Annotated in this window: 57 protein-coding genes (2 of these 57 running past the window's edge); 25 read left to right on the forward strand and 32 right to left on the reverse strand. The window is 43.8% G+C overall.

Annotated elements, in window-relative coordinates; all coding sequences use genetic code 11:
- Both DJ568_RS05200 and DJ568_RS05205 read right to left on the reverse strand, forming a co-directional pair.
- Positions 1–1,251 carry the 5' portion of an acetylxylan esterase gene (locus DJ568_RS05200; protein ID WP_114004180.1) on the reverse strand. 81 nt of this gene lie to the left of the window's left edge, so the window shows 1,251 of its 1,332 coding nt (coding positions 1–1,251); the start codon lies at positions 1,249–1,251; the stop codon falls past the left edge of the window.
- A gap of 13 nt (positions 1,252–1,264) precedes the next feature.
- On the reverse strand, positions 1,265–2,098 hold the full coding sequence (locus DJ568_RS05205; protein WP_114004181.1) for a hypothetical protein: 834 nt from the start codon (positions 2,096–2,098) through the stop codon (positions 1,265–1,267).
- Between the two features lie 335 nt (positions 2,099–2,433).
- Here DJ568_RS05205 and DJ568_RS05210 point away from each other — a divergent pair, with 335 nt between their 5' ends.
- Positions 2,434–3,975, forward strand: a complete 1,542-nt coding sequence (locus tag DJ568_RS05210) for a CotH kinase family protein (protein ID WP_114004182.1) — start codon at positions 2,434–2,436, stop codon at positions 3,973–3,975.
- A 111-nt stretch (positions 3,976–4,086) separates the two neighbouring features.
- On the opposite strand, the gene DJ568_RS05215 is transcribed toward DJ568_RS05210, so the two are convergent.
- A complete protein-coding gene (locus tag DJ568_RS05215) occupies positions 4,087–5,571 on the reverse strand; it encodes a glutamate synthase subunit beta (RefSeq protein ID WP_114004183.1) in 1,485 nt (494 codons plus the stop codon).
- Positions 5,571–10,097 carry a glutamate synthase large subunit gene (gene gltB / locus DJ568_RS05220; protein ID WP_114004306.1) on the reverse strand — a complete coding sequence of 1,509 codons (4,527 nt, stop codon included), beginning with the start codon at positions 10,095–10,097 and terminating at the stop codon, positions 5,571–5,573. The genes DJ568_RS05215 and gltB overlap by 1 nt, the downstream gene beginning before the upstream one ends.
- A gap of 345 nt (positions 10,098–10,442) precedes the next feature.
- Here gltB and DJ568_RS05225 point away from each other — a divergent pair, with 345 nt between their 5' ends.
- Both DJ568_RS05225 and DJ568_RS05230 read left to right on the forward strand, forming a co-directional pair.
- The gene (locus DJ568_RS05225) at positions 10,443–10,934 is read left to right on the forward strand and encodes a D-glycero-alpha-D-manno-heptose-1,7-bisphosphate 7-phosphatase (protein WP_114004307.1); all 492 of its coding nucleotides are present in this window, start codon (positions 10,443–10,445) and stop codon (positions 10,932–10,934) included.
- 137 nt (positions 10,935–11,071) lie between these two features.
- Positions 11,072–12,568 carry a hypothetical protein gene (locus DJ568_RS05230; RefSeq protein ID WP_114004184.1) on the forward strand — a complete coding sequence of 499 codons (1,497 nt, stop codon included), beginning with the start codon at positions 11,072–11,074 and terminating at the stop codon, positions 12,566–12,568.
- 23 nt (positions 12,569–12,591) lie between these two features.
- Here DJ568_RS05230 and DJ568_RS05235 read toward each other — a convergent pair whose 3' ends face one another.
- Positions 12,592–13,188 (reverse strand): hypothetical protein, encoded by a 597-nt coding sequence (locus tag DJ568_RS05235; RefSeq protein ID WP_147238713.1) that lies wholly within the window; start codon positions 13,186–13,188, stop codon positions 12,592–12,594.
- Positions 13,189–13,763: 575 nt separating this feature from the next.
- On the opposite strand from DJ568_RS05235, the gene hisG reads away from it, so the two are divergent.
- From hisG to DJ568_RS05280, 9 genes are all read left to right on the forward strand, one after another.
- Positions 13,764–14,615: an ATP phosphoribosyltransferase gene (gene hisG, locus DJ568_RS05240; protein WP_114004186.1), complete on the forward strand. Its 852-nt coding sequence runs from the start codon at positions 13,764–13,766 to the stop codon at positions 14,613–14,615.
- A 91-nt stretch (positions 14,616–14,706) separates the two neighbouring features.
- A complete protein-coding gene (hisD, locus tag DJ568_RS05245) occupies positions 14,707–15,993 on the forward strand; it encodes a histidinol dehydrogenase (protein ID WP_114004187.1) in 1,287 nt (428 codons plus the stop codon).
- 102 nt (positions 15,994–16,095) lie between these two features.
- A complete protein-coding gene (gene hisC, locus DJ568_RS05250; protein WP_114004188.1) occupies positions 16,096–17,142 on the forward strand; it encodes a histidinol-phosphate transaminase in 1,047 nt (348 codons plus the stop codon).
- Positions 17,139–18,284 carry a bifunctional histidinol-phosphatase/imidazoleglycerol-phosphate dehydratase HisB gene (hisB, locus tag DJ568_RS05255; RefSeq protein WP_199560870.1) on the forward strand — a complete coding sequence of 382 codons (1,146 nt, stop codon included), beginning with the start codon at positions 17,139–17,141 and terminating at the stop codon, positions 18,282–18,284. Before hisC ends, hisB begins: the two co-directional genes overlap by 4 nt.
- Positions 18,285–18,375: 91 nt before the next feature.
- A complete protein-coding gene (hisH, locus tag DJ568_RS05260; RefSeq protein ID WP_114004189.1) occupies positions 18,376–18,966 on the forward strand; it encodes an imidazole glycerol phosphate synthase subunit HisH in 591 nt (196 codons plus the stop codon).
- A 6-nt stretch (positions 18,967–18,972) separates the two neighbouring features.
- Entirely contained in the window at positions 18,973–19,722 is a 750-nt protein-coding gene (locus tag DJ568_RS05265) for a 1-(5-phosphoribosyl)-5-[(5-phosphoribosylamino)methylideneamino]imidazole-4-carboxamide isomerase (RefSeq protein ID WP_114004190.1), read from the forward strand.
- A gap of 46 nt (positions 19,723–19,768) precedes the next feature.
- A complete protein-coding gene (gene hisF / locus DJ568_RS05270) occupies positions 19,769–20,896 on the forward strand; it encodes an imidazole glycerol phosphate synthase subunit HisF (protein WP_114004191.1) in 1,128 nt (375 codons plus the stop codon).
- Between the two features lie 138 nt (positions 20,897–21,034).
- A complete protein-coding gene (gene hisIE / locus DJ568_RS05275; RefSeq protein WP_114004192.1) occupies positions 21,035–21,622 on the forward strand; it encodes a bifunctional phosphoribosyl-AMP cyclohydrolase/phosphoribosyl-ATP diphosphatase HisIE in 588 nt (195 codons plus the stop codon).
- Between the two features lie 88 nt (positions 21,623–21,710).
- Entirely contained in the window at positions 21,711–22,616 is a 906-nt protein-coding gene (locus DJ568_RS05280) for a WD40 repeat domain-containing protein (protein ID WP_114004309.1), read from the forward strand.
- Here DJ568_RS05280 and DJ568_RS05285 read toward each other — a convergent pair.
- Together DJ568_RS05285 and DJ568_RS05290 are read right to left on the reverse strand one after the other, a co-directional pair.
- Positions 22,613–23,380: a C40 family peptidase gene (locus DJ568_RS05285; protein ID WP_233496628.1), complete on the reverse strand. Its 768-nt coding sequence runs from the start codon at positions 23,378–23,380 to the stop codon at positions 22,613–22,615. The genes DJ568_RS05280 and DJ568_RS05285 overlap by 4 nt on opposite strands.
- Positions 23,381–23,488: 108 nt before the next feature.
- Positions 23,489–23,839: a 4Fe-4S dicluster domain-containing protein gene (locus tag DJ568_RS05290; RefSeq protein WP_114004193.1), complete on the reverse strand. Its 351-nt coding sequence runs from the start codon at positions 23,837–23,839 to the stop codon at positions 23,489–23,491.
- A gap of 102 nt (positions 23,840–23,941) precedes the next feature.
- Between DJ568_RS05290 and DJ568_RS05295 the strand changes: the two genes are divergently transcribed.
- The 7 genes from DJ568_RS05295 to DJ568_RS05325 all read left to right on the forward strand — a co-directional run bounded on the left by DJ568_RS05295 (position 23,942) and on the right by DJ568_RS05325 (position 29,727).
- The gene (locus DJ568_RS05295) at positions 23,942–24,967 is read left to right on the forward strand and encodes an acyl-CoA reductase (RefSeq protein WP_114004194.1); all 1,026 of its coding nucleotides are present in this window, start codon (positions 23,942–23,944) and stop codon (positions 24,965–24,967) included.
- A 99-nt stretch (positions 24,968–25,066) separates the two neighbouring features.
- The gene (locus DJ568_RS05300; RefSeq protein ID WP_114004195.1) at positions 25,067–25,273 is read left to right on the forward strand and encodes a fructose-6-phosphate aldolase; all 207 of its coding nucleotides are present in this window, start codon (positions 25,067–25,069) and stop codon (positions 25,271–25,273) included.
- A gap of 6 nt (positions 25,274–25,279) precedes the next feature.
- Positions 25,280–25,966, forward strand: coding sequence for a cell division ATP-binding protein FtsE (locus DJ568_RS05305; protein WP_114004196.1), 687 nt, complete (start codon positions 25,280–25,282; stop codon positions 25,964–25,966).
- A 169-nt stretch (positions 25,967–26,135) separates the two neighbouring features.
- Positions 26,136–26,714: a nucleotide exchange factor GrpE gene (locus DJ568_RS05310; protein ID WP_233496629.1), complete on the forward strand. Its 579-nt coding sequence runs from the start codon at positions 26,136–26,138 to the stop codon at positions 26,712–26,714.
- 120 nt (positions 26,715–26,834) lie between these two features.
- A complete protein-coding gene (dnaJ, locus tag DJ568_RS05315; protein ID WP_114004197.1) occupies positions 26,835–28,001 on the forward strand; it encodes a molecular chaperone DnaJ in 1,167 nt (388 codons plus the stop codon).
- A 121-nt stretch (positions 28,002–28,122) separates the two neighbouring features.
- Positions 28,123–28,737 carry a hypothetical protein gene (locus tag DJ568_RS05320; RefSeq protein ID WP_158534878.1) on the forward strand — a complete coding sequence of 205 codons (615 nt, stop codon included), beginning with the start codon at positions 28,123–28,125 and terminating at the stop codon, positions 28,735–28,737.
- Between the two features lie 36 nt (positions 28,738–28,773).
- Positions 28,774–29,727 carry a Ppx/GppA phosphatase family protein gene (locus DJ568_RS05325; RefSeq protein ID WP_114004199.1) on the forward strand — a complete coding sequence of 318 codons (954 nt, stop codon included), beginning with the start codon at positions 28,774–28,776 and terminating at the stop codon, positions 29,725–29,727.
- Here DJ568_RS05325 and DJ568_RS05330 read toward each other — a convergent pair.
- From DJ568_RS05330 to DJ568_RS05395, 14 genes are all read right to left on the reverse strand, one after another.
- Positions 29,724–30,311 (reverse strand): hypothetical protein, encoded by a 588-nt coding sequence (locus tag DJ568_RS05330; protein WP_114004200.1) that lies wholly within the window; start codon positions 30,309–30,311, stop codon positions 29,724–29,726. The two genes, DJ568_RS05325 and DJ568_RS05330, sit on opposite strands and share 4 nt — an antisense overlap.
- A 56-nt stretch (positions 30,312–30,367) precedes the next feature.
- The gene (locus tag DJ568_RS05335; protein WP_114004201.1) at positions 30,368–30,931 is read right to left on the reverse strand and encodes a Maf family nucleotide pyrophosphatase; all 564 of its coding nucleotides are present in this window, start codon (positions 30,929–30,931) and stop codon (positions 30,368–30,370) included.
- 96 nt (positions 30,932–31,027) lie between these two features.
- Positions 31,028–31,549: a KdsC family phosphatase gene (locus tag DJ568_RS05340; RefSeq protein WP_114004202.1), complete on the reverse strand. Its 522-nt coding sequence runs from the start codon at positions 31,547–31,549 to the stop codon at positions 31,028–31,030.
- A gap of 74 nt (positions 31,550–31,623) precedes the next feature.
- Complete coding sequence (gene iscX / locus DJ568_RS05345; protein ID WP_114004203.1) at positions 31,624–31,866, reverse strand: Fe-S cluster assembly protein IscX; 243 nt, start codon at positions 31,864–31,866, stop codon at positions 31,624–31,626.
- 24 nt (positions 31,867–31,890) lie between these two features.
- Positions 31,891–32,223 carry a 2Fe-2S iron-sulfur cluster-binding protein gene (locus DJ568_RS05350; protein ID WP_114004204.1) on the reverse strand — a complete coding sequence of 111 codons (333 nt, stop codon included), beginning with the start codon at positions 32,221–32,223 and terminating at the stop codon, positions 31,891–31,893.
- Between the two features lie 32 nt (positions 32,224–32,255).
- On the reverse strand, positions 32,256–33,026 hold the full coding sequence (locus tag DJ568_RS05355) for a Rossmann-like and DUF2520 domain-containing protein (protein WP_114004205.1): 771 nt from the start codon (positions 33,024–33,026) through the stop codon (positions 32,256–32,258).
- Positions 33,027–33,046: 20 nt separating this feature from the next.
- Complete coding sequence (locus tag DJ568_RS05360; RefSeq protein ID WP_114004206.1) at positions 33,047–33,754, reverse strand: phytanoyl-CoA dioxygenase family protein; 708 nt, start codon at positions 33,752–33,754, stop codon at positions 33,047–33,049.
- Positions 33,755–33,760: 6 nt separating this feature from the next.
- Positions 33,761–36,223, reverse strand: coding sequence for a cytochrome c biogenesis protein CcsA (ccsA, locus tag DJ568_RS05365; RefSeq protein ID WP_114004207.1), 2,463 nt, complete (start codon positions 36,221–36,223; stop codon positions 33,761–33,763).
- A gap of 12 nt (positions 36,224–36,235) precedes the next feature.
- Positions 36,236–36,649, reverse strand: a complete 414-nt coding sequence (locus DJ568_RS05370) for a cytochrome c maturation protein CcmE domain-containing protein (RefSeq protein ID WP_114004208.1) — start codon at positions 36,647–36,649, stop codon at positions 36,236–36,238.
- Positions 36,650–36,962: 313 nt separating this feature from the next.
- On the reverse strand, positions 36,963–38,399 hold the full coding sequence (locus DJ568_RS05375; RefSeq protein WP_114004209.1) for a Glu/Leu/Phe/Val family dehydrogenase: 1,437 nt from the start codon (positions 38,397–38,399) through the stop codon (positions 36,963–36,965).
- A 157-nt stretch (positions 38,400–38,556) separates the two neighbouring features.
- Positions 38,557–38,766, reverse strand: a complete 210-nt coding sequence (locus DJ568_RS05380) for a CcmD family protein (protein WP_114004210.1) — start codon at positions 38,764–38,766, stop codon at positions 38,557–38,559.
- A gap of 1 nt (position 38,767) precedes the next feature.
- Complete coding sequence (locus DJ568_RS05385) at positions 38,768–39,442, reverse strand: cytochrome c biogenesis protein (RefSeq protein WP_394339540.1); 675 nt, start codon at positions 39,440–39,442, stop codon at positions 38,768–38,770.
- Between the two features lie 118 nt (positions 39,443–39,560).
- Positions 39,561–40,757 carry a carboxypeptidase-like regulatory domain-containing protein gene (locus DJ568_RS05390; RefSeq protein WP_158534879.1) on the reverse strand — a complete coding sequence of 399 codons (1,197 nt, stop codon included), beginning with the start codon at positions 40,755–40,757 and terminating at the stop codon, positions 39,561–39,563.
- Entirely contained in the window at positions 40,757–41,440 is a 684-nt protein-coding gene (locus tag DJ568_RS05395; RefSeq protein ID WP_114004212.1) for a heme exporter protein CcmB, read from the reverse strand. The genes DJ568_RS05390 and DJ568_RS05395 overlap by 1 nt, the downstream gene beginning before the upstream one ends.
- A 126-nt stretch (positions 41,441–41,566) precedes the next feature.
- Between DJ568_RS05395 and DJ568_RS05400 the strand changes: the two genes are divergently transcribed.
- The gene (locus DJ568_RS05400) at positions 41,567–42,052 is read left to right on the forward strand and encodes a methylated-DNA--[protein]-cysteine S-methyltransferase (protein ID WP_114004213.1); all 486 of its coding nucleotides are present in this window, start codon (positions 41,567–41,569) and stop codon (positions 42,050–42,052) included.
- Here the strand turns inward: DJ568_RS05400 and DJ568_RS05405 are convergent.
- The 8 genes from DJ568_RS05405 to DJ568_RS05440 form a co-directional block, all read right to left on the reverse strand.
- The gene (locus tag DJ568_RS05405; protein WP_233496630.1) at positions 42,036–43,985 is read right to left on the reverse strand and encodes a hybrid sensor histidine kinase/response regulator; all 1,950 of its coding nucleotides are present in this window, start codon (positions 43,983–43,985) and stop codon (positions 42,036–42,038) included. The two genes, DJ568_RS05400 and DJ568_RS05405, sit on opposite strands and share 17 nt — an antisense overlap.
- Positions 43,986–43,998: 13 nt before the next feature.
- Positions 43,999–44,571, reverse strand: coding sequence for a chemotaxis protein CheB (locus tag DJ568_RS05410; protein ID WP_147238714.1), 573 nt, complete (start codon positions 44,569–44,571; stop codon positions 43,999–44,001).
- A 10-nt stretch (positions 44,572–44,581) separates the two neighbouring features.
- Positions 44,582–45,412, reverse strand: a complete 831-nt coding sequence (locus DJ568_RS05415; protein ID WP_114004215.1) for a CheR family methyltransferase — start codon at positions 45,410–45,412, stop codon at positions 44,582–44,584.
- Between the two features lie 6 nt (positions 45,413–45,418).
- On the reverse strand, positions 45,419–48,856 hold the full coding sequence (locus DJ568_RS05420; RefSeq protein ID WP_114004216.1) for a response regulator: 3,438 nt from the start codon (positions 48,854–48,856) through the stop codon (positions 45,419–45,421).
- 116 nt (positions 48,857–48,972) lie between these two features.
- On the reverse strand, positions 48,973–49,377 hold the full coding sequence (locus tag DJ568_RS05425) for a hypothetical protein (protein WP_114004217.1): 405 nt from the start codon (positions 49,375–49,377) through the stop codon (positions 48,973–48,975).
- 3 nt (positions 49,378–49,380) lie between these two features.
- Positions 49,381–49,710, reverse strand: a complete 330-nt coding sequence (gldC, locus tag DJ568_RS05430; protein ID WP_114004218.1) for a gliding motility protein GldC — start codon at positions 49,708–49,710, stop codon at positions 49,381–49,383.
- A gap of 6 nt (positions 49,711–49,716) precedes the next feature.
- Positions 49,717–49,983, reverse strand: coding sequence for a hypothetical protein (locus DJ568_RS05435; protein WP_114004219.1), 267 nt, complete (start codon positions 49,981–49,983; stop codon positions 49,717–49,719).
- Positions 49,984–49,992: 9 nt separating this feature from the next.
- Positions 49,993–51,342: a DEAD/DEAH box helicase gene (locus DJ568_RS05440; RefSeq protein WP_114004220.1), complete on the reverse strand. Its 1,350-nt coding sequence runs from the start codon at positions 51,340–51,342 to the stop codon at positions 49,993–49,995.
- A 143-nt stretch (positions 51,343–51,485) separates the two neighbouring features.
- On the opposite strand from DJ568_RS05440, the gene DJ568_RS05445 reads away from it, so the two are divergent.
- Positions 51,486–52,823, forward strand: a complete 1,338-nt coding sequence (locus DJ568_RS05445; RefSeq protein ID WP_114004221.1) for a dihydroorotase — start codon at positions 51,486–51,488, stop codon at positions 52,821–52,823.
- A 27-nt stretch (positions 52,824–52,850) separates the two neighbouring features.
- Here DJ568_RS05445 and DJ568_RS05450 read toward each other — a convergent pair whose 3' ends face one another.
- On the reverse strand, positions 52,851–53,309 hold the full coding sequence (locus tag DJ568_RS05450; RefSeq protein WP_114004222.1) for an SRPBCC family protein: 459 nt from the start codon (positions 53,307–53,309) through the stop codon (positions 52,851–52,853).
- A gap of 112 nt (positions 53,310–53,421) precedes the next feature.
- Positions 53,422–54,369 (reverse strand): helix-turn-helix transcriptional regulator, encoded by a 948-nt coding sequence (locus DJ568_RS05455; RefSeq protein ID WP_114004223.1) that lies wholly within the window; start codon positions 54,367–54,369, stop codon positions 53,422–53,424.
- 52 nt (positions 54,370–54,421) lie between these two features.
- Between DJ568_RS05455 and DJ568_RS05460 the strand changes: the two genes are divergently transcribed.
- Genes DJ568_RS05460 through DJ568_RS05470 form a run of 3 tightly spaced genes read left to right on the forward strand, consistent with a single transcriptional unit; the run spans position 54,422 to position 56,511 of the window.
- The gene (locus DJ568_RS05460) at positions 54,422–54,667 is read left to right on the forward strand and encodes a putative signal transducing protein (RefSeq protein ID WP_114004224.1); all 246 of its coding nucleotides are present in this window, start codon (positions 54,422–54,424) and stop codon (positions 54,665–54,667) included.
- A gap of 60 nt (positions 54,668–54,727) precedes the next feature.
- Complete coding sequence (locus DJ568_RS05465; RefSeq protein ID WP_114004225.1) at positions 54,728–55,732, forward strand: N(4)-(beta-N-acetylglucosaminyl)-L-asparaginase; 1,005 nt, start codon at positions 54,728–54,730, stop codon at positions 55,730–55,732.
- Positions 55,733–55,767: 35 nt separating this feature from the next.
- The gene (locus DJ568_RS05470) at positions 55,768–56,511 is read left to right on the forward strand and encodes a copper homeostasis protein CutC (protein ID WP_114004226.1); all 744 of its coding nucleotides are present in this window, start codon (positions 55,768–55,770) and stop codon (positions 56,509–56,511) included.
- Between the two features lie 99 nt (positions 56,512–56,610).
- On the opposite strand, the gene DJ568_RS05475 is transcribed toward DJ568_RS05470, so the two are convergent.
- Positions 56,611–57,081 carry an Lrp/AsnC family transcriptional regulator gene (locus tag DJ568_RS05475; protein ID WP_114004227.1) on the reverse strand — a complete coding sequence of 157 codons (471 nt, stop codon included), beginning with the start codon at positions 57,079–57,081 and terminating at the stop codon, positions 56,611–56,613.
- Between the two features lie 185 nt (positions 57,082–57,266).
- Here DJ568_RS05475 and DJ568_RS05480 point away from each other — a divergent pair, with 185 nt between their 5' ends.
- Positions 57,267–57,671, forward strand: partial view of an Nramp family divalent metal transporter gene (locus DJ568_RS05480; RefSeq protein WP_114004228.1) — the beginning only. The gene runs 1,482 nt beyond the window's last position; 405 of the gene's 1,887 nt are visible here — the first part of the coding sequence; it begins with the start codon at positions 57,267–57,269; the stop codon falls past the right edge of the window.

Raw genomic sequence — 57,671 nt, forward strand, 5'->3', positions numbered from 1 at the left:
ATAAACAAAAACTTTATGTTCTCCTACTATCCTGTTGATCATTGCATATTGGTTTTGTGGCGGTGCCAGGTGGTCAAGCAGCCCTATACCTATCACCGTACGGCACTCCAGCCGTTTCGAAAAATTTTTCAGATCAAAATAGTCAAGCGTGTCCAGCAATTTATCCAGTTTAACAAACCGGGCATTGCTATATTTCATCAAGCCGCTCATTGGCCAGTCGGCATTTCCGCGCAGAGCACGCCAGTCGCTAAACACCGGGTTGTTTGATGAGCATAGTTTTATACGCTTGTCAAGACTGGCCACTGCTATGCTAAAAAAACCGCCTAAACTGGCGCCCGATGCCGTAATGTTAGCGGTATCTAATTCAGGCCGGGAGCAAACAAAATCAATTGCACGGATGCAATCCATAATGGCCCCCCTTAGTATGTATTTCTTTTTATCCTCAATATTATCTGTTAAAAAGCCGGCGTATGTAGGGCGCACGGCATCGCGGCTATTACCTTCACCCCTGAAATTAAAAGTGAACACAGCCATGTCCTGCGTGGTTATCATGGCATCAACACCCATTAAGCCATAACCGGGAAACACAACCAAAACAGGCAGCTTTTGCTTTGCCTTACGGTTTTTGGCCATACTTAGCCAACCCCGCACCGTAACATTATCTATAGACTTCATCTCCACCAGGAAAACGTCAACACCGCTGCGGCTGCGGGTGGGTTGCGGTGTCATCTTAAATTCCGGCTTAACTTTGCGCAACTCATTACGCGCGTCTGACCAAAATTTATCAAAATCTCCTGGCTCCGGGTATTCAGATACTACCTCCCGGGGATTTACTCCAAACGTGCGCCTTAATGTATCATCATATTCAGATACGTTTATCATGATGGCGATCTTGTAAAATCCCGGATCTTTTTGAAAGGGAACGTCAAGCGTAAATTTATCGCTGCTGCGTTTCCCTATATTTACCTTTATACTATTAGCGGCTACTTCGGCATTCTTTGTATTAGTTACACGGAAACTTACTGTACCTTCCTGTACTACATCAAAAGGATTATCAACACTTACAACATATTTTATCTTATCTCCGGTTTTATATATTGCGTCTTTTTTTGAAGGCGCTGCTGCAAATAAAAACTCCTTTTCCGACTCCTCTTCGTGCTGCAGCAAAGCCGCCGAAGCATGACTAACACAAATGGTAAGGACGATGATTGTTAAAAAAACTGTATAATGTAAACCTAACTTTTTCAGCATTTTTTAATATTCATTAAAACCTGGTTGCAAACGACAGGGAAAATGATGTACCCTGGCCGGTTGAACGCCCTACCAGGAAATGATTTACCCCGGCAAACATGGAAAACTGCGGACTAAAAGTGTGACCGTAACTAAGTGATGCCATGGTGTATGAAAAATCGCGATTGACCACGATATTCGGATTTACACTTTTATCAGAGCTGACAGAGTATGTACCCGCACCACCCACGGTCACCATGTTCTTTTTATCAAAATTAAAACCAAAAGAGGCGCCGTATTTTAGTTGAAACGGACCCTCAATGGCAAAATACTGCCGGCCGCCTACTTCAGCATTCAGATAAAATGTTTTCGAGCCAATTTTTCCGGCTGTTGAACCAGCAAACTTTAATTCGGCACCGGGCGTTCTTAAACCTACGGCTACACTGCTATATAAAGGCAAAATGGCAGTACCCTGTATGCCAAAGTAATACTTATAATCTATATTGGCCAGGTAGTACCGTATACCTACTTCGGCATCGCCAAGCGCTGTTACGGCCCGGGGTATGCCGGTTGAGTCCTGCATAAACTTGTTTACCATTAACGGTAATGAAGCAACGCCCGTAACCCTACGGCTAATACCATATTCCATGTAGGTTGAGAAGCCTATAGACTGAAAATAGCCGTTTGAAGGATAGTTTTTAGTTCCTCCTACACTATCCCATAGTTTGGTAGACCTGAAGAAGCTGGTTGATAGCGACACAAGGTATTTACCTTTTTTTACTGGCCATCCGCCGGCCATAGCTTCGGTACTAAAAAGCACTGCGGCAAAACAGATAAATAATACATTAAGGCGTAATTTTCTTTCCATATTAATATTTACTAATTTTTTTCGTGTTTGTTAAATGGCTGAATACGTAACAAACGCTACAAATGTTGACCCCATAATTGGGAAATTTTTCCCCACGGAAAAATACATCAGTCACACTAAACCAAAATCGGCCAAAATATGTCATTAAAACAGCGTTTTAAGCAAAGGTAGGTATCGCATTATCACTTTCTCCCCTCTTTGTTCAAACTCGCTTACATTATATGCAAATGCGATACCAATCGCATATAAATGATTAAAATGCAACTTTCTGCGGTAACATATTTGTAAAGTACCGGCGAAGGCATATATTTGAATTTATTCTTAAACCTTACTCAATGAAAAAAATCTCGCTTTGCCTTTGGGCTCTATTAGGCTTATTTAGCTGTAAGAAAGAAACACAATTCAAAGAAAAATCAAACTCCTCCGGTAATCTTGCCGCCAACGCTGTTCAGTCAGTGCTGTTTGAGGCCAGTAAAAATCCCGGCAAACTTACTGCTGACATCCAGTGCACTATTTCAGGTGACGAAATAAGCGCGCTGATCCCTCCGTTGGTTGACAGAAACCTGGTAGTTACCTTTAAAACAGGTGTTAGTGGCGTGGTAGCAATGGTTAACGATACCGTGCAGGTTAGCGGGGTAACACGGGTAAACTTTGCTAAACCGGTTACCTATATGTTAAGGTTACCTGACGGGCATAGCCGAAAAATAAAATTCACTGTTAAATCATTTACGGGCCTGCCAATTCTATACCTTACAACAACATCGCCGGTAACCAGTAAAGACGATTACGTTAAAGGCAATTTAGTAATTGACCCCAACAGCGAATACGAGCAGGAGAAATTAAGCATACCGCTACAGGTTAAAGGGCGGGGTAATACCACCTGGGCGCTGGCAAAAAAGCCTTACCGTATGAAATTTGACAGCAAGGCAGATATGCTTGGAATGCCGGCGGCCAAAAACTGGGTTTTACTGGCCAATTATTCTGACAAAACTTTATTTAGGGTTAACCTTGCCTTTGAACTTGGCCGAATGTTTGGCGTAGCCTTTGCACAGCAAAGCAGGTTTGTTGAGCTGTCGCTCAACGGCGAATATAAAGGTAACTACTTGTTAACAAGCCAGGTAGAGGTACATGAAAACAGGGTAAATATTCCGGAACTAAAAGAAGCCGATGTATCTGCAGACAAGATAACCGGCGGCTATTTGCTTGAATTAGGCACGCAGGAAGACGCGTGGTTTGAAACCAAACAAAAATTGTCATTTACCATCAAGTCGCCTGAGGATATGCCGGACGTACAGTATAATTACATTAAGGATTACATAGCAGCAACTGAAGCCGCACTATTTTCTGCAGACTTTGCCGACCCGGTTAAAGGATATGCAAGCTTTATTGATGTAGAATCGTTCATCAACTGGTACCTTGTTGAAGAACTGACAAAAAACCCTGATGCAAGACACGGATCAAGCGTTTATTATTACAAAGATCGCGGTGGCAAATTGTGTATGGGACCGCTTTGGGATTTTGACGTAGCCATGGGCAATACAGATCAGGCTGCTATACGTTCACCGCAGGGCGGATGGGTTATGCAAGGGGTTTGGTTTAACCGGCTATTTCAGGATAAGAATTTCAGAAAAAAGGTTAAAGAGCGCTGGAACAAGATAAAAAATAAAGAACTTGCTAAATTAGGACCGTATATCGATAACACTGTAAACTACATCAACCTGTCGCAGCAAAGCAACTTTTTACGGTGGGACATCTTAAAGAAACCCGTTTGGCCTAATAATACCTATCTAGGCTCTTACGATCAGGAAGTTACATATATTAAAGATTGGCTGAGAACACGTATTATGTGGATGGATAGTGAAATTCAGAAATTTTAAATCATCACACAGAAAGGCCGCCTTATAATTGACTTATAAGGCGGCCTTTTCTTTTTAACTATTTCACTTAAGGATGATCAAATGGCCATCCGGCGAAAACTTATAAATTACTTAATAAGCCTGCTCAAACTCATTTACCCCATCCTTGCTTTCAAGTATAGAGTGACCCATTAAAAACTCGTCTACCTTGCGGGCTGTTTCACGCCCTTCAGATATGGCCCACACCACCAGCGACTGGCCGCGGCGCATATCGCCGGCAACAAATACCTTACTTATATTGGTACGGTAAACGCCCTCTTTAGCTTTAACGTTTTTACGCTCATCAAGTTCAACGCCAAGACTTTCGAGCATGCCATCGAACTGCGGATGCACGAAACCCATGGCTAAAAACACGCGCTGTGCAGGTAACTCACGTTCTGTACCTTCCAGTTCTTTAAATTTAACAGGACGGCCTAAAAAGTCAAGTTCCCATTCAATATCAACAACCTTCAGCGCGCGGAGGTTACCATCGGCATCGCCCAAAAACTCCTTAGTGTTTACGCTCCAGAAACGGTCGGCACCTTCTTCGTGCGAACTGGTTGTTTTAAGTACCGCTGCGCCCGGGAAGTTTGGCCACGGCATACTGCTTGGGCGGCTATCGCCCGGCTTAAACATCACCTCGAATTGTTTTATAGAGCGTGCCCCCTGGCGGTTTGATGTACCCACACAGTCAGACCCGGTATCGCCACCACCTATTACAATAACATCTTTATCTGTGGCTAAAATATCTTCGCCTTTAATTTCACTGTTACTTACCCGCTTGTTCTGCTGCTTTAAAAAGTCCATCGCAAAATGGATACCTTTAAACTCACGGCCAGGTATATTTAAATCGCGTGGAATGGTTGAGCCACCGGCAAGAACCACCGCATCAAAGTTACGTACAAGTTCATCAGCTGCTATATCCTTACCTACCTCGGTATTGCACTTAAATACAACGCCGTCTTCTTCCATAACTTTAATACGGCGTTCAACTACCCATTTCTCTAATTTAAAATCAGGTATGCCGTAACGCAATAGCCCACCCGGAAACTCGTCGCGCTCGTAAACTGTTACAGCATGGCCTGCTTTGGCTAACTGGGCTGCTGCAGCCAGGCCGGCGGGGCCCGATCCAACTACTGCCACTGTTTTACCTGTTTTAATTACAGGTGCCGTAGGTTTAACCATGTTGTTGGCATACGCTATTTCTATAATATGCTTTTCAATTTCCTCAATTACTACCGCAGGCTTGTTTATGCCCAACACACATGCCGACTCGCACGGAGCAGGACATATCCTACCCGTAAATTCAGGGAAGTTATTGGTAGACGACAATATATGATAAGCTTCCTGCCAGTTTTTGCGATAAACTGCATCATTAAACTCCGGTATGATGTTGCCAAGCGGGCAACCCGAGTGACAAAATGGTATGCCGCAGTTCATGCAGCGCGCCGATTGCTGGTTCAGCTTTTCATCACTGTATAAACCTACAAACTCGTTATAATTTTTTACCCGTTCGGCAACCGGTACTTTAGCGGGAAGTTCCCTGTTAAATTCCTGAAATCCTGTTGGTTTTCCCATTATTTTCCGATAGTTTGGTATTCTAATTTTTCAACAACTTTTTTATACTCTTTTGGATATACCTTTATAAACTGGGTTGATACCTCGTTCCAGTTATCCAATAAGCCCTGGCCTACTTTACTGCCTGTAAGCTGAACGTGTTTACGCAATAACGTCAGTATCTCTTCCTCGTCCTTTACAGTTAACGGATCTAGGTCAACCATCTCGGTATTGCAGTTTTCGGCAAATGTACCTTCAGGATTGTATACCCATGCAATACCGCCGCTCATGCCTGCCGCAAAGTTACGCCCGGTTTTACCCAGTATAAGCGCGCGGCCGCCGGTCATGTACTCGCAGCCGTGGTCACCGATACCCTCAACCACCGTGGTGGCACCTGAATTACGTACCGCGAAACGCTCGCCGGCCATACCGCCAACAAATAGTTCACCTGATGTTGCACCGTAAAGTGCCACATTACCAATGATGATATTTTCTGACGGTTTAAAGGTTGCGTTTGCTGCCGGGTAAACAGCAATTTGTGCTCCTGATAAACCTTTACCTACATAGTCGTTACCTTCGCCCTCCAACTCAAATGATATACCTTTGGTAGCAAAGGCACCAAAGCTTTGCCCGGCTGAGCCTTTGAATTTGAAATTTATGGTATTATCAGGAAGACCCGGCGAACCATATATCTTGGATATTTCATTTGACAGCATTGTACCGATAGTACGATCAACGTTTACTACATCAAACGTAGCGTAAACAGGTGTAGCATCATCAAGGGCAGGTTTAGCTGCTTCAATAAGCTTCCAGTCGAGGATATTGGCCATGCCGTGATCCTGGCTTTCGCTGTTGTACAAAGTAGCATCTTTGGCATTGTTTACCGGGTGCAGTATACCAGAAAGATCAACCTTTTTAGCCTTCCAGCTCTTGATATTATCTTTTACCTTAAGGAACTGTACACGGCCCACCATCTCGTTCACTGTACGGAAACCCAACTCGGCCATTACCTCGCGGAATTCCTGCACCAAAAACTTAAACAGGTTAACCACATGTTCAGGGTCGCCGCTGAATAGCTTGCGTAACTCAGGATCCTGTGTGGCTACACCAACCGGGCAAGTATTCAGGTGGCATTTACGCATCATGATACAACCACCGGCAACAAGGGCCGCGGTAGCTACACCCCATTCTTCGGCACCTAATAAAGTAGCAATAGCAATATCCCTACCTGTTTTAAGCTGCCCGTCTGTTTGCAATACCACCCGGCTGCGCAGTTTGTTGCGTACCAGTGTTTGGTGTGCTTCGGCAAGGCCAAGCTCCCACGGTAAACCTGCGTGTTTTATCGAGCTTATTGGTGATGCACCCGTACCCCCGTCGTAACCCGCTATCAAGATAACATCGGCATGTGCTTTGGCAACACCGGCAGCAATTGTACCTACACCGGCTTTTGATACCAGTTTTACATTGATACGTGCGGCACGGTTTGCATTTTTGAGGTCAAATATCAGCTGCGCTAAATCTTCGATGGAGTAAATATCATGGTGCGGCGGCGGCGAAATAAGCCCCACACCCGGTGTAGAGTGACGTGTTTTTGCAATCCAGTCGTCAACCTTGTGGCCCGGCAGCTGCCCGCCTTCACCGGGTTTTGCACCCTGGGCCATTTTTATCTGCAGCTCATCAGCATTAGTTAAATAGTTTGATGTTACACCAAAACGGCCTGATGCTACCTGCTTGATAGCCGAACGCATTGAATCGCCGTTTGGCAATAGCTGGTAACGCATTTCATCTTCGCCACCCTCGCCCGTGTTGCTCTTGCCGCCAATGCGGTTCATGGCAATGGCCAGGGTACTGTGCGCCTCGTGGGAGATAGAGCCGAAAGACATAGCACCCGTAGCAAACCGTTTCATTATGCTTTCTGCCGGTTCAACCTCATCAATGCTGATAGGCTCACGGTGGTGGGCAAAATCAAACAAGCCGCGTATAGTGAAATGCTTTTCGCCCTGCTCATTAATTACTTTAGCGTAGTTTTTATATACCTCGTAGTTGTTAGTACGTGTTGCATGCTGCAGCAGGTGTACCGTTTGCGGGTTAAACAAGTGTGCCTCGCCCCTGCGTTTCCATTGGTAAACACCACCTTCAGGCAGCAGTTTAGCGTCATCAGTTTTAGGGGCGTTGAAACCTGCGCGATGTTTGCTCAACGACTCGCGTGCTATTTCGTCTAATCCTAAACCACCTATGCGGCTAACCGCGCCGGTAAAGTATTTATCAACTACTGCTTTATTAATACCCAATATCTCAAACACCTGCGAACCGTGGTATGACTGCAATGTAGAGATACCCATTTTTGAGAATATCTTCAACAGGCCGTCGTTAACCGACTTCACATAGTTTTTATGCAGTTGTTTTACATCAAGATTGCTTTGCAAGTTGCCTTGTGCGTGCAGTGTTTCGATAGTTGAAAGCGCCAGGTAAGGGTTAATGGCTGTTGCGCCAAAAGCCAGCAAGCATGCAAAATGGTGCACTTCCCAAACATCGCCCGACTCAACTACGATGCCCACCGCGCCGCGGCGACCTTTTTTAATGAGGTGGTGATGCACAGCGGATACGGCCAGCAATGATGGTATTGGCGCATGCTCTGAATCAACGGCACGGTCAGACAGGATCAATACTTCAAAACCGTCATCAACCGCGTCCTCGGCATACCGGCAAAGCCTGGCTATACCTTTTTCCAGCGAACCGGGCAGACCGTCGGCTTTAAAATAAGTTTGCAGCGTTTTTGCATGGAACATGCCGGTATCAATACTACGCAGTTTTTCAAGCTGGTGGTTTTTTAATATCGGATGCTTAAGCATTACGCAATGGCAGTGCATCTTGTCTTCATCAAGCAAGTTGCCGTTGTTGCCTATAAATGTTGCCAGGCTCATTACCAAACGCTCGCGTATCGGGTCGATAGGCGGATTGGTTACCTGCGCAAAAAATTGTTTAAAATAGCTTGACAGGTGCTGCGGCTTGTCTGACAGGATTGCCAGTGGCACATCAGTACCCATTGAACCCACCGGCTCTTTACCATCAAGGGCCATTGGTTTGATGATCAAATCAATATCCTCACGGCTATAGCCAAACACCTGCTGGTAACGGTAAACCGAGTCGGCAGTTAAGCTGGCAAAGGCAAGCCTTGGCTCAGTAAGTTCCTGTAATCTTATCTTATAATTTTCAAGCCAGCGGCCGTAAGGCTGACGAGAAGCTATTTCCTGCTTTATTTCCTCGTCGGTTATAATTTTGCCTTTTACCGTATCAATAAGCAGCATTTTACCCGGTTGCAAACGCCCTTTTTGGATAACTGTGCTTTCATCTATAACCAGGGTGCCGGCCTCTGATGCCGCAATAACACGACCATCATTGGTAATAACATAACGCAACGGACGCAGGCCGTTACGGTCTAAAACTGCGCCAACCAGCTTTCCATCGGTAAAGCTGATAGCTGCAGGGCCATCCCATGGCTCCATCAACGTAGCATGATATTCGTAAAATGCTTTTTTGATAGGATCCATCTGCTCGTTACCGTCCCAGGCCTCAGGTATCAGCATCATCATCACGTGTGGCAATGAGCGGCCGGTATGTTGCAATATTTCTATTATATTATCCAAACATGCCGAATCTGACTGGCCATTATCAATAACAGGCAGCAGCATTTCCATTTCTTCGGCAGTAAAATATGACGAAGCTAAAGATTGCAGGCCAGAATAAAACCAGTTAAGATTACCGGTAAGTGTATTGATCTCGCCATTGTGCGCAATCATACGGAATGGCTGCGCCAATTTCCATGAAGGAAACGTATTGGTTGAGAAACGCGAGTGAATAAGGGCTAATCCCGAAGCAATGCGCTTATCAGAAAGGTCGCTAAAATACTTACGCAATTGGTACGTAGTAAGCTGGCCTTTATATATTATAGTTTTTGCCGAGAAGGAAGTGAAGTAAAAGCTATCAGCAGCCTTGGGCACCTGCTCGCTTACTGTTTTTGTAATGTATCTTCTTAATACATACAGCTTACGCTCAAAATCATCAATATTAGGCAGGCTATGCGGACGGGCAACAAAAAGCTGCTCAACATCCGGCTCGGCACTGCGGGCAGTTTCGCCTATTACAGATGAATCTGTAACCAGCTTACGGTAGCCAAGTTTAGGTATGCCTAGTTTTTCAATAGCCTTGCCAATAATGTTGCGGCAAGCTTTTTTAAGTGCCGAATCTTTGGGGAAGAAAATCATACCTACACCGTACTCGCCGGGTTCGGGTAAGCTAAACTCCAGGTCGGAGCACTCTTCCATAAATAATTCGTGTGGCAGTTGTATAAGTATACCTGCTCCGTCGCCCGATTCAGGGTCGCAGCCGCAGGCGCCGCGGTGTTCCATGTTCTCCAGCATGGTTAACGCATCGTGCACTATTTGGTGATCCTTATGCCCGTTTATATTAGTTATAAAGCCGGTTCCGCACGAGTCATGTTCAAATTCAGGGCGGTAAAGTCCCTGTGGGCTATCAGTTTGATCCATCATAAAAAATAAACCGTTACAATTAGGGTATAACCACGAAGATAATTATTTAACAGAAAAATTAAAAACCCGCGGGGCACTTTTGCAACATTGTCAATATTAATAAATAAAACGCCACTAAAATTATCAAATTATTAATGAAAATAAAATAATGTTGAAAATTTTAATGAATATAGATTGATTCTAAAATCAAAATTTTATTTTGATAATAAAAAAATGGTGATATAAGATTTTGATGATTTGGGTTTTTCGGCAAGTTAAATTGGCTAATATAAGTTAGCTAAACTTTTAATTACACAGCCGATGTTTACATTATTATTAAATTTGCATGAAACAAAAACAAAAATGCAGAATAAACAAAAGGCAGTATTTTTAGATAGGGATGGCGTGCTTAACCGCGAAATGGGTGATTACGTGTGCAAATTAGAAGATTTTCACATACTGGATAACTTTGAGGCGCTAAAGGCATTACAAGATAAGGGCTACCTATTGATAGTGGCTACTAACCAGGGTGGCCTTGCCAAAGGCTGGTACAGTGAAGAAATACTATCATCAATGCACCAAAAACTGCGCGACACTTACAGGGAGCATGGCGTTGAATTTACTGACTTTTATTACTGCCCTCACCACCCACAATTCACGGGCGATTGCGACTGCCGCAAGCCTAAACCCGGATTATTATTAAAAGGCATCGAGAAGTATAATATTGACCCCGCGAAATCTTATTTCATAGGCGACCGTGAGCGTGACGTTGAAGCCGGTACACTGGCCGGGGTAACCGGGATATTGATTGACAGCGATCAGCCTATAAGTACGGTATTACATATGATTAAGTAATTTGGATAACACTGATTTTTTGAGTTGATTGCAACGATTAACCACGTTGCTGCGAGGAACGAAGCGACGCTAACATGTAGCTCACAGAGCTAAAGAGATTGCTTCGTTCCTCGCAATGACGAAGTAGAGAAGAGTATATGGAACTCCCCCGCTATATAAAACACCTCGATACGTTCGTCTTCGCCATAGCGGGTTACGTAGCTATTTACCTGTTCACCAAATACAGCGGCGTTGGCATATCGCCCGACAGCATTATGTATGCCAGTACAGCTGAAAGTATTTATAAGTATGGTAACTTCACTACCTTTAACGGTACGCCCCTAACCTACTTCCCGGTATTTTACCCGGCATTTTTAAGCGCGATTTTTATTTTTAGTGATAGTGCAGTAGCCGCCGCTCCGGTTGTTAATGGCCTGATGTTTACCGCGCTTATTTTATTATGCGGATGGTTGATCAGTAAATTTCGCTATCCTTCACGTTTGTATAAATGGCTAATGCTGGCGGGTATTTTACTTAGCCCTGCCCTGCTCGAAGTTTATAGTTACCTATGGTCTGAAACGTTATTTATACTGCTTACCGTAATGTTTATATGGGCATTTAAACGGTACCAGCAAAAGCCAGGCCTGCAAACATTACTGATTGCCGGGTTAACGGCTTCCTTATGCTGCCTTACCCGTTATGCAGGGCTGGCAGTAGTACTCACCGGGGGCCTGCTCATCATACTTGATAACAAATTAGCTGTTCGTACAAAGCTTACCCATTTAATCACCTTTTCGGTAGCCGGTATTTCATTACTGGTTATTAATATTATAGCAAACAGTATAGCTACCGGGCTGGCAACCGGCGAGCGTAAACCGTCAGTTACGTCATTTGCTCAAAACCTTCATCACTTTGGCATAGTGTTGTGCGACTGGCTTGGGCTTACACACGAAGCGCATCCTTACGGCGCAGCCATAGTAATTATCATCCTGGTTGGTTTAATAGCTGTGATTATAAAAAATATTGTAAAACAGCGACTGGCTGATTATGAAACCCTGTTTGCAGCTTTTGCCTTAATATACAGCCTGTTTATACTAATAATAGCCAGCATATCACGTTTTGAGCAGCTTAGCAGCAGGTTACTATCGCCAGCATTTATCCCTATGCTAATTGGCTGCACAGCCTGCGTACCGGGAACTATAACCAGCATGGCAGCAAAAAAAGGTGCGTGGATGGTGTTACCTGCTATCGCTATCATGCTAGGCTTTTTATACAATATCCTGTTGATTGACCTGAAACGGTATGATGATGAATTTGAATACGGCGTACCCGGTTATACCGATGACGATTGGAACAAATCAGCTTTTGTACAGTTTTTGCAAACGCACAAAAGCATTTACGAGCCCGGAGTACCCATTTACTCAGATGCCGACGAAGCGGTATATTTTTTCACGGGGATGCGGGCCAGGCTAGTGCCGCACCGCTATTTTAAAAACGATATTGTTCAATTTCACCGGCGGAAGCGTTTTTACTTAGTTTGGTTTAAAGCTCTTGCCCATCCGGAGCTTATAGGGCTGGAAGATATTAAAAAGTTTAAAAAGTTAAAGAAGCTTTATGAGTTAGAGGATGGCGCTGTGTATGAGTATCGAGAATAATTCTGCGATTGCACTGCACCATATCAATTCTTATAATAAATCTGTACAAGCAATTCAGTATCACTTTTAGACCCGAAGGGCAGGTCCCATAATTTTCTGTTGAATGCCAGCACAAGCCGCACCACTTTCTCCGGGTCTTCCCAATAACTTTGCGTGATAATCGCATATGCAGTGTTTATTACAGTACCCGAACGAATAGGCTCGCCTAATAAAGAACCTAACTGCGTTTTTAATGTATCGTATTTAGCGGTGAATTCTGTCTCTTTACGGGTTAGTTCCTTTAGTTTCTTTTCAGGAATATCATAATTAAAATTGCGAGTTCCCCAGTTGTACTCAACCCCTATCATTTTTTTATCATTTTCATCAAAAAAATAAAGCAAACATAATTTGGGGAAGAAATCATCGGCATTTCTGCGGTATATAAAAGCTTCAGCCACCTTTCCTTTTAACGGCTCATCAAACCATGCCCAATCCGGTTTGGTATATATCAGTTCCGCGTTAGCGTCCAACTCTTTTTTTTGCATCTGAGCTATCGACATCCTTACAAAGTCGATAGAATCTTGTGCCATTAAATTCGTTACAGAGATGATAAAAAACAATAATATCTTCAGAACTTTCATAAATGTGGATTTTATGGCAATAACGCTATTTTATTTCAAAACTTAACCTTCTATTCGTACACTTTACGGGCGTGGATATTTAGCCACCCGCCACTTGATCATGAACGATCGAAGGAACATATCCGGTTACAGAGCTAGATAATAAAATAGTGAAATTTGATAATCCTTCTGAAATACAAAATTATTGCGAGCCGCTTAAGCTCCCTGGTGTAGGCTAAGCAAAAAACTGAATAATAATGAAAGTGGTGCTGAATCTTTAGTTTCGGCCCTATTCGACAGTGTTTGCCTCCCGCACCTATCGAACAAACGAATATTATTAACTAAATTTTCGCCGACATGCACATTGACAGGCCTAAGCTAACGTATAAGGCTTAAATTCACATTATAATTTTGATTTTATAAACATCTGCCTATATTTGCAGCACCTCATAAACACTATAGGTTTACTATATAAAATGAACGGTTACAACACACATCATCTTCATCTGCACCATCGCCACCATGGCGATAATAGATAAGTATGTTTCTACGTGAAATAACACCCCGGTTCATTTTTTTACCTTTAATACAACTTTGTGAAAACACTTAAAATAGCGATCCAGAAATCGGGTCGGCTTAACGAGAAATCTGTTGAACTGCTTAAAAATTGCGGTTTGAATTTTGAAAACTATAAAAGTTCCCTGATATCACCTGTATCTAATTTTCCTTTAGAAATACTTTTTTTGCGTGATGATGATATCCCTGAATATGTGCAGGACGGCATAGCGCACCTGGGCATAGTTGGCGAAAACGTAATACAGGAAACCGAAGTAGAGGTTGCCTACCTGCAAAAACTGGGCTTTGGCAAATGCTCGTTAAAACTGGCTATTCCAAACAACAGCGACATTACCGACCTGAGCGGCCTCAACGGAAAAGCTATTGCTACCACCTACCCTGTTATTTTAAATAAATACCTGCAAAACCAAGGCATACAAGCAGATATACGTACCATATCCGGATCTGTTGAAATATCGCCCGGGCTGGGATTAAGTGACGCGATATGTGACCTGGTATCAACCGGCGGCACGTTAAAAAGCAATGGCCTTAAACCTTTTGGCGATGTAATGAGCAGCGAGGCTGTACTGATTGGCCGCAAAGGTGAAGAAGATACTGACTTGATACAGGAACTGATACAGCGCATACAATCTGTACTACGTGCTAAGGAAACCAAGTACGTAATGTTAAATGCGCCAAAAGATAACCTGGAGACTGTAATAGGTTTATTGCCCGGTATTAAAAGCCCCACCATTGTGCCTTTGGCGGATGAAAAATGGGTGGCCATACACACCGTTATCCCTGAGCGCGATTTTTGGGACAGGATAAGTCAGTTAAAACAGGCAGGCGCGCAAGGTATAGTGGTAATGCCTATTGAGAAAATAATATTGTAAAGCCTGGCCCCTTGCCCCCCAAAGGGGAGCTTTTGATTTGCAAAGCGGAGTAACTCCCCTTTAGGGGGTTTGGGGGATTGAGGACTGTTATATGAAGACATACAACTATTCAGACTTAAGCAAGGCGGAAATAGCCAAACTGGTGCAGCGCAACGTTGACCCCGCTAATGAGATACGTGCCATAGTAGAAGATATTATTGCCAACGTACAGCAAAATGGCGACGCTGCTTTGCTGGATTACGCGGCTACATTTGACAAGGTAACGCTGGACAAGCTTTACCTGGACAAAGCGGAACTTGAAGCTCTTGCCGCGCAGGTTTCAGAAACACAAAAGGCTGCGCTGGATACGGCTTATAAAAATATTTATAAATTTCACGAGGCGCAGCTTAAAGGTGAGGATAAGGTGGAAACCATGCCCGGCGTTACTTGCTGGCGCGAGTTAAGGCCCATTGAAAAAGTGGGATTATATATACCGGGTGGCACCGCTGTACTGCCCAGCACCTTTTTAATGCTTGGCATACCCGCTAAAATTGCCGGCTGCCACGAGATAATCGTATGCTCGCCGCCGCAGAAAAATGGCGGTGTAAATGCCTTTATTGCCTATGTGGCTTTGATGCTTGGTATTAACAGGATCTTTTTAGCAGGTGGCGCGCAAGCTATTGCGGCGATGGCGTACGGGACTGAAAGTATTACTAAAGTTGATAAGATATTTGGCCCTGGAAACCAATTTGTTACCAAGGCTAAAACCATTGTCCAATCAACCACTACTACAGCCATTGATATGCCTGCGGGACCGTCTGAGGTGTTGGTGATAGCTGATGATTCAGCTACCCCAAAATACATTGCAGCCGACTTGTTAGCGCAAGCTGAGCATGGGATTGACAGCCAGTCGGTGCTGGTATGCACCTCTGCTGAAATCGCTAACAAAACGATTGACGAAGTAAACCGGCAGGTTGTGACATTGCCGCGCGCAGAAATAGCACAGCAAGCCATAGATCACTCTTACATTGTTGTGGTTGACCATTTGGGGCAGGCTGTTAACTTCAGCAACCAGTATGCGCCTGAGCACCTCATACTGGCTACCGATAAGTGGGAAGAGATTACCGGCAGCGTCATCAATGCAGGCTCGGTATTTTTGGGTAACCTTACCCCCGAAAGTGCAGGTGACTACGCTTCAGGCACTAATCATACATTGCCCACAAGCAGCTATGCCAAAGCGTATTCCGGTGTTTCAGTTGATTCGTTTGTTAAGAAAATAACATTCCAATATATCACGACTGACGGACTGAAAAATATCGGCCCGTCGGTACAAACGCTGGCCGAGCTGGAGGGCTTGCATGCACATGCGAATGCGGTGGCGGTCAGATCATCTAATTAACAACCGTCATTGCGAGGAGGTACGACGAAGCAATCTCGTCGCCAACACAGCGAATAGATTGCCGCGCTTCGCTCGCAAAGACGGCAGAAAACTGATAAAATAATGTTCGACATAAATAATATAATCAGAAATAACATCAAAAACCTGGTTCCCTATTCCTCCGCACGTGATGAATTTAAGGGCGAGGCCAGCGTGTTTTTAGATGCCAATGAGAACAGTTTCGGTTCACCGCTGGATACTGCTTATAACCGCTATCCAGATCCGTTGCAGTATAAAGTTAAAAAGCGCCTGAGCGAGATAAAAGGTGTACCGCCGCGTAATATCTTTTTAGGTAATGGCAGCGACGAAGCTATAGACATACTTTTCCGCAGCTTTTGCAACCCGGGTGTTGATAATGTAATACTAGTGCCGCCCACTTACGGCATGTATGAGGTGTCGGCCAATATCAATGATATTGAAACCCGGAAAGTATTGCTTACCGAAGACTACCAGTTGAACTTAGAAGCCATTGCGGCAGCTATTGACGAGCATACCAAACTGATATTTATTTGCTCGCCCAATAATCCCACCGGCAACTCTATGCACCGCGAAGATGTGGAAACTTTATTGGCTAATTTTAGCGGTTTAGTAATTGTAGATGAAGCGTATATAAACTATAGCCGCCAGAAAAGCTTTATACAGGAACTTACAGAATATGCTAACCTGGTAGTTTTGCAAACCCTATCAAAGGCCTGGGGGCTTGCAGCCTTGCGCGTAGGCATGGCTTTCGCCAGCGAAGAGATAATTGAGGTGATGAATAAAGTGAAGCCCCCATATAACGTAAACGAAGCATCGCAGCAGCTGGCATTACAGGCATTGAATAACGTAGACACCGTAAACAACTGGATTAGAGAGACTTTAAGTGAACGGGATAAATTAGTGCTTCAACTTAAAGAATTTGATTTTGTGGTTGATATCTATCCATCCGACGCTAATTTTATCCTTGTTAAAACAACCGGTGCCCGTGACATCTACAACTTCCTGGTACAACACGGAATTATAGTGCGCGACCGCTCAAAGGTTGAGCTTTGCGAAGGAAGCTTGCGGATAACTATCGGCACTCCACCCGAAAACGAACAACTAATTAATCACTTACGCAATTACAAATGAGCCTGAAAAAAATACTTTTTATTGACCGCGACGGCACTATGCTGAAAGAACCGGCTGATGAGCAGGTGGATTCGTTTGATAAACTTGAATTTTACCCCGGCGCGCTGCAATACCTGCCCAAAATTGCCGAACTTAATTTTGAATTGGTGATGGTAACTAACCAGGATGGTCTTGGCACGCCAGTTCACTCGAACGAAAACTTTTTTCCGGTACATAATTTTATACTGAAAACGTTTGAAAATGAAGGCGTAAAGTTTGACGCCGTGTATATTGACCGTACTTTTCCCGCTGATAATGCCCCTACCCGCAAGCCCGGTACCGGTATGCTTACACAGTATTTTGATACCGGAAAATACGACCTTAAAAACTCGTTTGTAATAGGTGACCGGAAGAATGATGTATTGCTGGCAAAAAACCTGGGCGCCAAAGCATTATGGTTAAACAATCAATCAAACTTAGGCGGCAGGGAATTTAATGCAGACAACTGGCAGGATGACGTGAAAGAGGTTATTGCCCTGGAAACAACCGACTGGAAAGACATTTACGAACACCTTAAACTGGGTCAGCGCATTATTGAACATCGCCGTACAACCAAAGAAACTGATATTTATATTAAACTTAACCTTGACGGCAAAGGCGATGCAAAGATAGAAACCGGCTTAAACTTTTTTGACCATATGCTTGACCAGATAGCGCGGCATGGAAGCCTGGGGCTTGAGGTAATTGCTAAAGGCGATTTGCATATTGATGAGCACCACACCATTGAAGATACCGGGATAGCTTTAGGCGAGGTTTTTGCTGAAGCATTAGGTGATAAAAAAGGTATAGAGCGTTACGGTTTTTGCCTGCCGATGGACGACTGCCTGGCGCAGGTAGGCATTGACTTTGGCGGTCGTAACTGGATAGTTTGGGAGGCGGAATTTAAACGTGAAAAGGTTGGTGATGTACCTACCGAAATGTTTTATCACTTCTTTAAATCATTTAGCGACGCGGCAAAATGTAACCTGAATATAAAAGCAGAGGGCGATAACGAGCATCATAAAATAGAAGCTATATTTAAAGCCTTCGCCAAAGCCATTAAAATGGCAGTGAAAAGAGATGTTGATAATATGGTTTTACCTAGCACAAAGGGAGTGCTTTAAGTTGAGAACTAAGAATCAAGAACCATGAACGAAGAAGAAAATTTTCGCTTTTCCTGGCTCCTGATTCTTCATTCTTGATTCTAACAAAGAAATGATTGGAATAATACGCTACGGCGCAGGCAACATATTTTCGCTTACGGCTACGTTAGACAGGCTGGGCATTGCCTACGGAATGGTACATAATGAAGCTGATTTTGAACAATTTGACCGCTTTATTATACCCGGCGTAGGGCACGCCGGGGCGGCTATGGCCAAGCTTGAAAGTACAGGCCTGGTACCTAAAATAAAATCACTTAAAAAACCGGTTTTGGGCATATGCGTGGGTATGCAACTCCTTACCTCCTTTTCGGAAGAAGGCGATGCCGACCTGCTGGATATTGTGCCTTTAAAAACTCTGCGATTTGCAGAAAGTCCGGCATACAAGGTTCCGCACACGGGCTGGAACCGTGTATATGCAGAAAAAAACAATAAACTTTTTTTAAATATTCCCGCCGGTTCGCACTTTTACTTTGTACATTCATACTTTATTGAGTACAATAGTGAGTATACACTGTCATCAACAATGTATCCTGATAAATTTTCGGCATCAATTTGGCTTGATAATTTTTATGGTGTGCAGTTTCACCCTGAAAAATCAGGCGCTTACGGAGAGACCCTACTAACTAATTTTTCACAAATATAATAAGGCATGTACATTATTCCCGCTATCGATATCCTGAACAAAAAAGTTGTGCGCCTGCGTGAGGGCGACTATGGCCAGGTTACCGAATACGATGTTTCACTGGAAGAGATGATTGAGAAATACCAGTCAAACGGTACAAATTTCATCCACATAATTGACCTTAACGGGGCAAAAAACGACTTTTCAAATCAACAATACCTGTTTGACGTGATACGTAAAACAGATATGAAAGTGCAATACGGCGGTGGCATACGCAGCATTGATAAAGTTAAAGAATTGATTGATGCCGGCGTTCACCGCGTGATAGTAGGCACCCAGGCGCTCACCAACCCGTCTTTTTTGCCCGACCTTGCAAAAACCATTTGCGGCCGCGATAAATGTTCAGACCAGGTAGTGATAGCTATAGATGTGCTTGACGAGGTGATAAAATACTCGGGATGGATGGAAAGCTCTCCTATTAAACTGATGGACTACGTTGATAAATGCCTGGCATTAGGTTTCTTCAGGTTCCTGTGTACAGATATCAATAAAGACGGCAAACTTGGTGGTGCCGGTATTGAGCTTTATGAAAAATTACTGGACCATTCACCATTTATTAAACTTATTGCTTCAGGCGGCGTAAGCTCAATGGATGATATTGAAAAATTAAGCCAGTTAAAAGTAGAGTCATGCGTGGTTGGCAAAGCTATATACGAAGGGCATATTTCAGTTGAAGATGTAAAAAACTGGAACCTGGAAGCTTTAATATCAATATAAGCCCCCTAACCCCCTAAAGGGGAACCGAAATTGAATGAAAAAGCGAATGTTCTTCGGTGTAAGCCAGTTGATATTCAAGAATGCATATCGGTTAAGAAACAATATGACAGCCGCCGAAATGCTGCTATGGGAGCATTTAAAGGGAAATCAACTTGGTGTTAAATTCCGAAGGCAGCACCCTTTAAGCATTTACATAGCCGATTTTTTTTGCCATCAGCACAAACTCGTTATTGAGGTTGACGGAAGTATACATGAGCTTCCTGAAATAGCATTGCATGATTTAGAAAGACAAATTAACATTGAAAATGAAGGAATTAAAGTCCTTCGTTTTACAAACCATGAGATTTTCAATCAATTAGATAAAGTATTGAATACAATCAAACAAACTATATCCTCCCCCTTCAGGGGGTCGGGGGGCCTTAGTAAACGTATTATCCCCTGTCTTGATGTAAAAGACGGCCGCACAGTAAAAGGTGTAAACTTTGTTGATTTACGCGATGCCGGTGACCCGGTTGAACTGGCCTGGAACTACTCCAACCAAGGCGCTGATGAGCTGGTGTTTCTGGACATTACCGCTACAGTTGAGCGCCGTAAAACCATGGTTGAACTGGTTAAGTCAGTTGCCAGGCAAATAAACATTCCGTTTACCATTGGCGGCGGAATAAACGAAATTGCAGATGCCGACGCGCTGCTGAATGCTGGGGCAGATAAAATTTCCATCAATTCGGCTGCTGTACGTAACCCGGCGCTCATTGATGAACTGGCAAAAGCCTTCGGGGTACAGTTTGTGGTAATAGCGGTTGACACCCGCGTTAACAATGGCCAAAACATAGTACATTTGAATGGCGGCCGCGTACCTACCGAAAGGCAGACCTTAGAGTGGATACTGGAAGCCGAAAGCCGCGGCGCGGGCGAAATATTGCTTACTTCGATGGATCATGACGGGACTAAGGCGGGCTTTGATAACGGTTTGTTAAAACAGGTTAACGACGCGGTACACATACCGGTTATTGCGTCGGGCGGCGCCGGTTCGGTACAGCATTTTGTGGACGTATTTAAACAAACAAACGTGGATGCCGCACTGGCAGCCTCGGTATTCCATTATGGCGAGATACTGATACCTGATTTAAAGAAGGTGCTGCAGGATAACGACATTGAGGTCAGGACGGTATAATTAGCGCGGCGCTGCGCCGGGCATGCTTTAGTTTATTGAATACCGCAGCTTAAGCACTGCATAATGATAACCTAAACTGTAACGCTGTGCACTTCCATTGTTGATGGCGACACTGGCAACAGACTTAAGATAAACGACATGAATATAGACTTTGATAAAACCAACGGTTTAGTGCCGGTAATTATACAGGACGAAAAAACACTTGAAGTACTGATGCTGGGCTATATGAACCAGGAAGCGTACGACAAAACCCTGCAGGAAAACATTGTAACTTTTTTTTCGCGCACAAAAAACCGGTTGTGGACTAAGGGCGAAACCAGTAACAACTTTCTGCATGTTAAGGATATTAAGCTGGATTGCGACAATGATACGCTATTGATAAAAGTAACAGCCGATGGCCCCACCTGTCATACAGGCGACCGCAGTTGTTTTAAAACCGAATACAATAGCAATTTCATTAACCAGCTGGAACGTATTATTGACGAACGTTATACCCATCCGGCAGAAAGTTCGTATGTAAACAAGCTGCGTACAAAAGGCTTAAATAAAATTGCCCAAAAGGTTGGTGAAGAAGGTGTTGAAACGGTAATAGCTGCACTGGCTGAAACAGAAGCTGATTTGGTGAACGAGGCGTCGGACCTGGTGTTTCACCTTCTTGTGTTACTTCGCGAAAAAGGATTGACTTTAGACAAGATAGCAAAAAACTTAGAGCAGAGGCATAAATAGATCATAGTAAATGGTTCAGAGTTCATAGTCAGAAGGTGGCTAAATTGAACGGACTTTTATGAACCATGAACATGAACATAAAACTAAAATGATCACCGCTGAAAAAATAAATGAGTTAACCGGCCATGGCAACCCCATATTTACCGCTGAACTTTCGCAAAAACCGGGAATATTGTTTACCGGGGGCAATGACAAGGGTGTGGTGGAATGGAGCCTTAAGACTATGTCGTTTATCAAAGTATTATTTCCGGTACCTGCGTCTGTTTATGCCCTTAACTGCCCGGAGGGATTCCCCTACCTATTTGCCGGTTTGCGCACCGGCGATGTACCGGTTTTTGATTTCTCACAGCAAAAGGTAGTTAAATTGCTTAAGCATCACACCAAACCGATTTTTGATATAAAGGCCGTACCCGGCAAAAACGAATTACTGGTGGCATCAGAAGATGGGTCAGTATCAATTTGGAGCCTGGAGACGCTGGATTTGATCCATACCATACAGGTATCGCATGATACAGTGCGTTGTGTTACCATATCGCCCGGCCGAAGACATGTAGCCTTTGGTTGTCGGGACAACAGTATACGGATATACGACCTGGACGATTACGGTTATATAACTACTGCAACGGGCCACACGATGTCGGTATTTTCACTTGAATATTCGCCTAATGGAGAGTACTTGGTTTCCGGGTCGCGTGATGCCCAATTAAAAATCTGGAACACGGTTGATTATGCGTTGCTGCAAAACATCCCTGCACACCTCTTCGCTGTAAACCACATCGCATTCCATCCCTCGCTGCCTTACTTTGCAACGGCCAGTATGGATAAAAGCATAAAAATATGGGACGCGCATAGCTTTAAGCTGCGCAAAGCCATCAGCCGCGAAAAAGGTTATCCCGGGCACGTGCTATCCATTAACAAACTGGCATGGAACGACAACTACCTTATTTCAGTAAGTGATGATAAGCGGGTGATACTTTGGAACATCGGTTTTTAAATAAACCGCCTTACACAGTTAAATTTGTGCGTATAGCGCTTTAACTCTTCCGAGTAAATGCCTTCTTCATCAATTCTGTCTATTTTAACTTTTCCTGATGCGTGAAGGATATTTTCGTTATCGAGCATAATACCTACGTGGGTTATCCTCCCCTCTTTATTTTCAAAAAAAGCCAGGTCTCCCTCCTGCGCCGCTGAAAGCTTTTCAATTAGTTGTCCCTGCCGGGCTTGCTGACTGGCATCGCGATCTATTTTAATGCCATGCCACTTAAATACCGCCTGCGAAAGGCCCGAACAATCAATTCCAAAATGTGTGCGCCCTCCCCAAAGGTAAGGCACATGCATAAACTGCATAGCTGTTTCGGTAATGCTATCACGCTCCTCATCGTCATCAATTTCGGGCACTAGGTAAGCTTCATTATTTATACGGCATTCGGTATGCTGTAAATAGGGCAACGAGCTGCCAAAAGGCAGGTACAGCAAACTCATATCCGATTTTTTAAAGGCCCATGTAACCGGGCTGTTAGTTATGGCCGGTATATTAAATTTTATATCATCAAAAGTTTGCTTATCGGTAAGTTCAAACAGCAACCTGCCTATCCAACCGGTATAATTATCATAGGCAGTAATAATTTTTACCCAATGCTCCTGCCATTCCAATATTTCAAATGCCTCTCCAAACAATACCTGCGATGTTTGTTCGGCGCGCTCGGTTGGCTCGGCACGCAGAGGAGCTATCGCAAGGTTACAAATTCCGTATTCCATTAACAGCAAAATTAGATAAAAAAGTGCGTGGTTAAATTCTGTAAAGCCCAGGTAAAAAAAAAGCGCCTTTAAAAGGCGCTCTTCGGGTATCTTATCATTAACAGCATGTTACTCTACATGCAGCCAGGCCTTTTTAGCCAGGAGTTCTTCGTCGGTCTCGCGTATATCTTCATCATCTACGCAGCAATCAACCGGACAAACAGCAGCACATTGTGGTTCGTCATGAAAACCCACACACTCTGTACATTTATCCGGAACAATGTAATAAATATCGTCAGATAAAGCAGCCTGAGTTTCTTCAGCGTTAAGGGTGTTACCGTCTCCAAAATCAATTACCCCCCTTAAACCTGTACCATCAGAGAAACGCCAGGCGGCACCTGCATCATAAATAGCATTGTTAGGGCATTCCGGTTCGCAGGCCCCGCAGTTTATGCATTCATCGGTGATTTTAATCGCCATATTTTTATATAAATCTTATAATCTAAATTAACTTTGCCCGTTATTTTTGCTGCAAATATAACAAAAAAACACGTCCAGGGTTTACCTCAGTAACCATTTTATATGTCAAATTACATTCCTAATACATTTATTAACTCATTTTCACTACTTGGCGATCACCTTCGCCATCCGGATACAGAGCTGAAGGAAATTATTGAAACTGAAAAATTATACAACGCCTGGTTTACACCTGAAAGCGTTTCGGCCTCCGTAGCAGCTATAGCAGAGCATCTGAGTCATGCTAACCTGTCCAAATGGACAGCATCGTATAACCTCAATGCAAACCATGCCCCAAAACATATCGGCCTCATACTGGCCGGCAATATACCCCTGGTAGGATTTCACGATATAATGTGTGTTTTGTTATCAGGAAACCATGCGTTAATCAAAGCCTCGTCACAGGATACCCGGTTAATAAAATACATTTTGAATAAACTAGTAAGCATTGATGCGCGTTTTAGCAACCGTTTTACGTTTGTTGAAAAACTGCAAAATTTTGATGCGGTTATTGCTACCGGCAGCGATAATTCGTCACGCTATTTTGAGTACTACTTTGGCAAAGTGCCGCACATTATACGTAAAAACCGTAATAGCTTAGCGGTGCTTACCGGGCATGAAACAGCAGAGCAACTGCATGCTCTCGGTCATGATATTTTTGACTATTACGGCCTGGGGTGCCGCAACGTATCAAAACTTATGGTGCCGCAAGGCTTTAACTTCACGCCTTTTTTTGAGGCCATAGAATCCTATCAGCCCATAATAAACCACCATAAATACAATAACAATTACGATTACAATAAATCTGTTTACCTGGTTAACAGTGACAAACACCTGGATAACGGTTTTTTATTGGTGAAAGAAGACACCAGGTTGTCGTCGCCGCTGGCTGTACTGTTTTTTGAGTATTACGACAGCCTTGCATCAGCCGAAAAAACCATTAACATGAACAGCGAAAAGATACAATGTGTGGTAAGCGGTGGGGCCTTAAAAGTAAATGCCCAGGTGGTTGATTTTGGTAAAAGCCAGCGCCCCGGACTGGCGGATTATGCCGACGGGATTGATACGATGAAATTTTTGGCTGATCTTTAAAATTACAATACCTTTGGAAAACAGCTTTTTGGTTGATGGTTCATTGTTCGTAACCAAATTGGTTGTACCATGAACTATATGCCGTGACCATGAACTAACATGTATATTATAAAAGTAAAAGGCGTTGCAAAAATACCCGACTACGTGCAGCTAAGAGACGATAAGTTTACCTTGCTAGCGTATTTTAGGGTTGACAGGCCCGATAAATCTTTAGATAAAGTTGGGTTGGCCGACAAAGCCGAGCATATTATGGAAATTATAAAGGACCTGCCTTTTGGGCAGATCCTGAAATTAGACCTGGAGTAAAAAAAGATGATAGGAAATTCTATTATAAAATTAACCGGTGTTGATATCTTTCAGCAAAAGCACCTGGTATTATCAAACGTTGACCTGCATATTGATAAAGGCGACTTTGTGTGGCTGATAGGCCAAACCGGATCAGGCAAAAGCAGCTTGCTCAAGGTTATTTACGGTGATTTGCATATCAACACGGGTATGGGTCACGCCTGCGGATACGATTTAAACAAGCTTGCAGACAGGGATGTGCCGTTTTTACGCCGTAAACTTGGCATCGTTTTCCAGGATTTTCAGTTGCTGACCGATCGTACGGTTGAACAAAACCTGCATTTTGTAATGCGCGCCACCGGCTGGAAAGATCCTAAGCTTATTAACGAACGCGCCCTGGATGTACTTGAAAAAGTCGGCCTGCGCTCTAAATTAAAAAAAATGCCGCATGAGCTTTCGGGCGGCGAGCAGCAGCGTGTGGTAATAGCCCGCGCACTGCTTAACGACCCAGAGATTATATTGGCTGACGAACCAACGGGCAACCTTGACCCGGATACTTCTGAAGAAATTGTTATGCTGCTAAAGCAGATAGGACAACAAATGGGCACTGCCATAATAATGGCTACGCATGACTATCACATTATCCGCACATTTCCCTCGCGCATTATTAAATGCGAGAATGGCAAGGTGCTTGAAGATGTTACTATAGCATAAGCATATTACCGTTGCAATATAGCCTTATCCATCTGTTACTGTCCTAACCGGCAAGTAAACAAACTGCCACTGTCATCAAAACTGCCATCGCTTCCATAAAAGCACAAAACTCTCTGTCACCTTGTCGGCTTTATGCCTATGGCAAGGTACTTGATTAGCCCTATTAGTTATGAAATTTAACGATATGCTGAAGAAAAAAAAGAAGGAAACACCTGAAAATTTAACTGACGTGCAAAACGAAAACGTACCTGCAGAAGAACAGGAGCTAACACAACAAACAGAGGCGGCACAGGAGCCATCTGCTGAAGATAAAGCAAAAGAAGAACTGGCACAGGCTAATGAAAAATATCTGCGCTTGTATGCCGAGTTTGATAACTTCAGGCGCCGTACTTCAAAGGAAAGAGTTGAACTGTTACAAACGGCCGGCAAAGAAGTAATAGTATCGTTATTGCCGGTACTGGATGATTTTGAACGTGCATTTAAGTCAATGGATCAGGCAACGGATGTGGTTGCGGTAAAAGCCGGCGTAGAGTTGATTTACAGTAAACTTAACAATATACTGCAGCAAAAAGGTTTAAAACCAATGGAAGCCATTGGCCAGCCTTTTGACGCCGACCTGCACGAAGCCATTACCAATATACCCGCCCCCAATGATGAGATGAAAGGTAAAGTGGTGGACGAAATGGAAAAAGGTTATTACCTGGGCGAAAAGGTAGCACGCTTTGCCAAGGTTATAGTAGGAAGTTAAAAATTAGTGAAAGAGGGAATTGGTTACGGGTGTTATACCGCTGCCAATTATGTTGATATCAAGATATAATTGTGATGGTGAGCGAAATATCACGCATCCAATAAATCAGTAAATAAAACAATGTCTAAAAGAGATTATTACGACGTACTTGGGGTTTCAAAAAGCGCCGATGCCGAGGAAATTAAAAAGGCTTACCGTAAAATGGCCATTAAGTATCACCCCGACAAAAATCAGGGCGATAAGGAGGCCGAAGAAAAATTTAAGGAAGCCGCCGAAGCTTACGAGGTGTTAAGCAATCCTGAGAAGCGCCAGCGGTACAACCAGTTTGGGCACGCGGCCAACGCGCAGTCGGCCAGCGGCGGCGGTTATGGCGGCGGCGGCATGAATATGGAAGACATATTTAGCCAGTTTGGTGATATTTTTGGCGGCGGTAGTCCGTTCGAAGGTTTCTTTGGCGGCGGTGGCGGCAGGCAAAGCAGCGGCGGTCGTCGTGTAGCGCGCGGCAGCAACCTGCGTATAAAAGTGAAGCTTACGCTGGAGGAGATTGCCAACGGTGCCGAGAAAAAAATAAAAGTAAACAAGCAGGTAGTTTGCAGAACCTGCGATGGCAGTGGTGCAAAGGATAAGTCGTCTTTTCAAACCTGTAAAACCTGTGGCGGCCAGGGCGCTGTGCGCAGGGTGACCAATACCATACTTGGGCAAATGCAAACAACAAGCACCTGCCCTACCTGTAATGGCGAAGGTTCTATCATTACCTCAAAATGTACTGCCTGCCACGGCGATGGCGTAGTGCGCGGCGAAGAAACCATTACTATAAACGTACCGGCCGGTGTTAGCGAAGGTATGCAGCTAAGCATGAGCGGCAAAGGCAACGCGGCCCCACGCGGCGGTATGCCCGGCGACCTTATTATATTGATAGAGGAATTGCCGCATGAAACATTAAAACGAGATGGCAATAATGTTATATATGATTTGCATGTAAGCTTTATTGACGCGGCCCTTGGCACCAGCGTTGAAGTGCCAACCATTGATGGTAAAGCAAAAATTAAGCTTGAACCCGGTACGCAGGGCGGCAAAATATTACGCCTTAAAGGCAAAGGCGTGCCCGAGGTAAACTCATACCACCGCGGCGACCAACTGGTGCACGTAAATATCTGGACGCCAAAGGCACTAAATCGCGAAGAGCGCGAAATGCTTGAAAAACTGCAAAACTCGCCTAACTTTAAACCTAATCCGGGCAAAAACGAAAAAAGCTTTTTTGAGCGGATGAAGGAATATTTTGAGTAAGCGTGTTAAAACTTTGAGATAAAGGCGAAGGCCTCATGAGGCCCGGGAAGTTTTTCCGGGCCTCTTGCATTTACTTTATCTTACTGCCTAACAATTACCGCACCGTACCGTTAACACTTTAATGACGATGTTGAAAATTAACTTAAAAACTACCCGGTTAGCTTATTTTTTAACGCTTATACATATCGTTACAAGGGGTATGTTATACAGCGTCCCGCTATTAAATATCAATTTGAATGGCCATCTTCAATACTTGCTTTTATTTTTGGCAGAATTCAGCTATCTCGGGGTGTTGGTATATCTTATCCTGGTGCTCAGGCATTTTGGCTATAAGTGGCTTCCACTACCTTTAATATTATTGTTAATTACCGAGATGGTAAGCTTCGCCACAGCCACATTTTTCAGGCCGGACAACAAAGATACCGCCGTGCTTTATTCGGGTACATTAGCCGGGTTAAGCGTGTTTTTTTTGGCGGCAGAAGTTTGGCTGTCTATAGCCACCTACCACGTGCGCAACAACCATGTGCTGCGGTCATTCCGGTTGTTCGCCTTTACATTATTATCTGCACATATAGCCAAAACATTGCTTACCGTATATTTCGCTTTTTTGTTAGTTACTAAAGATCAGGATTACCTGAATTACGTAAACCTGCTATACCTTGTACCACCGCTAACGGTATTTTTCATAATACAAAGAGTGAGCATTGCCTTAGGCGAGAGCAAAGTATCCGGATAATCAAACCATTTCTTTTTTCGTAAGTTTATTGGCAATATGACTAATATAATCACGCCGCCGCACAAACGGGTAGCCGTTATGGACCTTGGTACCAATACTTTCCATTTGTTAATTGCCGAGGGCGGTCAGGCGAGTTATAAATCACTTGTTCATCAGCACATTGGTGTTAAATTAGGCGAAGGCGGCATAAACAAAGGATTAATCCAGCCGGACGCCTATAAGCGCGGCATGGATACTATGCACGACTTCCATCGCCAAATAGTTGCACAGGATGTTACAGCGGTAAGGGCCATCGCTACATCAGCCATGCGAAACGCCGGCAATGGCAAGGATTTTATCCGTGATGTTGAGCAATCAACAGGAATCAAAATTGAGGTGATAAATGGCGATAGTGAAGCCGAGTTTATATACAAAGGTATTAAAGCGGCCGGATGCCTTACCCTTTCCAATTCGCTGATACTGGATATTGGCGGTGGCAGCGTTGAATTTATTGTAGGTAATATCGACAGCATTTTTTACAAGCACAGTTTTGAAATAGGGGCAGCCAGGCTGATGGATAAATTCCACCAAACAGATCCGATACCCGCAGATGCCGTAAATGAGTTAAATAAGCATCTCGAAACCCACCTTACAGAATTATTTAATTCAATATCAGATTTACGTATCGAGCAGCTTATCGGCTCATCCGGTACATTTGAAACACTTGCTGAAGTAATAGAATTGGACAAAGGACACCCTTTTGACATCGAAAAAACTCAAAAGTACAATTTCAATTATGATGACCTGGTGGCAGTAACCGACCGCCTTGTTAACTCCACGCACGCTCAGCGTGCCGGGCACGAAGGCATAATCCCAATCAGGGTTGATATGATAGTGGTTGCATCACTGATAACCCGGTTTGTAATGGATAAACTAGGCATAAAAAACGTTGTAATGTCTACCAGCTCGTTAAAAGAGGGGGTTTTGGCGGATATGTTAAATCAGCGTTAGAAATCGCTCCGATTTTGTTCATTCTGTGCATTAATCGCCTCTTGGATTAATACACCATCCTGGTATAGAAGATTTACGTTCATTCCGGAAGTTATTCTTACACTAATCATATTTTTTGTCGGTTCAGCGCTCTTATCATCATAAAATGTATTAAATTCTGCTTTTTCTGCTTTAATGGCAGTTAACTCGTAACCGTCACCATCTTCATACGGACTTGTGAATCTTTTGAATGAATCTCCTTTCCCGTATACGGCATCTAAGTCTTCTACAAATTGATTATAAAAACTTATTAATTTAGAATCTGACGTTGGGGAAAACAAAAAACTTGCCTGAAATGCTTTTCCATTTATAAATTTTACAATCAAGCCGAATGCATTATTTGCGCCTACTTTAACATTCCTGAAAGTCACATTAGTCGATTTTGTATTTTCTACATCTAATTCGCCGCCCCTAAGGGTTATTGCTTTTATGACGCTTTCTTTATCTGACCCCAATTTAATACCTAAAAAACCGTCTATTTTTTTTTGCGAAAACGCAATTGAAGTTATAAATAAAAATACCACTGTGATCAGAAACTGCTTCATAAAATATATGCGATAGACTTTTGGTAAAAATAACACAAAATGTAACACAGGTAATATTACCGGAGAATAATTAATTCTCTATACAACTTTTCTGTAGGCAAACCCACTACGTTGGTGTATGAGCCGTTAATACGCTCGATACCTATAAGGCCTATACGTTCTTGTATGCCATATGAGCCGGCTTTATCCATGGGTTTGTACCGGTCTACATAATCTTTTATCTCTGCATCCGGCAGCTCACGGAAATGTACTTCCGAAACATCATAAAAACTTGTGTATTTCCCTTTGTGCAACAGGCATACACCTGTAACCACCTTGTGCATACTACCCGAAAGTGTTCGCAGCATTTCTACAGCGTGCGCAGGTGTTTCGGGTTTGCCCAGTATCTGCCCGTTAATAGCAACAATGGTATCAGCGGTAAGCACTACCTCATCCCCCACTTCCTCATCAAATGCTTCGGCTTTTTTTGTAGCAATATATACAGCTATTTGCTCGGGTGTTAGTCCTTCGGGGTAGCTTTCGTCAACTTCCTTTAATACAATACGGAAATCAATATCCATTAAACGCAGGAGTTCCTGTCTGCGGGGAGATTTTGATGCAAGGATTATTTTTTTGTTCATGTTTTTATGAGTTCATCGGTCATGGTTTACAGCTCATAGACGGCTTAAAAGGTCACCAATATAAAGTCGATCAACACTATGAACTATAAGCTAAAACTACCAGCTATAAGCCTCTTTACTCATCCACTTGCCCTGCACTTTAAGCACCTTTTCTATCACGTCGCGCACGCAGCCGCAGCCGCCGGTAAAGGGTGAAACATAATCACAAACGGCCTTTATTTCTTCGGCCGCATCGGCAGGGCACACCGGCAAACCGGCAATTTTAATAGCGCCTAAATCAGGAATATCATCGCCCATGTATAAAACATGCGTGGCTTTCAAATGTCGCTCTTCAAGGTAGAGCTTCAATTTTTCGGCCTTGTTGCGCGCACCTACAAAAACTTCGGTAACACCCAGGCTCTGCAGCCTGTGCATCGCGCTTTTTGAGCGGCTGCCAGACATGGCAACCACGTTATAGCCGCATTTAACTGCCAGTTGCATAGCATAACCATCCTTAATGTTAAAACTACGGCTTTGCTTGCCCGTTTCAGATACAAAAACCTGCCCGTTGGTAAGTACCCCATCCACGTCAAAAACAAAGGTGGTTACATCTTTAAGCTTGTTTAAAAAGTTTTCCATTTTAGGATTACCCCCGATTAAGAAGTGATTACGCTTTTATAATGCCGGCAACAAAGCGTTAACTGCACACTAAATTATTGATTATCCCGCCACTCGTAAACCCAGGCCGACTGAATTTGTTCCAGGTGACCTTCGTTAGCCTCCTCGCGGGTACCGGCAAAGTTAGGTAATGATAAAACCCATTCCAGCAGTTCGGTAAAACGTATGCGGTATATTTTCGACTCGTTAAAATCATCGCCAAACTTCTCGTACAATGACATAGCAATGTCTTCGTAATCGTTCCAGTGTATAGGCAAGGCAAATTTATCCTCTGTCATGTATTTCGGTTTGATATGTTGATGTTAGTGTCCTAAAAACTGCGATTGATCAGGCAGGGTAACCTCAATGTCGCCATCAATAATTACGCATTGGCAGCCCAGGCGCGAGTTAATGCGCGGGTTTACCGCCCTGTCGATAAAGTCCTCTTCTTTATCAGATATTTCCTGGATGTTATCTTCGCCCTTATTAACATAAATGTGGCAGGTACTGCAGCCACATACACCGCCGCAATTATGCTGCAGCTCAATGCCGTTTTCAAGGCAAACATCTAAAACAGACTCACCTTCGGCTATAGGCAGTTCAACACTTTCGTGCCCTTTTTCCTCAAAGTTGATCTTTACCTTAAAAATGTTCATCGGGGCAAAAGTAACAAAATTAGCATTGTTAGCTACCCGATTTTATCCATTTTGATAATACCCTGACTTAGCAGTTGATAAATTTGCTGTAACTGAGGCTGATGCGCAAGCAAATGCAGGTGGCCCTGCATGGTTTTTTCGTCATTACGTACCGCCGGCCCCGTTTGTACACTGGCAGGAATATTTTCCTGTACTTTTTGGGCGGTTTCATTAATTAGTGGCCGGATGACATCGAACCCCATCCCGTGCTCGGCCAAAAGCTGCGAGGCAACATTGTATAGATAATTAGGGAAATTACAGGCAAAAACAGCGGCAAGGTGCAGTATTTTACGCTGCTCAGAATTTACACGATAAACTTTATTGCTTACGCTTTGCGCAAGTTCAGTTAAAACAGCGTGTATATTTTCATCAGCGCCCTCAATGCACACCGGCACATCTGTAAATTTTACTTCGCGGGTTTTACTAAAAGTTTGCAGCGGGTAAAACACGCCGGCTTTAGGCGAGCGGGATAAAAGCACATCAAGGCCGGTAGCGCCGGAGGTATGCACAATAAGCTTGTTATGCGGAGCCAGTTTAGCGGCGGTTTCGGCAATAGCGTCATCTTTTATGGCAATAACAAACATATCTGTGTCCGCGCTTATATCAGAAAGGTTATCCGTAGCCGCTGCTTTTACATGGTAAGCCAGTAATACTGCGTTTTGCAAGGTGGGGCTGTAAACCTGCATTATGCTATGCCCCGCGTTTGTAAACGCCGCGCCCAGGTGGGTAGCCACATTGCCTGATCCGATGAGTGTAATGCGCATGATAAATCTGATTAAATAAATTAATACTCTGCCCAGCCTAAGCCCGCAGGTAATGCCGTCCTGCTAAATTCTATATGTATAACACGCCTGCTTTGTTTGTTAACCGTACGACCTGATGAATGCAGCAGCAACGGCTTCATAATCATTACGCCGCCCGCCTCAACTGCACAGGTCACCTCCTGTTCAACACTCCAGTCAATTGTCTCAGGACGATAAATGCCCTTGGTGTGCGAGCCCGGAATAACCTTTAGTGCGCCATTGGATGCATCAGTTTCATCAAGATGGATACGTATGGTATAGTTATCTTCCAGTACCGCTAATGGAGGCTGTACGCCAAAATGCTTGCCTTTAATCGTCCACGGCCCATAACCGGAGGCTTCGATTTTTTTATCTACAGAAATAGTAAGGTCCTGGTGATAGGCAACAAACCAGTTAGAATTGCCGGGCTTGTCAAAGTAGATAGACTTTACTACAAAATAACCGCACCCTAAACATTCCTCAATCACCTGTTTCAATTTGTCGTTAAAAATAGGGGCTGCAACTTCCGGTACTTCCTTGAAAAACCGCCGTATGGCGAAAAGATCCGCCGTTTTGCGGTAGTTGCCATTGGTTGCCTGCACCGACGATAAAATGTTAGTAATGGCGGATACCTCTGCCGCGGAATAGATATTATTAATAATGGCGAAGCCGTTTTTCACAACTTCGCCATTATATAAATGCATACCCATTATTTTCTATCTAACTTTCAATTCCTTATTTCTTCTGAATATAGACATCAGGAAGCCAATAACCATGATTATGGTGCCTGCCCACAAGAAATTGATGTAAGGGAATTTTATAGCTTTAAGTACTATGAACTTCTTTTTGCTCTCAGGTTGCTGAAATACATTTATTTCTATTTTGCCTTTATCAGGCAAAATTTTTGCGAACTGCAGCTTCAAGCCGGCGTCTTCTATTTTTTTAGCAAAGTCAAACACATTACGGCCTTTTATCAGGTACACGGGCTCAGCCTGGTAGGTTTTCCCATGTGTATGTACTTCCAGTTGTGCACCCACTGCTATATCGCCCTCGTTAAGCGGAATGCTCTGCACTTTCGCTTCCTTATTGAGGCCCTTTAGTACTATGAAACCTTCGCGATAAGTTATAGTATCCCCAATAGCCACCTCGTGCGCTACCGCCGGATCATAATTTTTACTATCGTCTGTTTCTTCGGTATGACCATCGTCTTCCTTCTTTTCGGTAGTTAACACGTTGGTCATGGTTACATGGGTATACAAATCATGCAGCAGGTAATGTTTGGTATCCGGCTCGGACGACATACCTGTACCATTGTTGTTACTGGTTACCTTAGGCCGTAGTATAAAATCTTCTGTTACCTTACCATCTTTGCCCATCCTCTTGTAATGGATATTAAAAAAGTGATCGAGGCCTTCAATAGTGTCCCCGGTAAAGGTTACCGAGTAGTCGCCCATTTGTACGGGCTGATTTTTATAAAGGAGGATATTCTCGCGCGGGTCTTCCTCTTTGGCAAACTCGGCGCTGTATTGCTCGCCTGTATGGTTTTCTGATATCACCTTTTGCGTCCCGGCAGCTATCAAGGCGCCAATAAGCAGTAAACCAAAGCCAATATGTGCCACCGCCGAACCGGCCAGCTTAAATTTACCCTTAAGGGCATCAGCCAGTACCTTACCATTAGCAACCACCGAGTACACCGAGCCCAGCATAAGCAGTATATACAGCGTAGGCATTTTGTTTACGCCGGTTATAAATACCGCTAAGGCCGTAACCAATGCCGAGAAGCCGAAATACACACCGCTAGTGATTAAAAAGCGTGTAATATCAGTTTTTTTGTATTTTAAGAATTGCGTAACGCCTGTTAAAAGCGTAATAATAATGGCAAAGCAGGATTGTATAATGTTGTAAAACTTAACCTGGTCTGTAGGTGGTGCCAGCTTGGTACCAAATATAGCGTTCCATACGGGTACCGATGTGAAGGCGATGAGTTGAAAACATGAGAGGCCTAAAAACACCGAACCAACAAACATCCAAAACTCGCGCGAATAAGTTTCTTCGTCCTTTTTGCTGATAGGCAGTTCGCTCCAGCGGGAGATAAGCAAGTAAACCGGTATCAGCAAAAAGATAAGTATACCCAAAACCAAGTGCCAAAACATCCCCAAGTCCGTAAACGCATGCACAGATGATTCGCCCAGTATACCGCTACGCGCCAAAAAGGAAGAATACCATACCAGTACAAAACTAATGAGTACCAGGAACGTGGCGGTAAAATAAGCGTGTCCGCTGTTTTTAAATACGATAAGCACGTGCAAACCGGCTACCAGCATCAGCCATGGAAAAACCGAGGCATTCTCTACAGGGTCCCAGGCCCAAAAGCCGCCAAAGTTGAGCGATTCATAAGCCCAGAAAGCACCCATGATAATGCCGGTACCCAATATCATACAGGCAAACAACGCGTACGGGATAGCCTGTTGTACCCACTCTTTATAACGCCTTTGCCATAAACCCGCTATGGCAAATGCAAATGGCACCACCATGGCCGCAAAGCCCAAAAACAAAGTAGGCGGATGTATCACCATCCAATAGTTTTGCAGCGAAGGATTCATGCCCTTGCCATCTTTTATATACGATAAGTAGTCGGCGTTTTGAAATATCGGAGCTTCCATACCCGAGTCGCGCAGGAGCAGAAACGGCGAACTGCCAACATGCACGCTGCCTATGTTAATACCAAGCACCATGGTAGCCAGCACCAGTTGCGATAAGGCAACAGTGGTCATTACGGGCCGCTCCCATGACCGGGTTTTCCAGATCAGGATATTCCCTAAAACTGCCTGCCAGAACATCCACAAAAGGAAACCACCCTCCTGCCCGTTCCAAAAGGCCGAAACGATGTAGTATACCGGCAATGATAGCGATGTATACGACCAGGCATAATGGTATTCGAAATAATGGTTGTAAATGATATGAAACAAACAGGCCGCTATACCAAGTATGGATACAGTATTTAGCCAAAAGCCTATGCGGCCCAAACGCAGCCAGGAGTTGTCGTTTTTCTCAACATCCTGTTTAGCGGCAAAATAGTAGCTGATAAATGATAAAAGAGACGCGCCTAAAGCAAGTACTACAAAAAACTGGCCTAACTTCCCTGGTAACAGGTGTTCGCCCTGATAAGCTATATCCATTAAAAAAGTGTATTATAAACTGGCGCTTTTTTTGGCGCTAACCTCTGTAACATTCAATTTGTCCTCGGTATATTTTGATGGGCATTTCATCAATATTTTTGATGCATGAAACTCGTTGCCGCGCATTTGCCCGGTAAGTACTATTTGTTCAGAACGTTCAAAATCCTGCGGCTTGGTGCCGGCAAAAACCACTTTGCACTCCTGGCCCTTATTGTCTTTCATGTAAAACGAAAAATAATTAGCATCCCTGGTGGCATCGTAAACCAATTCTTTTTCTTTATTTAAGTGGCCTACAACATGTAACTCGCTTTCGGTTTCACGCGCATCGTTAAAAGTGCCATAAGTGCTTGAACTTGAATAAGTACTGATGATTACCGCAATCGCGATAGCAATTATAATTATTCCGAATATTGAACTTTTTTTCATGCTGTTTTTTACTTGTTGTAATTACAGGTTACAAAAGTACAAAACGAGTAGCGAATATCCTTTATTATTAGGCGGATATGCTATTTAGAATCATTATTGTTACTTAGATGCAAGATTTATTCGGAAAGTATCAAGATATAATAGTAAGTGCCAAGGTATGTTGTTATCGCAACCGCACCGGCAACTTTTTGGATCTGGTGAATGCTGGCTATAGTGTTTTTGCGATGAAAATAAGTTGCAGGCGCCAACCTGCAACTTGATAAATGCGTTCTGTTAGTATTTAACAAAGTCCCGATTCGGGAGCCATACATGTTTATGGCCAAACACCCAGATTTTTGTAAGATACTGCTATCTTGTTAATAGCACCTACAAAGGCTGCCGTCCGCAGTGTATCAATCTTTTCGGTATTTTTATAAACCTGTCGTATCTCGTGGTATGATCGTATCATCGTATCTTCTAAACCTGAGTTCACCAGCTCCAGTTCAGAGGCTCCCTTAACCAGGGTTGAGCGTTGATCGGGAGTTAGTGATATTCCGGTGATATTTTCAATCATGTTAACCATGTTGAGGTTAGTTTTTTCCTCAAACCTGCGGTTAATACGCCCGAAAGCCACGTGCGATAGATTCTTTAACCACTCAAAATATGATACTGTAACGCCGCCGGCATTGGCATACATATCGGGGATAATAATACCGCCTTTTTGGTAAAAGATAGCTTCGGCTTCGGGTGTGGTTGGTCCGTTAGCGCCTTCAGCTATAACTTTCGCCTGTATACGGCCTGCATTTTCGGCGGTAATCTGGTTCTCTAACGCTGCCGGTACCAGTACATCGCACGGTTGTTCCAATCCTTCGGCTGAGTTTACAAATGCTTTGGCTCCCGGGTAATTTAAGATTGAACCTGTATCCTTCCGGTGTTGCAGTACCGCGTCTACATCCAGCCCATCGGCGTTGTATATGGCGCCCTCAAATTCGCACAAGCCAACAATCACTCCACCAAACTCCTGTAAAAATTTTGCAGTATAATACCCCACATTACCTAAACCCTGCACAATTATCCTTTTGCCTGATATGCCACTGGTAAGCCCCAGCTTCTGCATATCTTCGGCTACCTCAAGGCACTCACGTATGGCTATGGCAACACCCCTGCCGGTTGCTTCACGGCGGCCCTGTATACCGTGTAAGGCTATAGGCTTGCCGGTAACAGCTCCCATGGCATCAAGCTGGCCGGGGTTCATGGTAGCATATGTATCGGCAATCCAGCTCATCTCCCGTTCGCCCGATCCGTAATCGGGTGCAGGCACATCAATGCTGGGGCCTATAAAGTTCTTTTTAATTAACTCCACGGTGTAACGGCGGGTTATATTTTCAAGCTCGCCAACACTATAGTTTTTAGGGTTTATTTTTATGCCCCCCTTAGCACCGCCAAAGGGTACATTTACAATAGCGCACTTGTAGGTCATGAGTGCCGCAAGCGCCATTACCTCATCTTCATTTACCATTTCGCTGTAGCGGATACCGCCTTTGGTAGGGCTTTGGTGTTGCGAGTGCTCAACCCGCCATGCATCTATTACTTCAAATCCGTCCCCTTTACGTATGGGGAACCGGAAACGGTAAACACTATTACATGATTTAATCTGGTCAAGCAGGCCTGCATTATGCTGAGTAAATTGCGCTGCGTAGTCGAAGTTCTTACACACGTCGCTAAAAAAATGGGTATTGTCACCGCCAACCAAACTGTTGTTATTAGCCATAGGAAATTGTTATGAGGTAAGTGTATCAGTTAATATAAGTACAAAGTGGCACATTTTTTACCACAAGTGCAAATACAGCAAACACATGGTGTTTAGCTTACACTACATAACAACCAATCTAAATCAATGTTTAAACAACTTAGATTAAAGTTTTGGACTACTTTTCGTTTTCGATTTTTTTTAATCTTTTGTCCAGGGCGAAGAGATATACGGCTAATCCTAAAAAAATAATAGTAAGCGTAGCCACTACTACGTATATACCACCGTTTGCACGCATCGTATCGGCCATTTCAACAGTTTCGCTTTCCTGGGCAAAAACTGTAGTAAGGGTTAACATCAGTACTATAAGTGTAAAAAGTCTTTTCATATTAGTTTATACTATTCCTGTTATATTCTACAAGACGCACCCGGTAACGTAAAGTGGCTATCCATGCCGCAAATAAACTCCAGCCAATAAATGCAGGATATAAAACCATGCGCATGCGGTTATCCATATCCAGCTTACCAAATGCCGGGTTACCCCCGTTGCCCGGATGTAATGAATCGGTCATTCGCGGCAGCACCATTATCAGTACAATCATGATAGGGAAAGCGAAGATATTGTAGATGGCCGATATTTTAGCACGCTTTTGCTCTTCATCAATAGCATTGCGCAGTACCAGGTAAGCGCAATACAATAAAAATGCAATGGCAGCGCTGTTTTGCTTAGGATCGTTACTCCAGTACTCGCCCCAGGCATAATCAGCCCATATCATCCCGGTAATTAAACCTAAAACGAAGAAAAACACCCCAACATTAGCACATTCAACCGCTAAAAGATCATGTTTCTCATTGCCTGATCCGAGATATTTTATACTGAAAATTACGGATATGGTAAATACCGTAAACATGGCTATCCACATAGGTACGTGGAAGTACGTGTTGCGAATGGTTTCGTGCAGAATAAACAAGCGCGGTACACCCAATAAAAATCCGGCTAAAAGCGTATACATAATGATCGCGACAGCCAGATACTTCCACCACGATAGGTAAATAAACTTCATAAATTATTATTGTGAGGCAAATGTAGTAATTTAGTTTATATGGTTTATTGCATATGGTGTACGGTGAGATGCAATCGTTACATTGAAATAATACATCAATCCATAAAAACCGCGTCCATCACTCCCCCGGAACATAATCAACAGGCAGTAACTCGGCGAGTTTATACTTTGACCATGTGCCCTCGTATAACGGCGCGTCACCCAAAACGGTACCGTTAGTATCAAAATAAATGTAAGGAGTATATAACGTCATTACGCTCGTTTGGAAATTTTCCATATCCAGGGGGCGGTACAGGTCTTTAAAATAAGTCTCCTCACGCTTCCTGGTGTAAATTACGTAAAGGTATCTTTCGGCACCTAAAGCAAAAATACCCGGCTGTTCAACCTTAAATAATATATCATAAGTTTTTAACGGCGCACGTACCAGGGTTTCATTATGATATTTGGGCAAATCAGCTAAACGCGCCCAATAGTTCAGCGAATCCGGCTGGTTTTTAAACTGCTTAAACTTTTTCTGGATCAGTAACTCAGGCGGCCTTTGCGGGTTAAGCTCGCGGGTGTATTTATGCGCCACAAACCCTTCTGTTTCCATTTTACCCGCGTATAAAGAGCGGTAAAAGTGCCGGGCCGAGCCAAAGTATACCTCATCGCGCTTAGCACGCCATTTCTTTTTTTGCGCCTCACTGCCGGGGAGTTCTTCAAAAAGCGCCTTGCCCTCGTAAGCAACAATATTGGCTATCTTATCACTTTTAAAATCTTTAACAAGATATTTAACCCTGTAACCCAGTGCCCTGTTCTCTACCACCAGAAACTCATCAGCATATGCTTCAAGCAATCGTTTGGACCCATAGTAAGCCAGGGTAAGCACCCGGGGATTAAGCACCTTACATTGCTTTGAATTTTCTGACTGGCCGATAAAATCCTTTTTAAACTGCTCGTAGTTCTTTTTCCAGTCGGCATTGGTGGTAATTACTACAGCCCTTAGCTCCATTGCCTTTGCCGACATCTCGATATCTAACCTCAAAGTCTGGCTGGTTACCATGATGGTTTGCGTAAAATCTTCATAACCCAGGTTGGTTACTACCAGTTGGTATTGGCCGGGTTTAACATTACGAAGGCTGAAGGCTCCGGCATCGTCGGTAATTGTACCAAAGGTGGCATTACTTAAAAACACGCTGGCTTTTACCAGCGGATTTTTGCCGGCCTTGCTTACTACCCTGCCTGAAACCGAGCCATTTTGCGCTGCGGCAAAAGACGAGGCTATAAAGATAAAAAGAACTGCAAGCAAAGCCGGCCTGCGAGGTAACATACCCATTAGTCGCGCCATAAGTACGGGAAAAGTATCAGCGAAGCCGCTATAACAATGGCGTTTATGGCAAACAATACGCCGATATGGCCGTAATTCAGGCTACGATCAAGCCCGTCCATAGCATTTTTGCTGAAGCGTATTAAGATAAGTATTACGGGGATAATAACAGGGAAACTTAATATAGCCATAAGCGTACCGTTGTTGCCAGCTTTTGAGGCAATGGCCGATATCATGGTAAATACGGTTGAAAAGCTTATACTACCCATAATTACGGCCGCGAAGTATATAAGCGGATCGCCAACCGTATTTTTAAAAAACAGGGCGTAAATAAGGATCGCTAATATGCTGAGCAAGCTCATTAGTAAAACGTTATAGATGGTTTTAGATAGTATGACAGCCTGCGGACTGGCGATAGAATAATAATATAGCAAGCGGTTTTTACTCTCCTGCATAAAGCTTTTGGCAATGGCATTAACCGAGGCAAACAGCATGATAATCCAAAAGAGCACATTCCACATTACCGGATAGCCTGTGCTGCCTGTAAAACCGCCATTAAGGTTAAAGGAGATGTAGCAGATAAATACCGTTGATACCACATACAACAGCACGCCGTTAAAGGCGTATTTTGAACGCCATTCAAGCAAAATTTCTTTTTTTAACAGGCTGAGTGTTTGTTTGTAAAGCTGCATCGCTGCAAATATAAGGTGTTAACCTTGATTTTTACGATTTACAGTATGGGGAGCCAGCAAATGCGTTTAGCCCCACCGTTTTAACAGCGCGACCTGTTCAATCTCAAAAATCCGTAACTTTAAGCCATGCCTGTTAATTACCATCAAACACCTGTTGGCTTGGCTCGTATAACCGAGGAAGACGGCTTTATAGCATCTATTTCTATTTGTGATGAGGATTTTGAACCCGGCGAGCCCGAAACCACGTTATTAAAAACTGCAGCAACACAGCTAGACGAGTATTTTGCCGGCGAACGCAGGATATTTGATTTTCCGTTAAAGCAGCGCGGTACAGATTTTCAGCAAGACGTTTGGCGGCATCTGTTGGACATACCGTATGGTTTTACTACCAGTTACGCGGCGCTCTCTAACCAAATGAAAAATCCGTTAGCCATACGCGCCATTGCTGCAGCAAACGGCAAAAACAATCTTTGGATTGTGGTTCCGTGTCACCGCGTAATAGGCAGCGACGGCAGCCTTACCGGTTACGCCGGCGGGCTGTGGAGAAAGCAATGGTTGCTTGAACACGAGGCACGTGTGGCGTGCACCGGGCAAACTAAGCTTTCTTTTTAACCGCAACTGCACCCAGCCATTTGCTAATTTTTTCATGCAACTGGTGTGGTTGAAAAGGTTTTGCCAGTACATCGTTCATGCCGGCGGCAAGCGCCTCATGCTTTTCAGAATCAAGCGTGGCTGCGGACAGGGATATTATTGGAATGCTACGCTTAGGCTCATCCATGTCTACCCGTATGGCCCGAGCGGCCTGGTAACCATCCATTTCAGGCATATGAGTATCCATCAGTATCAGGTCGTAGTCGCCCTCACGCAATTTTTCAATAACCTTGCGGCCGTTATCTACCATTTCAACCGTCACATTCCAGTCTTTTAATATTTTAGTTACCATAAACTGGTTAACCATATTGTCTTCGGCTATAAGCACGTTTACATTGATAAACGGAGCCAGCTTTTCCACCGGCGCCGTACGCTTTTCCTTAGGTTCAGGCACCAGTGTAAACCAGTTAGTAAAAGTAAACTCACTGCCAACGTTAACTTCACTTTTAACGTCAATTTCGCCGCCCTTTAGTTCAACAAGCTTTTTTACTATCGCCAAACCAAGGCCGGTTCCACCATATTTAACCGACGTATCATCTTCGGCCTGCTCAAACGAATCGAATATTTTCGACAGATGGTGGGGCGCTATGCCAATGCCACTATCCTGCACGCAGAATTGTATTTTCACTTCATCGCGGTGCTTTTGCAGAACTTTAACAATTAATTTTACAAAACCCCGCTCGGTAAATTTAATGGCATTGCTTAATAAGTTCATCAGCACCTGGTTAAGCCGCAAAGAATCCACGTTAATGTAAGCCGGCACATCAGATGCCATTTCAAGAATAAACTCTATATTTTTTTCGTCGGCTTTAAATTTCAATAGCCCAAAAACCGACCGGATAATATCATGCAGGTTATTTACAGATCGTACAATATTTAACTTGCCGGCCTCAATTTTTGAAATATCCAGCACGTCATTTACCACGCCTAACAATGATTGCGACGACATTTCCAGCAAATTAAGCAGGTTAAGTTGCTGATCATTCATTTCGGTTTCGCGAAGTAAATTAGCGATACCTAAAATACCGTTGATGGGTGTACGCAGCTCGTGGCTCATATTAGCCAAAAAAGTTTCTTTTATTTTGCGCGCTTGCTCAGCTACTTCTTTTGACTTTATGAGTTGCTGCTCATAACTTTTTTGAGGCGAAATATCGCTTATGTTAATAAAAAGCGCCTTATTGCGGTAAGCTACACGGCACTCCACCCAAATAACTGTTTTGCTGAACGTTTCAAATTCAAACTCAAATACCGAGAAAGTGCGGTTATCTCTTATGATCTCACCAAGCTTCTCACGAAACGACGGCTTATTTTTGCCGATGGCGCGGTCAATCATACTCGTGCCTATCAGGTCTTGGGGTTTATAGCCCAATATTTTCTCAACGGCGGGGTTTATGGTTTGGATACGCAAATCCTGCGTGCTTACCACACATATAATATCGGCTGAATTGCGAACCACTGTGGCAAAATTTTGCAGTTCCTCATTTTTCTGCCTTATCTCTTCCTGCGAGCGGGCTAACTGTATAAAAGCGTCAACCTTAGCAGACGTTATGTATGGCTCAAGTGGTTTGTACAAGTAATCAACGGCGCCGGCGCCAAAGCCTTTAACAGCATATTTAACTTCTTTTGAAATAGCTGTAACAAAAATAACCAGTATGTCGCGTGTCCGCGGGTTTGACTTAAGCATTTCAACCAGCTCAAATCCGTCCATCTCGGGCATTTGTACATCAACAAGTGCTATAGCAATATTACTTTCCCAGGCAATTTTAAGGGCCTCGTTGGCAGACGTGGTTGAGTATAATTGTATATCATCGCGCGTTAGCAGTGCCTCCAACGCGATAATATTCTCTTCTCTGTCATCAACTATTAGGATGTTAACAGGGGTTATGTTTTTCATGTAACTGTGATATTCAGCAATTATGCTTAATAAGCTCTATTATTTGATCGGTAGTTAATATAAACTCAGCTGCCTTATTATTTATTGCAGACTGTGGCATTTCTGCCATTTCTGCCTCATTTGGGTCCTGCACAATTGCCAATCCGCCGTTATTGCGTATCTTTAATAAGCCCTCTGCCCCATCCTGGTTGGCCCCCGAAAATAAAATTGCCGTACAACGCTCGCGGTATATATCGGCAGCGCTTTCAAATGTCACATCAATTGATGGTTTTGAATACCATACCGCTTCTGAAACGTCCAGGCCAAACTGGCCGTTCTTTTCAATCAATGTATGATAATTTGCCGGAGCAATATATATCGCATTTATCTGTATCCCGTCCTTGTCACAAACCTCCTTCAAGCGTATACGAGAATGCTCTGCAAACAGTTTTTCAATCTCACTGAAAAAATTCCGCTTGCGGTGCATAATAATCAATACCGTTTTATTTATGGTTGGCGGTATTTTTTTTACTATTTGAAAAAACAACTTAAATGATCCGGCAGAGCCGCCCAACAACAACATATCGCTGTTGCACCATCTCTGCAATATATCAGGGTTAAGAGGCAATTTTTTGATATATGTTTTCTTTACTGTTTACCACTTTAAACTTCTTGCGGAATGTTTCGGACCTGATAGTTTCCTTTGAGCCCAAGCATAAAAACCCGTGGGGCGACAGGCTGTTGTAAAATAGTTCAAGTATTTTCTCCTGCAGCGGATTTTCAAAATAAATGAACACATTACGGCAGCTTATCAGCTGAAACTCGTTAAACACACCGTCAGACACTAAGTTGTGAACAGAAAAAAGCGTATTTTGCTTTAACTCACTGTGAATTGTCGCCGCATCATACATGATGGTAAAATGATCGGTAATAGATCCTTTTAAACCCGAATACATGTAATTTTCGGCATAGCTTTTTATTTTGCGAAAACTGTAAATGCCTTTGCGGGCCTCTTTAAGTACTTCGGTATTTATATCTGTGCCATAAATAAATGACTTCGCCTTAAGCCCTGCCTCCTTCATCAATATAGCCAGTGAGTAAACCTCTTCGCCTGATGAGCAGCCGGCACTCCACATTTTAATATGTTGATAGCTTGATAAATACGGCACTACCTGTGAGCAAATGGCTTTGTAGAACAAGGGATCGCGAAACATCTCGGTAACGTTTACCGTAACTTCCTCTAAAAAGTGCTGAAAAAAATCGCCGTCGTTCACCAGCTTATGCTTCAGGTCGTAAAACTCAAGCTTTTTCAGCTGCATTATGCGCGTTACCCGTCGCTTTAACGACGCTTTACTGTAATCACCAAAATCAAAGCCGTGCACGCCCTTTACAAGGCCTATCAACTCATCCAACTGTTCTGACGTTACTCCGGCTATATAGGTTTTCATAATAAATCAGCTTTCAAGCCATAATTGCATTAAGGCCACAAGCCTGTCCATATCTACGGGTTTGGTTATATAGTCATTTGCGCCCGCGGCTATACATTTTTCCCTGTCATCTTTCATCGCTTTTGCCGTTAGCGCAATAACCGGCAATTTAGCCCACTTAGCTTGCTTACGTATATACCGTGTAGCTTCATACCCATCCATTTTAGGCATCATAATGTCCATCAACACCATATCCACGTCAGGTATTTCCTCCAGTTTAGTTATCGCTTCTTCACCGTCGTTAGCTATCTCTACCACCATATCATATGCCTGCAAGGCACTGCTCAGTGCAAATATGTTACGCATATCGTCGTCAACAATAAGCACTTTTTTACCCTTTAAGCTTTCAACACCGCCTTTTGAGATATTTTTAGGCTTGGGCGACGAAGCTTCCGGTCTGTCGGCAGTTTCAGCTATCTTATTAAGGAAAAGGTTAACCTCATCTATCAACCTGTCTGACGACTTGCTGGTTTTTATAACCATAGCATTGGCGTATTGCATAAGCCGGTTCACCGACGTTTTGTCAAGCTCCATCGCTGTATTGATTATAACCGGCAACTCAAGGAATTTATCAACAGATTTGATCTTATCTAACAAATCCAGCCCTGAAATATCAGGCAGGTTGATATCTAAAATAACACACTGATACTCGTTCTCATTCAGCATCCGGAACGCCGATTCGCCGTCAAAAGCCTGATCGAGCGTAATACCCTGTGCCTCCATCATATCCTTTAAAGCCTGGCTTTGCGCCTGGTGATCCTCTACCAGCAATATCTGCTTAAATACGGCACCGCTTTGCTGTGCCATGTCATTAAACAATTTATCAAGAGCATTGGTGTCAATCGGTTTCTTTATAAAACTGATGGCGCCTTCACGGCGTACACGGTTGGCAGCAGCATCACCGGCCGACATCAGGTGAACCGGGATGTTCATGGTATCTTTGTCCTGCTTCAACTCCTTCAAAATCTGCCAGCCATCTTTGCCGGGCAGCATAATATCCATAATTACCGCGTCGGGCTGATTTTCTTTGATAATATTCATGGCGTTGGTGCCCTCATGCACCAGGATAGACTCATATCCATGGTCGCGCGAATAATCTTTTAATATATCGGCGAAGTTCAGGTCGTCCTCTACAATAACAACCAACGGTTGCCTGTCGGTCTCTGTAGCTTTTTTAGCAGGCTTCAATCCTGATGGCACCGGTGGTTTAAATGTTTCGGCAGTAGCAATAATTTCCTCAGGGGCGGTTGTCACTTTAGCTTTGTACGGCATTGTTAACGTAAACTCACTCCCCTGGCCCGGTTCGCTAATAAGAGATATTTTACCGCCAAGTAAGTACGCCAGTTCGCGGCTTATAGACAGGCCAAGCCCGGTACCACCATATTTGCGACTGGTTGACCCATCGGCCTGCTGGAAAGCTTCGAATATCTGTTTCTGCTTATCATGAGGTATACCAATGCCGGTATCTTTTATATGGAAGCTGATCATCTGGCTGCCAGACTCGGCCGTGGCCGATACGGTTATGGTGCCGTGCTCCTGCGTAAATTTAAACGCGTTTGACAGCAGGTTTTTCAATACCTGTTCTAACCGTTGCTTATCGGTATTAATAAATGCGGGGACATTTGCCAGTTGGGTGCTAAAGCTGATCTTTTTATTGGCGGCAACTTCAGTGAACAACATTTCCATGTCGCCCAATATGTCGGTTACCTTAACATCCTCGTTGTGCATTTCCAGCTTACCCGATTCTATTTTTGAAAGGTCGAGAATATCATTAATGAGGGTAAGCAAGTCGTTACCTGCATTAAAAATTACACTGGCATATTTTATCTGGTCTTCAGACAGGTTATTGTACTTATTGTCTTTTAATATACGGGCCAGTACCAGGATGCTGTTTAGCGGCGTGCGCAGTTCATGGCTCATATTGGCCAAAAACTCTGATTTGTACCTGCCGGTGGTTTCAAGTTCCTGCACCTTTACGTTGATGGCTGACCGCGCTTCTTCAATAGCCTGGTTTTTTTCTTCCAGCAAACTGGCTTTCTCTTCCAGTTCGGCGTTTATTGACCGCAGCTCTTCCTGCTGTACCTTTAACTCCTCCTCTGATGCCTGCAGCATTTCGGTTTTGTTCATCAACTCTTCGTTGGTAACACGCATTTCTTCCTGCTGTGCTTCAAGCTCCTCGGCTTGCTGCTGAACCTCTTCAAAAAGATCGTTCATGATGGTTCGTGCCTGTGCAGTATTAATAGCTATGCCAATATAGTTACTTACAGATTCAACGTATTCGCGCGCGCGGGTCTCCATCTCGCCTTTATAGGCCAGTTCAACCACACCTTTTAGCTTGTTATCATAAAAGAAGGGTGATACAAAGCTTACTACATCATCATCCTGTATCAGCGAGGTGGCTAATTGCAGTTTTTCATTTAAACGGCCTTTCACCACTTTTACCTGGCTATCATTTGCCACCTGCCCAATTATGCCTTCAGATAATTTGATGATGTTTTTTACGCCGTCAGGGTTATGGAAAGCATAAGTAGCATGCAACTCCAGTTGTTCATTGCGCTCATCAAACAGGTATAGCGTGCCGGTTACAGCGCCCGTGTATTTACACAATTTGGTAAGCACATTTAATGAAAGCTCTTTTTCGCCCTGCTGTCCCTGCATCCTCTCGTTAAGCAGGCGCGTGCCCGTAAGCAACCAATTTTTGGCTTCATTTTCCTTTATAACCTGGTTTAACTCGCCGTTGGCCGCTGTTACATCAGCTTCTATTTTCTTCTGCGCTTCAAACGTACGCATGATGTAGTAGAAGAGTACCAGAATGATAACCAGGAATACAGCCGATCCGGCGATAATAATGGTTATGGTTTTTTGAGCAGCGCTTGCTGTGGCGTCTTTGCGCTCTTCAAGTAATTTTTCTTCGCTGTCTACCAAACGGCCTATCGTTGACCGTATTTGGTCCATGCTTTTTTTACCATTTATAAACATGTTGCGTTCAACCATGTATGCCAAACCCATCCTGTCATAAGTTTCAACATTGGTTTTCATTACGTTAAACTGGCCGTTTACCAGTTTAGCCAATGTATCACTGCGGCGCGATTGCTCAAAATTATCGCGTACAAGCTCTTTCAGTGCGATAAGATTTTTCTCTGCAAGTGGTATTGATACATTATAAGGCTCTAAAAATGGCTTTTTACCGGTTGCACAATAGCCGCGCATACCTGTTTCGGCATCAATCAGCGATTGAATTAAATTTGAACTAACGGTTATAACCAAATGTGTGTGCTGAACTTTTTCACTGTCAGCCACCAATTTCTGTATGCTTTTGTAGGATAATATGGCTACCGCAAATACCAGAAGTATGGATATAGCAAAGCCAGCAAGTACCTGGTTTCGGAAAGAAAGTTTTAACATTTGCAAGGGTTTAGTTTTTACAACTTAACATTAATACCTATACGTAATGCGCGTTAATAGGTTTATTAAAACACGCTTAAATTATTTGTTTTTACAAGGTTAATTTACAACCATTGTTACACTACCACAGTTTGCCTTTTGCGCGTAAAAGACACTGCTGAAGCCAAAACTGAGCCGGCAAACAAAACATACCACCCCCACCTGAATTTGCCCGCCAAAACTTTTGCGATTGAATTGAATGGAACAAAGCTAAAAGAAGCGTTTACCTTTAAATACACCGCCAGATAAAATAATGAAACAAGCACCAATGATGCCCAACCGGCAATTTTAGCAATTTTTAATTGGTTAAACACTACACCTATCATACCTATAACCGCAACCAACAGCACCACAATGCCATAAGGTTTGCTTAGCTCATACATATTAAAACTTATCAGGCCCAGCGGCCTCAACAGCGGGCTATAAGTACCAGCGATAAGTGTAATAAAACCTATAAGTGATATAAGGGAGGGTAACCGCATATACTACCTGGTTATTTCCATTTTTTCGGCAAAGTGTGCGCAGTAATCGCGCAGGTCTTCTACGATATTTTCTTCACCGGTTGCGCGCAAAAAACTGTCGCCCATGGTTTGCAGTGTTTCGTAAAAGAACCGCTTCATTTCGTCAACCGGCATATCTTTGGTCCAAAGGTCAATGCGTAATGTGTTTTTATAGCTCTGATCCCACAACGCCAGCATCATTGATTTTACGGGCAGCGCTTCTTTGTTTTGTGAATCGGTAGACTCCCACAAAATACTCTCCGGCACATTATTATCATCAAGTTCTATTGTAAGTTTTATTTCGGCTTTTTTCATTTAAAATTATTTAACGAGTAAAAATATAACAATCACCAAAGTTATAAAGCTTAATTCAACCAGCCACAAGGTTTTTGTATCCGGGAAAAAATTGCGCAAAGTAACATCTAAAAAAGCTACTACAAACGCAAACAGCGCAAATATCCAAATAATGGTTGTACTCCAGTTTTTATAGTCGGCACCGGTAATACCTGCCCCATAAATAGCTATGTATACACACAGCACTATAAAAAAGGCGGTAGCAAAGTTTAAGGGAGTTATCCTGAATTTCATGCTATGGCATCAATATTTTTTCTTTTTGGCTGATCGTTTAACGCTTTTTTTTGCAGCCACCCGCGGGTTACGTTTGGCCTTTTCGGCTTCAAATTTCTTTTTTTGGTTAAGCGTTTTCTTTTCGTGAAAGGCACCCTTAAAATCGGGGTCGTCCTTTCGCTTCTGCATATCAATTTCTTTATTCTGGTCCTGGCGTTCTTCGTAGGGCGTCTCTTCTACAAACACCTCAGGCGGTAAATTGTACACAGGGATGGTTTGCCGTATCAATTTTTCTGCCTTGCGGATGTAATACACCTCGGCGGGGTTACAAAACGTGATGGCCACGCCTGATTGAAAAGCCCTGCCGGTGCGGCCAATACGGTGCACATAATCTTCTATAACCACCGGCACGTTAAAATTAATTACGTGGCTTACATCTGCCACATCAATACCGCGCGACGCCACATCAGTGGCCACCAGTATTTTTACCTCATCGTTTTTAAACGCGTTAATACTATTGATGCGGGTATTTTGCCCTTTGTTGGCGTGCAGTACCTTTACCTCTTTATCGCCGTACTTACGCTGCAAAAATTTAAATACATACTCGGCAGCTACGCGTGTTTTACAAAACACCATCAGCTTTTTAATATCGCCCTCGACCTCAAGCAGGTGACGCAACAAGTTTATCTTAGTTTTTATATTGGGTACCAAATACAGCTTTTGCTCAACCGTTTGTGCGGGGGTAGCCTGTGGCGTTACCTCAATAACAGTGGGGTGTTCAAGAAAGTTGGCCGAAAGCTGGTGCACCTTATCAGACATGGTTGCCGAAAACAACAGGTTTTGGCGTTTACGCGGCACTACCTCAAGTATACGGTTAACCTGCGGCATAAAACCCATATCCATCATCTTGTCGGCTTCGTCAAGCACCAGCACCTGCAACGTTTTGGTAACAATATGTCCGGCCAGGTAAATATCCATAAAGCGGCCCGGCGTTGCTACAATGATGTCAACACCTTTATCAATTTGTGCTATTTGTGTTTTAGGACCAATGCCACCATATAGTACAGCAACACGCAAATCGGTATTTACAGCAAAGGCTTTAATATTTTCCTCTATTTGCATAGCCAGCTCGCGCGTGGGTGCTACTATGAGCGCGCGCGGATTTTCGCCCTGTGCATATTTCAGCCTCATAAGTATAGGCAGCACATAAGCGGCCGTTTTACCTGTACCCGTTTGGGCAATGCCCATAACATCCTGCCCGTTAAGTACCGGCGGAATGGCTTTTTGCTGCACCGGCGTAGGCTGGGTGTAACCGGCATCGGCAATGGCATTTAAAATTTGCCGGTTAAATCCAAAATCATCAAAGGTAGCTGCTGCCATGCGGCAAAGATAGTGTTTGCGCGCCAAACACTGTTAACGGGCTAAAATTAACGCCCGGTATAAGGGTTAATTGACCATATACTGATAAAAGACTATCTTAGTGTAATTCGCAGCTTGTACATTGTAAATTATATATTTGCCCTATGTCATCTATCCTTATTAAAACAGCAACTATAGTAAACGAAGGCACCCAAACGGTGGCTGATGTGCTTGTGAAAAACGGCTTTATTGAACGCATTGACAGTACGATTGATATGCGGGCAGATGAAGAGATAAATGCCGAAGGTTTACACCTGCTTCCCGGCGCAATTGACGACCAGGTGCACTTTCGTGAACCGGGATTAACCTACAAAGCAGATATTTATACCGAATCGCGCGCGGCAGTAGCCGGTGGCATTACTTCGTTTATGGAAATGCCGAACACGGTGCCAAACACCTTAACGCAAACCCTGCTTGAAGAAAAGTACCAGATAGCTTCGCAGCAGTCAATGGCCAACTACTCTTTTTTTATGGGCGCAAGCAACGATAATTTAGACGAAGTGCTGCGAACTAACGCTGCTGACGTTTGCGGGGTTAAAGTATTTATGGGTTCATCAACAGGCAATATGCTGGTTGATAACCCCGGCACGCTGGAAAAATTGTTTGCTCAATCACCTATGCTTATCGCCACGCATTGCGAGGACGAAGCAACCATTAAGGCCAACCTGGCGCAATACAAAGAAAAATTGGGAGATGAAATTACAATAGAATACCATCCAATTATCCGCAGTGCCGAGGCTTGTTACCTGTCGTCATCAATGGCGGTAGAACTGGCGAAGAAACATGGTACCCGGCTGCATATACTGCATATTTCAACAGAAAAAGAAACGCACCTGTTTGATAACGCGACGCCCTTAAAGGATAAACGTATTACCGCCGAAGCCTGCGTACATCACCTGTGGTTTACCGATGCTGACTATGCAACAAAAGGTAACCTGATAAAATGGAACCCGGCAGTAAAAACAGCTACCGACCGTGAAGGTATACTGAAAGCAGTGCTTGACGGACGCATAGATGTTATAGCTACTGACCATGCCCCTCATACAAGTGAGGAAAAAGCGCAGCCTTATTTGCAAGCGCCCTCCGGCGGGCCGCTGGTGCAGCACGCTTTGCCGGCACTGTTAGAACTATATAAGCGAGGCAAAATATCGTTAGAACAAATTGCCGAAAAAACCGCGCACAACGTTGCTACCTGTTTCCGGATTGAAAAACGCGGATTTATACGGGAAGGTTACTGGGCCGACCTTGCGCTGGTAAACCTTGACGCGCCCTGGACAGTAAGTAAAAATAACATCCTGTATAAATGCGGTTGGAGCCCGTTTGAAGGCGACACATTTAACTCGTCGGTTGTCAGCACTATCGTATCAGGGCACCTGGCGTGGCATAATGGGCGCTTTCATAAAGCTTTCGCCGGCGAGCGGTTAAAGTTTAACCCTCAATAAATCTGCGGCAAGGGAGATTTATTGAACCTATGCCTGTTTATTTTCGGGCGAAGCTGAGCGGTGTTGTTCCAATAGCTTTTTTAACCCGCCCATTACCCCTTGCCAGTTCTCTTCCGAGTGCTCTTTTTGAGCCTGGTCTTTTACACCATCCTGGGTTATGGTTAACGTGGTTATACCATTGGCCTCTTCCAGGTTATAACTTACGTTGTGGTAGTTTTCGGGCTTATCCTCTGTACCGCTCATGCTGCTCCAATAGGTATAGGTTACGTGCTTTAAGGGTTCAATGCTTGTTATTACGCCCTTGTCTTCATACATCTTACCCTCCCACTCGCCGCGCCAGTAAATGGGGCTTCCTTCTTTCCAGTCGGTAACGAGGTCTGTTCCAAAAAAATATTGTTTTACTATGGCCGGGTCAGTAAGTCCTTTCCAAACTTCGGTGGCAGGTGCATTAAAATCAATAGTGGTTGTTAGCGTTTGATCTTTCATCGGTATCAATTTTTATAAGTAAATAACAAAAACATTGCCAGCTATGTACATACAAATGCCGGTTATGCAAAGTAAAATACTGCATTGACAACCCTATGTCAGCAGGAAAAAATTATTGAGCTAGTTTTTTAGCAATAGCCGCGGCAAGCGCCCTCACGCGTTCCTGCAGGGATGCCGGACTTATAATTTGCGCATGGTCAGCAAACATCATATACCAACGGGCAAAGCCCTCTGGGGACCCACTTAAAAAAGTCATTACCACGGCGTCCTTTTCTAATTTTTCGGAAATGAAACCGTTATAATATTTCTGCTGATTGAGGTGTACCTGTATTGACTTATCCACCTTCATCACTATTGTGTGTAGTTCGCGTTCGTGGGCGGTTTGTGCTATATAATCTTTTAATGTGGGGTGTTGCCCGGTGTAAACGGCGTCAGTTAAAGTGACACTTCGTATGCGGTCAAGCCTGAAATCGCGATAATCCCCGCGCATACGGCACCAGGCTATCAGGTGCCAGTAACTGTCCAGGTAAAAAACCCCTACCGGTTCAACATCCCGCTTGGTTTGCTCCTGGCTGTGCAGGGCAAAGTAATCAAGCTTAAGTACGCTTTTTTGACCGATGGCAGTTAAGATCACCTGTATATGATCTTTATTATCGGCGCGCAACTGGTTATGGCTTTTTATAACCTCTATATTGCTGTCCATATCTTCCAGCAAATCTTTCTCGGCAGTACGCAGTACAGCCCGTATCTTGTACATGGCCGATTTATGGTGCGCCATGGTTGACCGATCGGTAAGCTTTTCAATAAATTTTTCGGCCGTTAAAAATGCCGTTGCTTCCTCTTTGGTGAACATTACCGGTGGCAGCCGGTAGCCATCCATAATAGAGTAACCCACGCCGGCTTCGCCAATAAGCGGAATGCCCGCCTCTTCAAGTGTTTTTACATCGCGGTAAACAGTGCGCAGGCTAATTCCAAAACGTTCGGCAATATCAGCTGCTTTAACTACCCTGCGCGATTGCAATTGTATCAAAATTGCTGATATACGGTCTATACGGTTCATTACTTACCAAAATAAATAAAAACAAACTATATTGTACCAAATAACCTTAAATATGAACGACGACGACAAAATAGTAACCCTGGCTTCATATTACGACCCGATGCTGGCGGAAATCATCCGTGGAAGGCTGGAAGCTAATAGTATACCATGTTTTATAGCTGATGGCAACACCATTAATGCCAACCCTTTGTACAACCAGGCTATTGGTGGCATTAAAATAAAAGTATTTGAACACGACCTTGAACGATGCCGGGAAATTTTGGCGGAGGATAATTCGGCCGGCCTGCCGCCCGAATAATTAGTTTGGGTGCAAACAAAACGTTTTATAACCTGTAATTACTTAAATATCAACCAATTCATGCTAAACCGTCGTGCGTTTATAACAAAGTCGGCCATCGGCGTATCGTCGGTAGCTGCCGCTCAACTCATCCATCTGCCGGTATTTGCGGCTACGCCGCCTGATAACACGCTTGTAATATCCACATGGGATTTTGGCATAGCGGCAAACCAGGCCGCCTGGAAAGTATTGCAACAAGGCGGCCGGGCTTTAGACGCTGTTGAAACCGGCGTAAAAGTAGCCGAAGAAGACCTGGATAACCACACGGTAGGCCGGGCCGGTTATCCTGACCGCGAAGGTCGTGTTACACTGGATGCCTGCATTATGGACGAATATGGCAATTGCGGCTCGGTAGCGGCGCTTGAGAATATAGCCCACCCTATTGCCGTAGCCCGGTTGGTAATGGAAAAAACGCCGCACGTGATGCTTGTGGGCCAAGGTGCCATGCAATTTGCGGTGCAGCAGGGCTTTAAAAACGAGAAGCTTTTAACCCCCGAAGCAGAGGCTGCCTGGAAAGAATGGCTAAAAGACAAAACCTACAAACCGCCTGTTAATATTGAAAACAAAAAAAAGCCGGGGAGCCGTTATAATCATGACACCATAGGCATGCTGGCTATTGATAGCAAAGGAAACATTTCGGGCGCATGCTCAACCAGCGGACTGGCGTTTAAAATGCGCGGACGCGTGGGCGACAGCCCTATAATTGGCGCGGGCCTGTTTGTTGACAATGAGGTTGGCGCCGCTACCGCAACAGGCGTAGGCGAAGAGGTTATACGCGTTGCAGGCAGCGCACTTATAGTGGAGCTTATGCGGCAGGGATACCCGCCGAAAGCCGCCTGCAAAGAGGTTGTTGAGCGTATTATAAAAAAACGAAAAGATGCTGTAAAAGATTCGCAGGTGGGTTTTTTAGCCATCAATAAAAAGGGTGAGTATGGTGCCTACGCCATACAAAATGATTTTACCTTTGCAGTATCAACCAGCCGGAAACAGGATATCCTGGTTACTGCTACAAGCTATTATAAATAATTTTGATAACTGTTTAACAACTGCAGGGCAACCATATGGTATCACTTGAAGTTTGTGCCAACTCTACAGAATCAGCTATTGCAGCCCAGGAAGGCGGCGCTATACGTGTTGAGTTATGCGATAACCTGCACGAAGGCGGCACTACGCCGTCGCCGGGCCACATCCTGTTATCGCGCAAATTGCTGCATATACGTTTATATGCATTGATAAGGCCACGCGGTGGCGATTTCTTGTATAACGACCGTGAGTTTGAAGTGATGCAGGCCGACGTACGCCATTGCATTGAGGCGGGTTGCGACGGTATTGTGATAGGCATACTAAATGCGCAGGGGCATGTAGACAAAGAGCGCTGCAGCGTATTGGTGCGGATGGCCAAGCAATTTGGCCTGGGTGTGACGTTTCACCGGGCGTTTGATGTATGTGCTGACCTATACCAGGCACTTGAAGATATTATTGAAATTGGCTGCGAGCGCATACTTACATCCGGCGGCAAAACTACTGCCATAGAGGGCGCCACCATTATATCTCATTTGGTTGAGCAGGCGGCCGGCCGTATAAGCATTATGCCCGGCTGCGGCATAAGCGAACAAAACGTAGCCGACCTGGTACATTTTACCGGTGTAACCGAAGTGCATTCATCAGCCAAAATACATGTGCAAAGCAAAATGGAATACCGTAATGACCATATTATTATGGGCAGCTATTATGGCGACGAATCAAACTATAATATCACTGATTCAGAACGGGTAAGGGAGCTTTTGCGGCTGGCTAATTCATAACTTTTGCCCATAGTTGATGTTTCACGGAGAATAGTTAATACAATCTACAACGCATGAAATCTCATCTATGGTATACCTACCGTTAACGACACACAGGATCTAATACTCCAGCGGAATAATCGGCTCTTTTTTACTGGTAGACATGATCATCATGGTATGGAAGGTTTTAACCACGCTGATACGGCTTATCTTTTCCATAATCAACTGCTCGTATGATTTGATGTCGCGCACGTATACTTTAAGTAAAAAATCGCACTGGCCGGTAACGTGATGGCATTCCGTTACTTCTTTTATCTTCTGTATCTCCTCTAAAAACACCTGTATGGTATTGTTCTTATGAAAATCAAGCGATACCTGGATAAATGTTTTAATACCCAGGCCAAGCTTTTCCTCGTCAACAAGGGCATGATAGCTTTTGATGTATTCTGAGTTTTCCAGTTTACGTACACGCTCCAGCGTTGGTGCCGGCGACAGGCCGATTTCATTGGATAACTGCAGGTTGGTTATCCGTCCATTCTCCTGTAAGATTTTTAAAATCTGAAGATCTATTTTGTCAATTTCGGCAGCCATGATAGTGCAAATATAGGCTTTTCAATCCCCAACAAAATTAAATTTTTTAAGAGTTTGGTTTCACAAAAATTAATTTTATACAATAATTAGATAAGTCTAATTTTGTTAATTAGATTTGCATAATTTAAACTATAACTCTATAATTACGTTTAGCATCTGCATCTATAGTTAAACAAGCACAGTAAATGGCGTTAAAGCACACCGAATCATTAAGCGATGTACACAACAGCGTAGGTACAGAAAATAAAACCGGCTGGCGCAAAGTACTGGCCTTTTTAGGTCCGGCATACCTGGTTAGCGTTGGCTATATGGATCCCGGTAACTGGGCAACTGATATTGCCGGCGGCAGCGCGTTCGGGTACCGTTTATTATGGGTGTTGCTGGCATCAAACTTAATGGCACTGCTGCTACAGTCATTAAGCGCAAGGCTTGGCATAGTGCGCGGGCTCGATCTGGCGCAGGCCTCAAAAAATGCATATCCGCGTTTTGTAAACTTTTGCTTATATATACTGGCGCAGGTAGCCATCATTGCCTGCGACCTGGCCGAGATAATCGGGATGGCTATAGGCCTTAACCTGCTGTTTGATTTG

This window comes from Mucilaginibacter hurinus (assembly GCF_003324525.1).
GTDB classification, from domain to species: Bacteria; Bacteroidota; Bacteroidia; order Sphingobacteriales; family Sphingobacteriaceae; genus Mucilaginibacter; species Mucilaginibacter hurinus.

Coding starts and splice junctions, on each gene's coding strand:
- DJ568_RS05440 (WP_114004220.1), bottom strand. CDS start 51,342: ATGGCAGCAGCTACCTTTGATGATTTTGGATTTAACCGGCAAATTTTA.
- DJ568_RS05390 (WP_158534879.1), bottom strand. CDS start 40,757: ATGGGTATGTTACCTCGCAGGCCGGCTTTGCTTGCAGTTCTTTTTATC.
- DJ568_RS05325 (WP_114004199.1), top strand. CDS start 28,774: ATGACTAATATAATCACGCCGCCGCACAAACGGGTAGCCGTTATGGAC.
- hisF (WP_114004191.1), top strand. CDS start 19,769: ATGTTCTTCGGTGTAAGCCAGTTGATATTCAAGAATGCATATCGGTTA.
- DJ568_RS05470 (WP_114004226.1), top strand. CDS start 55,768: ATGGTATCACTTGAAGTTTGTGCCAACTCTACAGAATCAGCTATTGCA.
- DJ568_RS05290 (WP_114004193.1), bottom strand. CDS start 23,839: ATGGCGATTAAAATCACCGATGAATGCATAAACTGCGGGGCCTGCGAA.
- DJ568_RS05265 (WP_114004190.1), top strand. CDS start 18,973: ATGTACATTATTCCCGCTATCGATATCCTGAACAAAAAAGTTGTGCGC.
- hisH (WP_114004189.1), top strand. CDS start 18,376: ATGATTGGAATAATACGCTACGGCGCAGGCAACATATTTTCGCTTACG.
- DJ568_RS05415 (WP_114004215.1), bottom strand. CDS start 45,412: ATGAAAACCTATATAGCCGGAGTAACGTCAGAACAGTTGGATGAGTTG.
- DJ568_RS05355 (WP_114004205.1), bottom strand. CDS start 33,026: ATGCGCATTACACTCATCGGATCAGGCAATGTGGCTACCCACCTGGGC.
- DJ568_RS05205 (WP_114004181.1), bottom strand. CDS start 2,098: ATGGAAAGAAAATTACGCCTTAATGTATTATTTATCTGTTTTGCCGCA.
- hisB (WP_199560870.1), top strand. CDS start 17,139: ATGAGCCTGAAAAAAATACTTTTTATTGACCGCGACGGCACTATGCTG.
- DJ568_RS05375 (WP_114004209.1), bottom strand. CDS start 38,399: ATGGCTAATAACAACAGTTTGGTTGGCGGTGACAATACCCATTTTTTT.
- DJ568_RS05280 (WP_114004309.1), top strand. CDS start 21,711: ATGATCACCGCTGAAAAAATAAATGAGTTAACCGGCCATGGCAACCCC.
- DJ568_RS05400 (WP_114004213.1), top strand. CDS start 41,567: ATGCCTGTTAATTACCATCAAACACCTGTTGGCTTGGCTCGTATAACC.
- gltB (WP_114004306.1), bottom strand. CDS start 10,097: ATGGATCAAACTGATAGCCCACAGGGACTTTACCGCCCTGAATTTGAA.
- DJ568_RS05465 (WP_114004225.1), top strand. CDS start 54,728: ATGCTAAACCGTCGTGCGTTTATAACAAAGTCGGCCATCGGCGTATCG.
- iscX (WP_114004203.1), bottom strand. CDS start 31,866: ATGACAGAGGATAAATTTGCCTTGCCTATACACTGGAACGATTACGAA.
- DJ568_RS05335 (WP_114004201.1), bottom strand. CDS start 30,931: ATGAACAAAAAAATAATCCTTGCATCAAAATCTCCCCGCAGACAGGAA.
- DJ568_RS05420 (WP_114004216.1), bottom strand. CDS start 48,856: ATGTTAAAACTTTCTTTCCGAAACCAGGTACTTGCTGGCTTTGCTATA.
- DJ568_RS05210 (WP_114004182.1), top strand. CDS start 2,434: ATGAAAAAAATCTCGCTTTGCCTTTGGGCTCTATTAGGCTTATTTAGC.
- DJ568_RS05310 (WP_233496629.1), top strand. CDS start 26,136: ATGAAATTTAACGATATGCTGAAGAAAAAAAAGAAGGAAACACCTGAA.
- DJ568_RS05460 (WP_114004224.1), top strand. CDS start 54,422: ATGAACGACGACGACAAAATAGTAACCCTGGCTTCATATTACGACCCG.
- DJ568_RS05370 (WP_114004208.1), bottom strand. CDS start 36,649: ATGAAAAAAAGTTCAATATTCGGAATAATTATAATTGCTATCGCGATT.
- DJ568_RS05330 (WP_114004200.1), bottom strand. CDS start 30,311: ATGAAGCAGTTTCTGATCACAGTGGTATTTTTATTTATAACTTCAATT.
- DJ568_RS05230 (WP_114004184.1), top strand. CDS start 11,072: ATGGAACTCCCCCGCTATATAAAACACCTCGATACGTTCGTCTTCGCC.
- DJ568_RS05380 (WP_114004210.1), bottom strand. CDS start 38,766: ATGAAAAGACTTTTTACACTTATAGTACTGATGTTAACCCTTACTACA.
- DJ568_RS05475 (WP_114004227.1), bottom strand. CDS start 57,081: ATGGCTGCCGAAATTGACAAAATAGATCTTCAGATTTTAAAAATCTTA.
- ccsA (WP_114004207.1), bottom strand. CDS start 36,223: ATGGATATAGCTTATCAGGGCGAACACCTGTTACCAGGGAAGTTAGGC.
- DJ568_RS05305 (WP_114004196.1), top strand. CDS start 25,280: ATGATAGGAAATTCTATTATAAAATTAACCGGTGTTGATATCTTTCAG.
- hisC (WP_114004188.1), top strand. CDS start 16,096: ATGTTCGACATAAATAATATAATCAGAAATAACATCAAAAACCTGGTT.
- DJ568_RS05300 (WP_114004195.1), top strand. CDS start 25,067: ATGTATATTATAAAAGTAAAAGGCGTTGCAAAAATACCCGACTACGTG.
- gldC (WP_114004218.1), bottom strand. CDS start 49,710: ATGAAAAAAGCCGAAATAAAACTTACAATAGAACTTGATGATAATAAT.
- DJ568_RS05225 (WP_114004307.1), top strand. CDS start 10,443: ATGCAGAATAAACAAAAGGCAGTATTTTTAGATAGGGATGGCGTGCTT.
- DJ568_RS05285 (WP_233496628.1), bottom strand. CDS start 23,380: ATGGAATACGGAATTTGTAACCTTGCGATAGCTCCTCTGCGTGCCGAG.
- DJ568_RS05350 (WP_114004204.1), bottom strand. CDS start 32,223: ATGAACATTTTTAAGGTAAAGATCAACTTTGAGGAAAAAGGGCACGAA.
- DJ568_RS05395 (WP_114004212.1), bottom strand. CDS start 41,440: ATGCAGCTTTACAAACAAACACTCAGCCTGTTAAAAAAAGAAATTTTG.
- DJ568_RS05435 (WP_114004219.1), bottom strand. CDS start 49,983: ATGAAATTCAGGATAACTCCCTTAAACTTTGCTACCGCCTTTTTTATA.
- DJ568_RS05340 (WP_114004202.1), bottom strand. CDS start 31,549: ATGGAAAACTTTTTAAACAAGCTTAAAGATGTAACCACCTTTGTTTTT.
- DJ568_RS05385 (WP_394339540.1), bottom strand. CDS start 39,442: ATGAAGTTTATTTACCTATCGTGGTGGAAGTATCTGGCTGTCGCGATC.
- dnaJ (WP_114004197.1), top strand. CDS start 26,835: ATGTCTAAAAGAGATTATTACGACGTACTTGGGGTTTCAAAAAGCGCC.
- DJ568_RS05320 (WP_158534878.1), top strand. CDS start 28,123: ATGACGATGTTGAAAATTAACTTAAAAACTACCCGGTTAGCTTATTTT.
- hisD (WP_114004187.1), top strand. CDS start 14,707: ATGAAGACATACAACTATTCAGACTTAAGCAAGGCGGAAATAGCCAAA.
- DJ568_RS05405 (WP_233496630.1), bottom strand. CDS start 43,985: ATGAAAAACATAACCCCTGTTAACATCCTAATAGTTGATGACAGAGAA.
- DJ568_RS05455 (WP_114004223.1), bottom strand. CDS start 54,369: ATGAACCGTATAGACCGTATATCAGCAATTTTGATACAATTGCAATCG.
- DJ568_RS05295 (WP_114004194.1), top strand. CDS start 23,942: ATGTCAAATTACATTCCTAATACATTTATTAACTCATTTTCACTACTT.
- hisIE (WP_114004192.1), top strand. CDS start 21,035: ATGAATATAGACTTTGATAAAACCAACGGTTTAGTGCCGGTAATTATA.
- DJ568_RS05235 (WP_147238713.1), bottom strand. CDS start 13,188: ATGAAAGTTCTGAAGATATTATTGTTTTTTATCATCTCTGTAACGAAT.
- DJ568_RS05215 (WP_114004183.1), bottom strand. CDS start 5,571: ATGGGAAAACCAACAGGATTTCAGGAATTTAACAGGGAACTTCCCGCT.
- DJ568_RS05425 (WP_114004217.1), bottom strand. CDS start 49,377: ATGCGGTTACCCTCCCTTATATCACTTATAGGTTTTATTACACTTATC.
- DJ568_RS05445 (WP_114004221.1), top strand. CDS start 51,486: ATGTCATCTATCCTTATTAAAACAGCAACTATAGTAAACGAAGGCACC.
- DJ568_RS05360 (WP_114004206.1), bottom strand. CDS start 33,754: ATGGGTATGCATTTATATAATGGCGAAGTTGTGAAAAACGGCTTCGCC.
- DJ568_RS05450 (WP_114004222.1), bottom strand. CDS start 53,309: ATGAAAGATCAAACGCTAACAACCACTATTGATTTTAATGCACCTGCC.